The organism is Brevundimonas sp. 374 (assembly GCF_900102995.1).
In the GTDB taxonomy this organism is placed as follows: Bacteria; Pseudomonadota; Alphaproteobacteria; order Caulobacterales; family Caulobacteraceae; genus Brevundimonas; species Brevundimonas vesicularis_C.
This window is the reverse complement of record NZ_FNKT01000002.1, coordinates 228,051-281,517: the sequence shown is the minus strand read 5'-3', so window position 1 is coordinate 281,517 and position 53,467 is coordinate 228,051. Positions and strand designations below refer to the sequence as shown.

Genomic DNA, 53,467 nt, shown 5'->3' with positions numbered 1-53,467 from the left:
GCCGCCGTTCTCCAGCACGTCCTGGGCGTCGAAGTGCGAGCGGATGCGCACGGGCAGGGCGACGGCGGGGGCGAACCGCATCTGACCGTGACCATAAAGGGCGTGCAGGCCCGCCAGCGCCGGATGCAGGCCGAACCCTTCGCTCAGGGCCAGGGCGCCGTTCGCCTCGTCCGGCGCGGCGATGGCCAGACCGCCGCGCAAGGGGACGTAGTTCGGATCGGCGTAGGGGACGGTGACCGACAAGCCGTCCATCGCGCCGCGCGCGATGACGACGACCAGCTTGTTGGCCGGGCCAGCGGTCTGGGCGGCGACGCGGCCGGCGAAGGCCAGGCCGACCCCGGCGGAGGCGGCGGCCAGCAGACGGCGACGGTTCATATTAAGGGCGGTCATCGGCGTTGGAACTCCGGCGACATGAACAGAAGGGTGAGGGCCTCGGGCCGGCTTTCGGCGCGGGCGACGGCCATGCGGGTGCGTTCGCCGAGGCGCGGACCGAGGGCGGAGGCGGCGACCGCATTGGGATCGCCCGCCTGGGCCAGATCGGCGGCGGTGCGCGACCAGTTCAGCCGCTTGACCAGGGCGTCTGAGCCGGCCCAGTCGGCGGCCGTGTCGGGCCAGCCCTCGGGCGACGGGGGCGAGAACGGCGGCTGGCCCATGTCGAGCAGGGCCTGGCGCAACGGCTGGATCCGCTGAGGTCGCGTTCCCAGCGCGCGATGGGCCGAGACGATGAAGTCGTAGGGCGTCTTGATCTTGGCGGGCTGGGGCGTCCAGGTCTCGGGCGCGTCGACCAGGGCGCGGGCGACCTGGGCCAGATCGCCGCCGGAGCCGGTCCAGGCCGCTTCCAGCCGGGCGACCAGGGCGGGCGGCGGATCGTCGGCGACGAAATGGGCGGCGAGACGGCGCGACAGGCGTTTGGCCGTGGCCGGATGTCGGGCCAGGTCACGCAGTATGGCCTGACCCTGGGCCACGCCCGCCGCCGGATAGGTCTTGCCCATCACCGTGCGGGCGCCGGGTTCGTGGACATTGGCGCGGAAGACGAAGCCGTCGGGACCGGGCTCGGCTTGGGCGACCATCCTGCGGGCTCGCTGAGGGCGATTGGGCTGCCGCTGATCGCGGGCGGCGGGAACGGACCAGCCGGTCAGGGCGCGGGCCAGTTCGGTCACATCGCCCTGCGTATAGCCGCCGTCGGCGCCGACGGTGTGCAACTCCATCATCTCGCGGGCCAGGTTCTCGTTCAGGCCGGCGTTGCGGCGGGCGCCGGCCAGGCTGTCGGGACCGACAGACCGGGCCTGATCCAGATAGAGCAGCATGGCGGGATGCTGTTCAGCGGCCAGGACCATATCCTCGAACCGGCCGAAGACGTGGGGGCGGATGGCCTCGCGCTCATACTGGCCGACGAAGGCGCCGCTGGCGAACTTGGCGGCCGAGACGGTCAGGGCGTTCGACCAGAACAGGGCCCAGCGCTCGGCGAAGCCGTCGTCGGTGGTCGCGCCGAGCTGGGCGCGAGCCAGGAACTCCTGCGCCGTGTCCTGGGTGATGTCGCGGCGGGCGGCCTGACGGGCCTCGCGCCGGGCGACGGCTTGCGGATCGGCGGCGTCCGGCATGGCTGGCGAGGGGGCAGGCGCGGCGTCGGCCGTCGCCGGAGCGGCGGCGCGTCGGTCGCGGCGGACCAGGCCGGCGTCGCTCTGATAGTCGATATATTGGGCGACGCGTTCGGTGGTGTCGGCGAACTGGCCCGACGGCTGTGGCGCGCCCTGGGACCTGATCTGGCCCATGGCCCAGCCGCGCGGATCGGCGGCGACGCGGTCGATCTCGCCAGGCCGGGCGCCGAGACCCAGGCGCGTCAGGGCGACGGCGGCGTCGGTCGGTGATGAAGCCATGGCCTTCTCCTCGTCCGTCCCCCGCACATTGTAACGCCTTCGGGCGAAAACTCCGTCGCGGGGTCGGATTTGAGGGTAGGCGACCAATCAGGCGGGTTGGGCCAAACCGGCCTCCGCGTCCGCGATCAGGTCGCGGTCGTCGACCTGCCACGGGTGGAAGTCGGGTTTGTAGAAGGCCAGGTAGTCGCCGATCATCCGGCGATACAGACCCGGCTTCAGCCACAGCCAGCGGAACAGGCCCAGACGCGCCCGCCAGCCGACGATGCCGTCCTGCTTCAGCAGCATGAAGGTCGTCTCGCGCACCGTGCGGGTGAACAGCAGGGTCGTCAGGAACATGGCCCAGCGGCGGATGCGCCAGCGCTTCAGCGGGCTGAGGTCCCGGGTCGCGTGCAGGAAGACGTCATAGGCCACGCCCTTGTGCTCGATCTCCTCGATGGAGTGCCAGCGCCACAGGCGGGCCAGGTCGTGGGGCGAGCCCGTCAGCAGCTCCGGATCGGCCAGCAGCCGATGGGCGAAGGCGGCGGTGAAATGCTCCAGCGCCATGGTCGCCGCCAGCTGGGCCAAGGCCGGACGGGCGCGGGCGATGTCGAGACGGGCGGTGACGTAGGCCTCGATCTCGGCGGTGTCATAGCCGGCGCGTTCGGTGATGGCGTTGAAGGCCATGTGTTCGCGGGTGTGGGCGCCCTCCTGGACCGTGAAGGCGCGGATGTCGGCGGCCAAGGCCGGGGGCGCATCCTTGGCGAACCGCTTGACTGACTGGATGAAGAACCGCTCGCCGTCGGGGAAGGTCAGGCTGAGGGCGTTCATCACGGCGGTGCCGAACGGGTCGCCGTTCAGCCACCAGCGTGGCGTCGGAGCCTCGCGGTCGATATGCAGGTCGCGCGGCTTGATCTGGAGGTCGGCGGGGGTGGCGGATTTCGCCATGGTTCTGCTCCTCGATTTCGAGCGGATGATGGAGTTAACTGACATCAATGTCAACTAATGGTCTGGTGAAGCGACGACGCGGGGCGGTGGCGCGCGAAGAGGCGCTGGAGGCGGCGCGCGACCTGCTGCTGTCGGGCGGGCCGGCGGCGGTGACGCTGAAGGCGGTGGGCGAGCGGATGGGCGTGGGTCACGCCAATCTGATCCACCATTTCGGCTCGGCGGCCGGGCTTCAGGGCGCGCTGATGGATGCGATGGTGCGCGATCTGGCGCAGCGGATCGAGGCGGGCCTGGGAGAGGGGCGCGACGGCGTCGAGCCGGGGCGGCTGATGAGCGTCGTGTTCGATGCTTTCGGGCCGGGCGGCGCCTCGCAGATGGCGGCTTGGCTGGCGCTGGCGCGCGAGCAGGGCAGGGCCGAGAGCTTCGCCGAGGTGGTGCGCGATCTGGCCGAACGGCTGGCGGCCATGGCGCCCGATGATCCCAAGGCGGCCGAGCGGGCCAAGGCCCTGGTGGTGACGGCGGCCTATATGGCCTTCGCCGACGGGCTGATCGGGGACATCCTGACGCCGATGCTGGGCGCGCCCGAGGGATTGGGACGCGACCTGGCGCTGAAGCTGACCGCGACACTTTTGGCCGAACCGTAAGGTTCAGAGCCGAATCTTGGTGCTATAGTTCCCATCGATGGCGCTTCTGGACTGGATGAGCGATGTGGCCGGGCCCGTGGTCCGGGGGGACGGCGTGCTGCTGCGCCCGCCGCGCGCCGCCGATTACGCCGCCTGGTCCACGCTGCGCGAAGGCTCGCGCGACTATCTGCAACCGTGGGAGCCGGCCTGGCCCGAGGACGACCTGACCAAGGCGGCCTTCCGGCGCCGGTTGTCGATCTATGCGCGCGAGATGGAGCTGGGCAACGCCTGGCCCTTCTTCGTCTTTGTGCAGGACGGCAAGACCCTGGCGGGGGCGGTGACCCTGTCGAACGTGCGGCGCGGCGTCGCCGAGACGGGGACGCTGGGCTACTGGATCGGTCAGCCGTTTTCCGGTCAGGGCGTGGCGACGGCGGGCGTTCGGGCCGTGGTCGGCTACGCGTTCGACAAGCTGAAGTTGCACCGGCTGGAGGCGGCCTGCCTGCCCACCAACCACGGGTCGCGACGGGTGCTGGAGAAATCCGGCTTTCGCAACGAAGGTCGGGCTCGCGCTTATTTGAAAATTAACGGCGAGTGGGCAGACCATTTGTTGTTCGGCCTGGTCGAGGACGAGCGTTGACGGCCGGGGGCCGTCTGGAAGGGCGAGACGCGTGACACCACGATCCCGATCGCTGGCCTGGGACGCCACGACCGCCATCGAGGCGCTGGCCGCCGCCGAGACGGCCCTGTGGGTCTGGACCCCGGCGACCGACGAACTGCGCTTCACCGGCGCGACACGATCGCTGGGCCTGGGACCGCTGGCGCCGGAATGTACGGCCGCCGGATTTGTCGCCCTGGCCATGCCGCAGGATCGCAGCCTGGCCGAACGGATGCTCAAACCTCAGGACGAGGGCGCCGAGATTGCCGTGCGTCTGCGCATGCGCGGGTCCGAGACCTGTCTGTGGCGCGGCGTCTGGCTGGAGGACGGCCTGCGCGCCGCCGGCGTCGTGGCGCTGGAGACCAAGTTCGCCGGATCGGACCGCGATACGCTGACGGGCCTGCTGGATCGTCGCGCCTTTTTGACCCGCGTCAGCGAGGTGCTGACCCAGCCCGGCGAATACGAGATCGTGGTCGGCGACGTGGACCGGCTGCGGCGCCTGAACGAGGCGCTGGGGCATGAGCGGACCGACCTGGTGCTGTCGGCTTTGGGCTCACGTCTGGCCGCCGCCTTCAACAAGGACGCCTCGGCCGCGCGGATCGGCGAGGACGAGTTCGCCATCATCGTGCCCAAGACCGCCTCCCACACCAGCTATCGCGTTCGCGACGCGCTGGAACAGCCGTTGCGGGTCGCGGGCTTCGACATCTATCCGACCGTCTCCATCGGGGCGGTGATGGTGGAGGGCGGGCCGGATGCGCCCGACGCCGCCGAACTGTTGCGCCGGGTCGAGCTGGCGGTGGAATCGGCCAAGGGCGCCGGGCGCGGCGGATCGGCCGCCTATGGCCGGGCGCTGGAAAGCGACAGCTTGAGCCGTCTGGCGCTGGAGGCGGATCTGAGGAACGCCTTCGTGCGCGGCGAGATCGTGCCCTTCTTCCAGCCGATCGTGAACCTGAACACGGGGGCCGTCGCCGGTTTCGAGGCGCTGGCGCGCTGGCGTCACCCACGCAGGGGTCTGGTGCCGCCGGACGAGTTCCTGGGCCTGACCGCAGACCTGGGCATGATGAACGACCTGGGCCTGCTGATGATGACCCAGTCGGCGCGGCAGCTGGCCGAATGGATCGAACGGCATCCGCTGGCCGGCAAGCTGTTCTGCAGCGTCAACCTGTCGGTCGGCGAGATCGAGCGCCCGCACCTGTGCGAGGACGTGGCGCGCATCATCAAGGAGACCGGCCTGCCCAAGGGCGCGCTCAAGCTGGAGGTCACCGAGGGCGACATCATGCGCGACACCGCGCGCGCCGCCGAGGTGCTGCAATCGCTGAAGGACGTCGGGGCCTCGCTGGCGCTGGACGATTTCGGCACCGGCTTCTCGTCCTTGTCCTATCTGGCGCGCCTGCCGTTCGATACGCTGAAGATCGACCGCTATTTCGTGCTGACGATGAACAAGGACGAGGGCTCGGCCAAGATCGTCAAGTCGGTGGTCAACCTGGGCCGCGACCTGTCGCTGGAAGTCGTCGCCGAGGGCGTGGAGAACGCCGAACTGGCCCGCCTGCTGCTGGACGCGCAATGCCACTACGGCCAGGGCTTCGGCTATGCGCCCGCCCTGCCGGCGCAGGAGGCCGAGGTCTATCTGGCCGAAAGCCTGGCCGATGGCACGGCCCCGCTGAAGCAGCGGTCGGCTTAGGGCTCAGATCGCGTTTAGCGGCAGGCGTAAGTAGCGCTGGCCGTTGGCGTCCGGGGGTGGCAGGTCGCCGGCGCGGATATTGACCTGAAGCGAGGGCAGGATCAGCTGCGGCGCGCTCAGGGTGGCGTCGCGGGCCTCCCGCATGGCGACGAAAGCGTCTTCCGACACGCCGCCGCCGATGTGGATGTTCTGCGCGCGCTGTTCCGCCACGGTGGTCTCGAACCGGAAGTCGGTGCGGCCCTGGGGCAGATAGTCGTGGCCGACGAAGATGCGCGTTTCGTCCGGCAGGGCCAGCAGGCGCTGGATCGAGCGATACAGGGTCCGGGCGTCGCCGCCGGGAAAGTCCGTTCTCGCCGTGCCGTAGTCGGGCATGAACAGGGTGTCGCCGGTGAAGACCGCATCGCCGATCCGGTAGCTGACGCAGGCGGGGGTGTGGCCGGGCGTGTGGATCACCTCGACCGTCAGATCGCCCAGCGTGAAGGCGTCGCCGTCGGCGTACAGATGATCGAAGACGGCCCCGTCCGGGCGCACGTCGTCGGCGCCGAACAGGGGGGCGAAGGCCGACTGAACCTGGGTGATCCGTCCGCCGATGCCGATGGACACGCCCGTCATCGTACGCAGGTGCGCCGCCGCCGTCAGGTGGTCGGCGTGGGCGTGGGTTTCGAGCACCAGGGCCAGCGTCAGCCCCTCCGACCGCAGCGCCGCCATGACGGCGTCGATCGACCGCGTCGAGGTGCGGGCCGAGGACGCGTCGAAGTCCAGGACGGGGTCGATGATCGCCGCCTGACCCGTCGCGGGGTCGCTGACCAGATAGGTGATGGTGTGGGTCGCGGGATCGAAAAAGCCGCGGACGTCGGGGGATTGGGCCATGGAGGAAGCTCTTTTCGCAGTCCAATATATTAGGTATTGCTTATTTAGCAAGTGCGCATATATTGCGCTCCATGATTGACCTTCAGACCATCGGACTTGAGCGATTCCAGGCCAGCGCAGGCGAGGCGGCGGCGTTGCTGCGCGCCCTGTCCAACGAGAAGCGGCTGATGATCCTGTGTCAGTTGGGCGAAGGTGAGATGTCCGTCGGCCAGCTGCTGCCCCACGTCGGCCTGTCGCAATCGGCCCTGTCCCAGCACCTGGCCAAGCTACGCGATGAGGCGCTGGTGAGCACGCGTCGGGAGGGCACGACCATCTTCTACCGCATCGCCGATCCGGCCGTTCTGAAGGTCATCGCCGTGCTGGCTGAAATCTATTGTCCTCCTGTTTCCTCCGAAAAGGCATGATCCCGATGAGCGTCCTGACCCCCCTGTCCCCCGCCGAGGTTTCGCGCCGGCTGAAGCAGAACACGGCCGTGCTGGTCGACATTCGCGAGCCCGACGAGTTCGCCAGAGAGCATGTCGTCGGCGCCGTCCATGCGCCGCTGTCGGCCTTCGACGCCTACACGCCGGCTGGCGCCGACGGCCGCGACGTCATCTTCACCTGCCGAACCGGCAATCGGACGGGCGTCAACTGCTACCGTCTGGCGGCGAAGACGACGGGCCAAGCCTTTGTCATTGAAGGCGGGCTGGACGCATGGAAGGCGCAGGGCCTGGCCATCCACGCCGACCGCTCAAAGCCGATCGAACTGATGCGTCAGGTGCAGATGGTCGCGGGCGGCCTGATCCTGATCGGTGCGGCGTTGGGGACGTTGGTGCATCCAGCCTTCTGGGGTCTTTCGACCTTCGTCGGCGCGGGCCTGTTCGTCGCGGGCGCGACGGGATTTTGCGGCATGGCGCGGCTGCTGGCCGTGATGCCCTGGAACAGAGCCGCGAGCCGGCCCGTGACGAGAGCGGCGTGATCCGGTGACGACCGAACTGACCCCGCTGGTTCTGACCGCCTTCAGCGGCGTCGTCGTCGCCCTGCTGCTGACCTTGTTCGGCGGCGGCGGGTCGGTTCTGGCCGTGCCGCTGCTGCTCTATGTCGTCGGCGTCGCCGATCCCCATGTCGCCATCGGCGTGTCGGCGGCGGGGGTGGCGCTGAACGCCCTGACGGCTCTGGCCGGTCACGCCAGGGCAGGGCGGGTGCGCTGGCCCTGCGCGACCCTGTTCGCCATCACCGGCGCGGCCGGGGCCTGGTTCGGTTCGTCCCTGGCCAAGATGATCGACGGCCATCAGCTGCTGCTGATCTTCGCCGTGGCCATGGCGGCCGTGGGCGTGTCGATGCTGCGTCCCAAGGCGGCGGTCGCGCGGGACGAGCCCCGGCTGAACTGGTCCATGTCGCCGCGCGCCGGCATGGCGGGCGCCGGCGTCGGCTCGGCCGCCGGCTTCTTCGGCATCGGCGGCGGCTTTCTGATCGTGCCCGGCCTGATGGCGTCGACGGGCATGAGCCTGGCGACCGCCCAGGCGACCTCGCTGCTCAGCGTCGCCGCATTCGGAGCGACGACGGCGGGCAACTATGCGCTGTCGGGCTGGGTCGATCCGGGCCTGGTCGCGGCCATGGCGGTCGGCGGGGTCGCCGGGACGGCGGCGGGTCTGCCGCTGGCGCGCCGGCTGGGGTCGAACGCCCGGCTTGGGCGCATCCTGTTTGCGAGCCTGATCCTGGTGGTCTCCGCCTATGTCGCGGTGCGCGCGATCCTGGCGCTCTGAGACCTCTGTTCAGCGGGCCGTCTTTCGACGACAGTTCCGCCCATGACCGACGCCAGACTGGAGATCGCCGCCGGCTTTGCGACCTTGCAGGGGCCCAAGGCGGATAATCAGGATTTCGGCGGCGTCCACATCGGCACGGCGGCCGAGCAGCGCGAACACGGGGTCGTGGCGGTGATCGCCGACGGGGTGTCGGGGTCCAAGGCCGGGCGGATGGCCGCCGAGCTGACGACGCGCAGCTTCATCGACGGCTATCTGGATCAGAACCCGCTGAACGGGATCGCCGCCAACGGCATCAAGGCGCTGCGGGGCTTCAACCGCTGGCTCCATTCGCGGGGACGGATCGATCCGGCCATGGAGGGGGCGGCGACGACGTTCACGGCCCTGATCCTGCGTGGGCGCGAGGCGACGGCGCTTCATGTGGGCGACAGCCGGGCCTGGCATTTCCGCGATGGCGTTCTGACGCGGCTGACGGAGGACCACACGCGCGCCCAGCAGGGGCTGAGCCATGTTCTGTATCGCGCCGTGGGCATCGAGGCGGATGTGAAGCTGGACGTCCGGCAAGTGCGGCTGGAGCCGCACGACCGGCTGCTGCTGACCACCGACGGGGTGCATGGGGTGCTGGCCGATGCGGTGATCGCCGGCCTGTTGGGACGGCGCAGTTCGCCCGATGCGGACGCCAAGGCGATCCTGGCCGAGGTCGAGGCGGCGGGGCAGCGCGACAACGCAACGGCCATCGTCATCGACGTGGTCCGCACCGGCGCGCCCGACTGGGAGGCGATCACGGCCGAGGCGGAAGGCCTCGCCATCCTGCCGCCGCCGGCCGTCGGCGACAACGTTGACGGCTTCGCGCTTCAGCGGGTCGTGGCGGACGGGCGGTACACGACCCTGTTCCTGGCCAAGGATACGCTAGGCGACGCAGGCATGGTGGTGCTGAAGTTTCCCAAGCCCGCCGTGGTGTCCGAGCGCGGGGCGCGCACCGCCTTTCTGCGCGAGGCCTTTATCGGACGGCGCATCGACAGCCCCTTCGTCGGCAAGGTGCTGAGCCTGGATGCGGGTCGCCAGAGCCGTCTCTATATCGCCCAGCCCTTTCATGCTGGTCAGACCCTGCATGCGCGGTTGGCGCAGGAGGGGCCGTTCGAGATCGCCGAAGGAATCGGCGTGGCCCTGCGTCTGTCGCGGGCGGTTTCGGCCCTGCACCGGGCGGGGGTGACGCACCGCGACATCAAGCCGGACAATGTGATCCTGGAGACACAGGGCGGGCTGAAACTGGTCGATCTGGGCGTTGCGCGCCTGCGGCTGGCCGAGGAGTTCGCCGAGGCCGAGGCGCCGGGCACCGCCGGCTATAAGGCGCCGGAAATGTATGCCGGCGAGAGCGGCGACGCCGCCACGGATCAGTTCGCCCTGGGGGTGACGCTATATCGTCTGTTCACGCGCACCTATCCGTGGGGCGAGGTGGATCCGACCGATGCGCCGCGTTTCGATCGGGCGCCTGCGCCGCCGACGCGACACCGGCCGGATATGCCCGCCTGGCTGGAGGCGGCCATCATGCGCGCCGTCGCCATCGACCCGAACGAGCGGTTCGAGGATGTCGAGGAACTGATCCATGTGCTGGAGACCGGCAGCGCTGTCGCCGCTCCGCCGCCGCGCCAGCTGTCCCTGATCGAGCGTGATCCGGTGCGGTTCTGGCAGGGGATCAGCCTGGTCCTGCTGATCGCTTTTCTGGTGTCGATGGCGACGCGCTAGGCCGGCCTACGTTCAACCGAAGCCTTTGGATGTGCGACATTTGGCGATGGGAACTGTAGGGAACCTGTGGCCGCCTTCGGCTTTTGTGACGGCGAGCGGGGATGTCGCGCCCGCACTTTCGGCACGAAAGCCTCCCCAAATGATCAAGACCCTCGCCTCCAGCGCCCTGGCCCTGGCCATGGTTTCCACCCCCGCCCTGGCCCAGTCCGTGGCCCCCGACTGGTCCGGCCCCTACATCGGCATCTTCGGCGGCTACAACCAGTCGAACGACGACGGCGACGAGATCCTGCGCTTCGACCGCAATCTGGACGGCAACTATGGCGACCAGGTCACCACTGCGCCTGTCGCCCCCGCCACCGTCGGAACCAACGCCTTCAGCCCCGGCTTCTGCGGCGGCATGGCGACCAGCACCGCGCCGGGAACCGGCTGCCGTGATGACAACGATGGTGTCGAGGCGGGCGTTCGCGCCGGTTACGACATGCAGTTCGGCAACTTCGTCGTCGGCGCCCTGGCGGAATACAGCGTCAACAATGTTCAGGATTCGGTGACCGGCTTTTCGACCACCCCGGCCTTCTACACCTTCACGCGCGAGCTGCAGAGCACGGCGGCCGCCCGTTTGAAGCTGGGCTATGCGGTCGGCCCGGCGCTGATTTACGGCACCGGCGGTTACGCCTACGGCAAGTTCGAGAACAAGTTCCGCACCTCGAACCTGGCCAACAGCTTCACTGAAACCAGCGAGGGCGATGACGGCGACGGCTGGCAGGCCGGCGGCGGCGTAGAATACGCCCTGGGTCGCGGTCTGACGGTCAGCGGCGAATACCTCTACACCTCGCTGGACGTCGACAGCCCGGTCATCCGCGTCGGCCGTGGCACGGCGCCCGCCACCAACCCGTTCGTCCTGGCCCCGAACACGACGGGCACGGACATGGTGCGCGGCAACGGTCGCTTCGGAACCCACATGTTCCGCATCGGCATGAACTACCGCTTCTAATCGTCAAACGGGGCGGTCTGGCTTCAGGCCCGGCCGCCCTGGCTTGACAGCATGGCCGCGTCCACGCCCAGCTGGGCGAGGGCGCGCGTCCATTTCGACGTGTGTTCGCCGTCGAAAATCAGGTCCAGATCGGCGTCGGCGGTCAGCCAGACGTTGTCGGCCAACTCCTCCTCCAACTGCCCCTCGCCCCAGCCGGCGTAGCCCAGCAACAGGGCCGAGCGGCGCGGACCGGCGATCTCGTCGGTCATGGCGGCCAGCGCCTCGCGCGTGCCGGTCATCGCCAGACCGTCGCCGAAGGCCAGGGTGTCGTCGCCGACCGTCCAGTCGTCGGTGTGCAGGACGAAGCCGCGCTCGCGCTCGACCGGTCCGCCCATCAGGACCGCGCGACCGATGGATTGATTCGGCGCCGGCGCATCCAGCTTGTCCAGAACCGTCTTCAGATCCACGCCCGGCGCCGGTCGATCCAGCCGCAGGCCCATGGCGTGATCGGGCCCGTGTGCGCAGATCAGGATGACGGCGTGCTCGAACCGGGCGTCGTCGATCCCGGGCATGGCGACCAGCAGTCGGCCGGTCAGGGTGGAGGCTTCGCTCATGATCTTCACATCATCCGTCCGGAAAGCGGCGCAAGCAAGCCGAACCGGCGCTTGCGGTGTCGCCCGTGGTGTCTATGTGTCGCACACGGCCGTTCAAACGCGCCGGCCTCAAACCTCAGCGAGACAGACATGACCATTCAGATCGGCGATCGCATCCCGAACGCAACCCTCGCCCAAGCGACCGCCGAGGGCCCCAAGCCCGTCAGCACCGACGACATCTTCGCCGGCAAGACCGTGGCCCTGTTCGCCGTGCCGGGCGCCTTCACCCCCACCTGCTCGGCGCGCCACCTGCCGGGCTTCAAGGATCACTTGGCCGACATCCAGGGCAAGGGCGTCGATACGGTCGCCTGCATCTCGGTCAACGACGCCTTCGTCATGAAGGCCTGGGGCGAAAGCCAAGGCGTTACCGACGACAGCATCGTCATGCTGGCCGACGGCAACGGCGAATTGACCCGCGCCCTGGGTCTGGTGCTGGACGGTTCTGGCTTCGGCCTGGGCGAGCGCTCGCAGCGCTATTCCATGCTGGTCAAGGACGGCGTGGTCGAGCAGTTGAACATCGAACAGGGCGGCGAGTTCAAGGTGTCCTCGGCCGAGCATCTGCTGGCGCAGCTCTGATGCTTGTCGATCCGGGCTATCGCTTCGCTGCTTGAGCCCGGATCGACGTTGATGACGGATGTGTTCAGCCCGGAGAAGCGCAGCGCCGTGATGCGTCGCGTGAAGGGGCGGGATACGTCGCCGGAACTGGCCGTGCGCAGAATCCTGCGTGCGGCCGGGATCGGCTATCGGCTGGGCGGCATGGGTCTGCAGGGAAGCCCGGATGTGGTGATGAAGGGCCGCAAGGTCGCCCTGTTCGTCCACGGGTGCTTCTGGCACGGCCATGATTGCGCTCGTGGATCACGCCAGCCCAAGACCAACGCCGATTACTGGATCGCCAAGATCGACCGGAACCGCGCGCGCGACGCCGCCGCTGAGAAGGCGTTGGAGGCGTCAGGCTGGCGCGTGGTCGTCGTCTGGGAATGCGATATGAAACAGCCTGATTTCGCCGCGCGTCTGATCGCGACCGTCCGGGATCAGGCGGCCTCGGTCGCGGCCTGAGCGGCGGTGTCGTTCAAGACGTGCTGCAAGGCGCCGATCAGGGCGGGCGGCGTCAGGGGCTTGGAGACGAAATAGGCCATGCCGGCCGCCTGGCAGGCCGCGACGTCTTCGGGCGCGGTATCGGCGGTGACGGCGACGACCGGGGTGGCGGCGTTGGGTCCGCCGCCGGCGCGCAGGCGACGCGTCGTCTCTCGCCCGTCCAGCTCGGGCATCCGGACATCCATGAAGATGACGTCGAACACCGCCTCCTGACAGCGTTCTAGCGCGATCATGCCGTCGGCGGCGGTGGTGATCTCGCAGCCCAGCGGCTGGAGGATCAGCTGCACCGCGCGGCGGTTGATGTCGTGATCGTCCACGACCAGCAGGCGCAGCGGCTGGTCTTCGGCCTCGTCGGCGACCGCAGGCGTCGCAGCCACCGGCTCGGGCTCAGGCGCGGGCGAAGGGGCGACGGACGCGGGCTGGGGCGTGGGCGCGACCGAGGGCGTCAGCGAGCGGGCGATGTCCAGGCGGCTTTCATCGACGACCTCGACGATCTGCGCCGCCTCGTCGCCGCGGGGCAGGATCAGGGAGACGGTGAAGCGCGAGCCCTGACCCGGCGCGCTGCGCACCGTCAGCCGACCGCCCATCAGATCGATCAGATTGCGGCTGATCGCCAGCCCCAGACCCGAGCCGCCATAGCGGGCGGAGACGCCCTCGGCGGTCTGGTCGAACGGGGTGAACAGGCGGGCCAGTTGGTCGGTCGTCATGCCCGGACCCGTGTCCACGATTTCGAACAGCAGGGCGTATCCCGACGGCTCCTCGGGCCAGGCCTGGACCCGCAGGGTGATCTGGCCCTGCTCGGTGAACTTCATGGCGTTGGACAGCAGGTTGTTCAGCACCTGACGGATGCGCATGACGTCACCCTTGACGTGGCGCGGCATGGCCGAGGCGCCTTCGATGCGCAGCTTCAGCCCCTTGGCGTCGGCGACACCGCGCCACAGCATCAGGGTCTGGGCCAGCATTTGCCGCAGGTCGAAGTCCTTGGCCTCCACCGTCATCCGTCCGGCGCCGATCCGGGTGTGGTCCAGCAGGTCGTCCAGCAGGGCCTTCATCATCAGGCCGGCGTCGGTGATCAGATTGGCGCTGTTGCGCGACTGGGCGTCGGGCGAGCGCAACTCGGCGGCGCCGGCCAGGATCGCGCCGATCGGGGTGCGCAGGTCATGGCCGATCGCGGCCAGGAAGGTGGTGTGGTCGGCCAGGCTGCGCTCTGCCTTGAGCCGGGAGTCCTCGGCCAGGGCATGGGCGCGCACGACGTTGGCGCTGGCCTCGACCATGCGCTGGCCGGTGATGGCGACATAGAAGGTGAACAGCACGACCGCAGCGGCCGCCGACATGACCAGCGGGCCGGAGGCGTCCAGAGCGTAAACGAAGACAGGCGTAGCCAGCAGGAAGCCGGTCTGAGGGGCCAGGCCGGCGATCATCACGGCCTGACAGCGGTTCGCATTCAGCATGGCCGTCAACATGCAGGCGCTCAGCATTAGGGCTGCGCTGACGCCGCCGATGGCACCGCCGATCTTCCACATCACCAGCGACAGGGCGGCGAAGACGGTAGAACTGACCGCAACGACGGTCAGGACGGCCAGCTTTCGGCCGCTGGAAAGCTCTCCGGGCGCCTCCAGGATCGGTCGATACACGACCATCTCCATGGCCTGAACCGCCAGATACAGCACGACCCAGCCGAAGGTGAACCGCACCCCGACCATCGGCGTCACCACCAGGGCGACAGCCGCCGCCGCCACGAGCCGTTGCACCGCAGCGCCCGAGCGTTGGCGAACGGCGGCGGTCCAGCTGCTTTCAGCGATATCGACGGCGGTCGATTTCATTCAGGCTCTCGGATGACGAACGCAGATCGCTCGCATCGGTCACCCTAGACGTGTCGACACTAACGCTCCGTCAACGGGGCGCGCCGACCGCGTCTGTTACTGCGGAAAAGCCGTCGGCGCGCAGGCGGGCGGCCAGGTCACGCGTGATGCGGGCGACCAGGCCGGGCCCCTCGTAGATCAGGGCGGAATAGATCTGGACCGCCGATGCCCCCAGGCGAATGCGGGCATAGGCTTCGGCCCCGCTGTCGATGCCGCCGACGGCGATCAGGGGCAGACGACCGGCGGCGGCCTCGGCTGCCGCGCGCAGGGCCTTTTCCGCGAACGGACGGATGGGCGCGCCGGACAGGCCGCCCGTCTCGCGGGCGTCCGGCGAGCGCAGGGTCTCGGGACGTTCCAGCGTGGTGTTGGATACGATCAGGCCGTCGATCCGATGGGCCAGCGAGGCCTCGACGATCATGCCGATCTCGTCGGCGATCAGATCGGGCGCGATCTTCAAAAAGACCGGCACGCGGTCAGGGGCGGCGACGGGACGGGCGGCGTCGATGCGGCCCAACAGGTCGTCCAACTGCTCGCGGCCCTGAAGCGCGCGCAGGCCCGGCGTATTGGGCGAGGAGATGTTGACGGTGAAGTAGGAAGCGCGGCCGGCAAGGCGTTGCAGACCGGCGACGTAGTCGGCCGCCTTGTCCTCGGTGTCCTTGTTGGCCCCCAGATTGGCGCCCACGACGACGCCCGTCGGGCGCTGGTCCAGCCGCTCGGCGAAGGCGTCTAGCCCGGCGTTGTTGAACCCCATCCGGTTGATGATGGCCCGGTCCTCGCTGAGGCGGAACAGGCGGGGCTTGGGATTGCCGGGCTGGGGCCGGGGCGTGACCGAGCCGCATTCGACGAAGCCGAAGCCGAGGCGCGACAGGCCGCGCAGGGCCTCGCCGTTCTTGTCCAGACCCGCCGCCAGACCGACCGGATTGGGCAGATCCAGTCCCGCCAACTGTGTTCTCAGGATCGGATCGTCGGCGGGCGGGACGGGCAGGGGGGCGAGGGCCAGACCCTTGATCGCCAACTGGTGTGCCTGCTCCGGGTCCAGCCGACGCAGCAGGGCGGCGCCCACATCAACCAGGCTCATCGGTCGTCCTCGAACGCCATCTCGCCCTCGGCCGTGACCGAGAAGGCGCGCGATGCCGTAACGGCGGCGACGGGCAGGGGGGCGTAAAGATGCGGGAACAGATCGCCGCCGCGCGACGGCTCCCAGATCAGGTCGTCGCCGAACCCGCTGAGATCGACGGTCAGCAGCAGCAGGTCGCCGCGCTCGGCGAAGTGCCGTCGCGCGGTCTCGGCCAGTTGCGCCTGGGTGGACATGTGGATGTAGCCGTCGGCCAGATCGACGGGCGCGCCGTCATAGCGGCCCTCGGCGACGGCGGCGCGCCATTCGGCGGCATCGACGATCTTGTAGGCGACGTCTGTCATGCGGATGGCGCGCCCAGCGATCGCGGCGTCAGGAAGCCTTCGTAGGTGCAGCGCCACGCGACATCGACGCTGAACAGGGCGGCGGCGCCGGTCGGGAAGCCGGCCGACAGCTTGTCCACCACGGCCGGCGAGGCGGCGCTTTCGATCAGATATTCGGCGGCCAGCACATGGACGCCCGGATTGTGGGCCAGGATCAACAGGCAGCCGGCCTCGTCCTCGCTGGCCTCGACGAAGCGGCGGATCACGTCGGAGGGAGCGTTGTAGAGGGCGTCCTCGTCGCGGACTTCCACATCGCCGAAAGCGTCGTGCATCTGCTCCCAGGTCTGGCGGGTGCGCACGGCGGTGGACACCAGCGCCAAGTCCGGCTTCAGCCCCCGCTCGGCCAAGGCGCGCCCCATCAGCAGAGCCTCGGCGCGGCCGGCGGCCGACAGGGGACGGGCTTCGTCGCCGCCGGAGGGAGCGGAGGCTTCGGCCTGGGCGTGCCGCATCAGGATCAGTCGGTGCATGGCCTTCGCCATAAGGCGGTTTCGCCCGCCCCGCCAGATGGAGCGACGGTCAACTCCCCGTCAGTCGCGATGTTCGCCCCGCGAAGAGACGGAGGCGGCGGGTTGGGGCGCCAGGACGGGGGCGGCGACGCGCTGGGCATGGCCGCTGGGGCGGATGCGGGCGTAGCTGTGGCGCGAGGCCTCCAGCAGGATCAGCCCGGCGGTTCCGGGAAAGACCCGGCGCCCGACCTGTTCGAATCCTTCGGCCAGGCGCAGCATCGGCCCCCAAGGCGGGACATACAGGGTTTGGGACCAGGCCATCGGCTCGAGCCCGACATCGCGCACCAGTCGTTCCAACTGGCGCCGGGTGAAGGGTCGGCCATGACCAAAGGGGGTGTTGTCCGCCCGCGCCCACAGGCCGCCGCGCGCCGCCGCCGCCAGGATGATGCGCCCGGTCGGCGAAAGCGCGCGCACCGCTTCCAGTAGCAGGGCGGCGGGATCGTCGGCCTCTTCCAGGGCGTGGACCAGCAGGATGCGGTCGAACACTCCGGCGGGGAAGGGCAGGCGGCGGTCGTCAACCAGCAGGGTGCGGTTGCGCCCGACCGTAGGCCAGTGTTCGACGCCTTGCCCGCCCGGCATGGCCGCGACGACACGCCGCGCGCCGACGAAGGAGTCCAGCCAAGGGGTGGCGTAACCGATGCCCAGCACGTCGCAATCGGCCGCCTCGCCCCAGGCGTCGTCCAGCCGTCGCGCCACCAGCCGTCGCGCCAGCGCTCCGGTCGGCTCGCCGTAGAAGGTTCGAAGCTCGTCGATGCTGCGCCGCATGGCCCCACTATAGGCCTGTCGGCGGCCCTGCTGCTAGGATGGGCGCATGACCCTGGATGTGCATCTGTTTCCCTGCCGCGCCGACAACTACGGCTTCCTGATCCGCGATGCGGCGACCGGCGTGGTCGCGGCGGTCGATACGCCCGATGCAGCGCGCATTCTGGAGGAGCTGGAAGGCTTGGGCTGGGGGCGTCTGGACCTGATCCTGAACACCCACTGGCACCCCGATCACACCGAGGGCAATGCGCGGCTGAAGGCCGACTGGGCTTGCGAGATCGTCGGGCCGGAAGAGGTGCGCAAGGTCGCGCCGCTGGACCGCGTGGTCGCGGACGGCGATGTGGTGATGGTGGGCGAGACGCGGTTCGAGGTCAACGAAACGCCGGGTCACACCCTCGGCCATGTGGTGTTTCATGCGCCGGCGGACGGCTTGGCCTTTACTGGCGACACCCTGTTCGCCTTGGGCTGCGGTCGGTTGTTCGAGGGCACGCCCGAGCAGATGTTCGACAGCCTGCAGCGGCTGAAGGCCTGGCCCGACCAGACCGTGATCTGGTGTGCGCACGAATATACGGCGTCGAACGCCCGCTTCACCCTGAGCCTGGACGACCGGCCCGAGACCGCAGCCCATGCCGAGGCGATCTTCGCGGCGCGCGCGCAGGGCGAACCGACCGTGCCGACGACGCTGGGGGTGGAGAAGCGGTTCAATCCGTTCCTGACCGCCACGGATGCGGATCAGTTCGCCGAGCGCCGGGCGGCCAAGGACAGCTTCCAGGGCTAGCGGTTCAGGGCGTCCCCGCCCACGACCCGCACGATCCGGGCCGAAGACGGGCGGCCGGCGATGCCGGCGTCGGCGTCGATGACGATCCGCAGCGTGCCCTGGACCAGGCTGACGCCGGGACGCCCCTGATCCGACACGACGACGCGGCGCACCCGCTCGACCTGGGCGCGCAGGTTGGAGGACCGCGCCATGCGCACGATGGCGTCGCTGGCGGCCGAGACGGTGTCAGCGGCGACCTGTTCAGAGCCGGGCTGAATGTCCACGTCGATGACGATCAGCCGGCCCATTGCCTGGCTGGCGCGGTAGCTCTGGCGCATAAAATAATCGACCAGCTGCGCGCCGGTCATCGCCGCGCTGGCGAGGCCCTGTGCCTCGCCGACGCGCGAAGCCGGCGAGCCTTGCGGGGCGGTGGTCGTGTAAAGGGTGATCGCGCCGTCGGGCGTGACGCGCAGCACCTGATCGCCATTGTCGTTCCGATAGATGATGTCGCCGCGCGGCGCGGGCGTGGGCCGCAAGACCCAGACCTCGGTCGAGCGTTCCAGCCGCATCAGAGGCCGCGATCCGGAAGTGTCCAGGATGAAGCCTTGGCCGCTGCTGCTGACGTAGCGGGCGGTCGGCGGCACGGTCCGGCGGGACTGGGCCTGGCTTTCGGTCGGGACAACCACAGGCGCGACAACGCCCACGCCGATGACCGCGATGGCGGCGACCGCCATCGCGGTCACGCGTGGCGATTTTTTCGCCCTGACCGATCCCAACAACTTCATGACAGACTTGATGAAACCCGCGCGCGGCGGATTTTGGGCGAAGCCCGCCTCAACCCACCAGGTACTGACCGCCGTTCAGCGACAGTGTGCAGCCTGTGACATATCCGGCACGCTCGCCCACCAGCCAGGACACCATGTCGGCGATCTCTTCGCCCTTGCCCAGGCGGCCGACGGGGATGTGGCTGATGATGCCTTCCAGCACCTTGGGGTCCATGGCGCCGACCATTTCGGTGTCGATATAGCCGGGCGCGATGCAGTTCACGGTCACGCCCTTGCGCGCATTCTCCAGCGCCAGCGCCTTGGTGAAGCCGATCATCCCGGCCTTGGCGGCGGAATAGTTGGTCTGGCCGATCTGACCCTTCTGACCGTTGATCGAGGAAATGTTGACGATGCGCCCGTGGCCCCGGTCGCGCATGCCGTTGATGACCTGGCGCGTCATGTTGAAGACGCTGTCCATATTGACACGGATGACGTCGGACCACTGGTCGTGGCTCATCTTGTGGAAGAAGCCGTCGCGCGTGATGCCGGCGTTGTTGACCAGGATGTCGATGGGGCCGAGCTGATCCTCGACCTCCTTCACCGCGCGGGCGCAGTCGTCGAAGCTGCCGACGTTGCCCTTGACCACCATGACGTCCAGCGCATCGGCGATGGCCTTGGCCGCCTCGTCGTTGCCGGAATAGCCGGCGGCGACCTTGAAGCCGTCCTCATGCAGGCGCTGAACGATTGCCTTGCCGATGCCCCGGGTCCCGCCCGTCACGAAAGCTACGCGCGCCATATCGTCTCCTGTCCCTGTGCAGACCCTTAGAAGGCCTTGTCGCGGTTCAGGATTAACGCGCGAGCGCTAGCGCGCAAGGCGAGAATCTGACGCGACGGAAGTTTCATGCCTCCGTCGCGTTTCGTTGATCTTCGTCCCGGTGATCAGGCGGCCAGCTTTTCCATATCGATGACGAAGCGATAGCGGACGTCGGATTTCAGCATCCGCTCATAGGCGTCGTTGATCTGGTCCGGGGCGATGGTCTCGATGTCGCAGGCGATGCCGTGCTCGGCGCAGAAGTCCAGCATCTCCTGGGTTTCGCGAATGCCGCCGATCAGCGAGCCGGCGATGCGGCGACGACGCCACAGCAGCGGCAGGGCGAAGACCGGCAGGCCCTCGGTCGTCAGGCCCAGCATGATCATGGTGCCGTCGCGGGCCAGCAACTGAATGTGGCTGGCGATCTCGTGCGTGGCCGAGACGGTGTTGATGATCAGGTCGAACTTCTCGGCGGCCGCCTTCATCGCATCCTTGTCGGAGTTGATCAGGAAGTGTTTGGCGCCCATCCGCTCGGCGTCGGCCTTCTTGCGGTCCGAGGTGGACAGGACGGTGACTTCCGCCCCCATGGCCGCCGCCAGCTTGACGGCCATATGGCCCAGACCGCCCAAGCCGATAACCGCGACCTTTGAGCCGGGTCCCACGCCCCATTCCTTCAACGGCGAATAGGTGGTGATGCCAGCGCACAGCAGGGGGGCGGCGACGTCCAGCGCCAGGCTGTCGGGGATGGACAGGACGAAATGCTGATCGACGGTGATGTGGTCGGAATAGCCGCCCTGGGTGATGGCTTCCGACGTGCCGCCCTTCTTGTCCTTGCCGCCATAGGTGCCGGTAAAGCCGGGGATGCAATACTGTTCGACGCCTTCCTGGCAGGAGGCGCATTCGCGGCAGCTGTCGACCATGCAGCCGACGCCGACGCGGTCGCCTTCCTTGAAGCGGGTGACGTTCGATCCGACCGCCTTGACCACGCCCGCGATCTCGTGACCCGGCACCAGGGGGAAGGCCGTGCCGCCCGTCTCGCCGCGCGCGGCGTGCAGGTCGGAGTGGCAGACGCCGCAATATTTGATGTCGATCAGCACATCGTCCGGACCCGGATCACGGCGCTCGAAGCTGTAGGGCGTCAGCGGCTTGTCGGCGGCGGTCGCGGCGAAGGCGCGTGTGGCGATCGGCATGGGAATAGTCCTTCAGGCTTTGCAGTGAGCCGGCCTCAGATGTGAGGACGGCCGCGGGTCCGCAAGCGTCCGGACCGCTATTTCAGCTTGGCGATCAGCGCCTGAGCCGCCGCCGGGTTCCGCACCTTCGCGCCCGAGATGAAATAGGCGAAGACCTCGCCGCGTTTGGCCCAGGCTTTGGCCTGATCCGCCACCGCCTCCAGCTCGGTCGCCGTCATGCCGGTCGGCTCGTCCTCGCGGCTGGACATCAGCCGGGCGTAGCTGAAGTCGGCGGTCGCCTCGTCGATTTGGGGCCAGGTCGGCTCCTCGTCATCGACCGCATAGACGATGGCCGCGCCGTATTTGCGGGCCAGGTCATAGAATTGTTCGGTGGCGAAGGTCGGGTTGCGAACCTCCAGCGCGTGCCGCAGCCGCACCCCGTCCTTCTCCTTGGGCAACAGTTTCAGGAAGCCCTCGAAGTCCTCGGCGTCGAACTTCTTCGTGCCCATGAACTGCCAGTTGATCGGCCCCAGTTTGTCGCCCAGTTCGGTCAGGCCCTGGCTCAGGAACTTGTCGAAGCTCTCGGCGCCTTCGGACAGCACCTTGCGATTGGTGCAATAGCGGCTGGCCTTCACCGAAAAGACGAAGCCATCCGGCGTCTCGTCGCGCCATTTCTTCCAGCTGTCGGGCTTGAAGGTCGAATAATAGGTGCCGTTGATCTCGATCGAGGTCAGTTTCGACGCCGCATATTCCAGCTCGCGCTTCTGAACCAGGCCTTCCGGATAGAAGATCCCGCGCCACGGCTCGAACGTCCAGCCGCCGATGCCGACATGGATGGGGTGGGTCATGGTTCGCTCCGTTCGTCGCTCGATCCGACGCCAGTTGTGTCGGACTGCCAGTCTTCCAGCTCGTGCCGAATGCGTCGGACGAACACGTCCGCATCGTCGATTCGATAGAGAATGGCGTGGCTTTTGTAGAAGATCACATGGGCGTCCGCGCTCAACTCCGGTCGACCCGCTCCAAGACGTGGAAAATCCGCAAGCAAGTCCAGTTTCGCGAACAGACCCTCGATATAGTCATCGGCCTGACGGCCCCCGAACAGCTCGAGGCCTTGCAGATAGACCTGCTGCAAGTCCGCCCGCGCCGCGCGGCTTAGACGAAGCATCAGGAGGCGCGACGCAACTGGGCGCGCAGTTCTTCGATCACTTCACGTGGCGACTGGTCGGAAACACCGGAGGCGTCGGCCTCTACGATCAGCCTTTGCCAATGCGCGATCTTCTCGGCCTTGACCTGCTCGCGGCGGATCAGGTCGCGCACCACGTCCGACGTGTTGGCGTAGCGCCCGGATTTCGCCTGTTCCTCGACCCAGGCCTTCATGGGATCGGGCAGTGAGATGTTCATCGTCGCCATGGTCGGCCTCCTCTCAATGAGAATGGTCCCTTGGCAAACTTTGTCAACGTCGGATCAGAGCGCTGTCGCCGCCTGGATGCCGGCCAGCAGACTGGCGGCGGTGATGGGCTTGGGGACGTGCAGGTCGGCGCCGGCGTCGCGCGCCTGGTCGCGGTGCTCGCTCATGGCGTTGGCGCTCAGCATGATGATCGGCGTGCGCGACTGATCGGGACGGGCGACCTCGATCTGGCGAATGGCGCGGGTGGCGGTCAGGCCGTCCATGCCCGGCATCTGCATGTCCATCAGGATCAGGTCGAAGGTCTCGGACTGGAAGGCGGCCAGGGCCTGTTCGCCATCTGCGACGGTGACGACCTGCATGGCGTGCGCGGCCAGGATCAGCTGAACGACGCGCTGATTGACCGGGTGATCCTCGGCCAGCAGCACGCGCAGGGGCGCCAGGGGGCGGTCGGCCTCGGCCGCACGCGCGCGTCGTTGGGCATCGTGTTCGGTCAGCGAGGCGGCGCGCGTCAGGGGGATCTCGACGGTAAACCGGCTGCCGACGCCCGGGGTGGAGGCGGCGGAAATCCGCCCGCCCATCAACTCGACCAGCGAACGACAGATCGACAGGCCCAGGCCCGTGCCGCCGAACCGGCGCGTGATGGTGCTGTCGGCCTGGCTGAACCGGTCGAACAGCCGGGCCGCGTGATCGGAAGAAAAGCCGACGCCCGTATCCTCGACCCGTAGCGTCAGCTGGGTCAGGCCGTCGGAATCCTCCTCCACCGCAAGGGCGACGCCGACCGCGCCCTGATGGGTGAACTTGATCGCGTTGGACAGCAGATTGTCCAGCACCTGACGGATGCGGGTGCTGTCGCCGACGAACATGCCGCGCGCATCGGCGTCGCGGCGGATGTCGAAAGTCAGTCCCTTGGCTTCGGCCTTCAAACGCATGACGTCCAGCGGGGCGGCGACGGCCTCGTCCAGATCGAAGGGCCGGCTTTCCAGGTCCAGATGCCCGGCCTCGATCTTGGACACATCCAGAATGTCGGACACCAGCCGTTCCAGCGTTACGCCGGAGCTTGCGATAAGGGCCACCATCTCAGCCTGCTCGGGCGTCAACTCGGTGCGCGACAGGGCGTCGACGATCCCGATCACGCCATTCAAGGGCGTGCGGATTTCATGGCTCATATTGGCCAGGAACTCGGACTTCGCGGCATTGGCGGCCTCGGCGGCGGCGGTCGCTTCGCGCAGGGCCTGCTCTGCCGCGACCTTTTCGGTCACGTCGCGCGCAATGCCATAGATGCGGTCGCCCTGGCGATGGGCGCGCCATTCGACGGCGACGTAATGACCGGCCTTGTGGCGATATCGGTTGATCTGGCCCAGGACTGGATCGCCCGGCCGCCGGTTTTCGACCTCGACGATGCTCTGGCGGGTGGCGGCGTGATCGTCCGGGTGGATCAGGCGCAACAGGCCCTGGCCCTCGATCTCGTCGGGGCGATAGCCCAGCATGGTGAACCAGGAGGCGCTGGCCTTGACCACGCGCCCATCCAGCTCGCGCACCACCAGCAGATCCAGCGACACATCGAAGAACGTGTCCAGATCCACATCGGCTGTGGGGAAGGCCAGGGCCGCAACGGGCGAACAGGTCATTGCGCACTCTCTCGAACTGAGACCCATGTTACGGCGCATCGGTTAAGCTCGCCTTTGCAAAGGATCGAAAAGAGCCGATGGCGTCGTGCGCCGTGTCGGTTAGGAACAACTCATGATCTTGCTTCTCGCCGCGATCGCCATGCTCCAATCCCCGCTATCAGGGGACGGAATCGAACCCCTGACCCTGGCCGAGGATCGAGCCTGCACGGACGACGGGGCTCAGTGCGTCGGTCTGACGCAGCAGACGCGTGACGGCGAGCCGGTCTTCACCCCGGTCGTCCGAGTGCCCGACGCCCTGCCGGCCGCGCCGCAAGAGGCGTCGGGCGAGGTGGAAAATTACAAGCCCTGGGCTGGCCTGATCCGGCTGGCGGACGGCGGGTTTCTGGCCGGGGTCGAGATGGAGAGCCGCAGCATGTATTCCGGCGGCGGCGGGCAGGCGACGGAGTTGCGGCTCTATCGGCTGGATGCGGACGGCGACACCGGCGCCGCACCGGTGCTGACCGTGCCGATCCAGGGTTCGCTGATGATCCGCGCCTGTTTCAGCGAGGAGGACATGACCCAGCGCGCAGGCGCATGCCACGACGAATACAGTTTCGCTGCGACCCTGACCGCGAGCGACGCGGCGGATGCAATGCCGGTCCTGACCTATGAGACGACGGCGACGGCCTATCCGCGCGGCGCCTCGCGATCCGAAGACTCGCTGGAGAAGCCGCCGCTGAAGCCTGCCGACCTGATCGCCGCGCGCGATCCGAAATGCAGCTTCATTCGTCGGTTCACCTTCGACGCCAAGGCCGGCGAATACAAACCGGACAGCCCGCTGCCCGACTGCTCGGACTACACCGTCCCTTAGTAGGCGAAGTCGGCGTAGATGCGCTTCACGTCGCCCTGCCAGGCGCCGTGATACAGGTCCAGCAGGCGCTCAGCCGGCGTGACGCCGCTGTCGGCGATGTCTTCCAGTTCCGACAGATAGCCGCGCTCGTCCACCATGCCGCCAGAAAACTTGGCGCGATTCTTCAGCCCCTGTTTGGCGATGTTCACCAGATCGACGGCGATGTCGCGCACCGATCGGCCCGCCACCTCGGCCTTCAGACCCAGGCGCGTCACGTCGCGGCGCAGGCGTTCGTGGTCGGCGATGTCCCAGTCCTTGACCAGGTCCCAGGCGGCGGCCAGCGACGGCGCGTCGTACAGAACCCCGGCCCATAGGGCGGGCAGGGCGCAGATCCGGCTCCAGGGTCCGCCGTCGGCGCCGCGCATTTCCAGATAGGCCTTCAGCCGCACCTCGGGGAAGAGGGTGGTCAGATGGTCGTTCCAGTCCTTCAGGGTCGGATACTGGCCGGGCAGGGCGGGCAGTTTGCCGGCCTGGAAATCCCGGAACGACTGGCCCGAGGCGTCGACATAATGGCCGTCGCGCTTGGCGAAATACATCGGCGTGTCCAACGCATAGTCGGCGTAGCGCTCGAAGCCGAACCCGTCCTCGAACACGAAGCCCAGCATGCCGGTGCGGTCGGCGTCTGTGTCGGTCCAGACGTTGGCGCGGGCCGACAGGAACCCGTTAGGCCGTCCCTCGGTGAAGGGTGAGCAGGCGAACAGGGCGGTGGCGATGGGTTGCAGCGCCAAGGAGGTGCGGAACTTCATCACCATGTCGGCTTCGGAATCGAAGTCCAGGTTCGCCTGGATGGTGCAGGTGCGCAGCATCATGTCCAGGCCCAGGGTGCCGACCTTGGGCATATAGGCGCGCATGATGTCGTAGCGGCCCTTGGGCATGACCGGCACCTGTTCGCGCGTCCACAGCGGGTCGAAGCCGGCGCCCAGGAATCCGACGCCGATCTGGTCGGCGACCTGCTTGACCTCCATCAGGTGCTGGCCGGTCTCGTTGCAGATGTCGTGGATGGTCAGAAGCGGCGCGCCCGACAGTTCGAACTGACCGCCCGGCTCCAGGCTGACGGAGGCGACGAAGCCTTCGCTGTTCCTTCGCTCCAGTCCGATCAGAAAGCCGTTTTCCTCGACGGGCGACCAGCCGAAGCGTTGCAGACCCTCCAGCATGGCCTTGATGCCGTTCGGGCCGTCATAGGCGGGGCGGGCCAGGGTGGTCTTGTCGAAGCCGAACTTCTCGTGTTCGGCGCCGATGCGCCACTGGTCCTTGGGCTTGATCCCCTTGGACATGGCCTCGATGAGGTCGGTCCGGGTCAGCGGCGCGTTGTCGGTCATGCGTCAGTCCCCTGCGGGCGCATCGTAAGCGACCGTGTGTCGCGGCTAGATGGGCAAGATTGCGGCAAGGCTCAAGAGGGCTTTCGTCTTTCCCTGACGCTCGGTCTGCGTCGGCTCGCTGCCTGAGGGGCGGACTTATCGTTCCCAATCACCGACGGCCGCCTGCCACAGGGTCATGGCGGCGATGGCGGCGGTGTCGGCGCGCAGGATGCGCGGGCCCAGCGACACGGCGGTGGTGAAGGGCAGGAACCGCAGCCGCTCGCCCTCTTCCGGCGAGAACCCGCCCTCCGGCCCGATCAGGATGGACCAGGGGCCTTCGCCTGCGTCGCGCAGGGACGAGACGGCGGGCGCCCCGCCCGTCTCGTCGCAGAACATCAGCCGGCGTCCGGTTTCCCAGCCGTCCAGCAGGGCGTCCAGCTTGATCGGATCATCGACGGCGGGCACGTCCATCCGCCCGGTCTGTTCGGCGGCCTCTTCGGCGATGGCGTCCAGCCGGTCCAGGCGGATGCGGTCGGCGTTGGTGCGTTTCGTCAGGACCAGTCGTACCCGGCGCGCGCCCAGCTCGGCGGCCTTCTCCACAATGGTCTCGACGCGAGCCTTCTTCACCACCGCCACGATCAGTTCCAGATCGGGACCAAAGGTCTGGGGTCGCACCTGTTCCTCGGCGCGCAGGATCACGCCCTTCTTCAGCACTTCCGCGACCGTGCAGCGCCATTCCCCGTCGCGCCCGTTGAACGCCAGCAGATCATCCCCGGCTTTCAGCCGCATGACCTGGGTCAGATAGCGCGATTGGTCCAGCGTGGGCGCGACGGAGCCGGCGGCGGCGAGCGGCGATGTGACGTAAAGGCGGATCATGCCCCTACATGACCTGACGCAAACCGCTTGTCATCCCGGCCGCAGCGAAGTGAAAGGCCTGGATCACAATGGACGGATCGATATCCTTACAGCGTCCGCGCGATCAGCAACTTCATGATCTCGTTCGTGCCGCCGTAGATGCGCTGGACGCGGGCGTCCTTGTATAGCTGGGCGATCGGATATTCGTTCATATAGCCATAGCCGCCGTGGAGCTGGAGCATCTCGTCGATGGTCTCGCCCTGGATGTCTGTGACCCAGTATTTGGCCATGGAGGCGGTGGCGGCATCGAGTTTCCCCTGCAGATGCAGGCCGATGCAGTGGTCGGTAAAGACCTTGGCGACGGTCAGCTTGGTCTTGACCTCGGCGAGTTTGAACTGGGTGTTCTGGAAGTCGATGACGCGCTTGCCGAACGCCTTGCGCTCCTTGACGTAGGCCAGAGTGGCTTCAAGGCCGCGCTCGGCGGCGGCGACGCCCTGGACGGCGATGTTTAGCCGCTCTTGAGGCAGCTGCTGCATCAGTTGGACGAAGCCCTGGCCTTCCGTCCCGCCGATGATGTTGTCGCCGGGCACCTTCACGTCGTTGAAGAACAGCTCGGAGGTGTCGTTGGCCTCCATGCCGATCTTGTGCAGGTTGCGACCACGTTCGAACCCTTCCGCGCCATCGGTCTCGACCACGATCAGCGAGGTGCCCTTGGCGCCTTCGGCCGGATCGGTCTTGGCGACCACGATCAGGAAATTGGCCAGCTGGCCGTTGGTGATGAAGGTCTTGGATCCGTTGACGACATAGCCGTTGCCCGACTTGACCGCCGTGGTCTTGACGCCTTGCAGGTCCGAGCCCGCGCCCGGTTCGGTCATGGCGATGGCGCCGACCAGTTCGCCCGATTGCAGGCGCGGCAGCCAGCGCTGCTTCTGCTCCTCGGTGCCGTAATGCCAGATGTAGGGCATGACGATCGCATTGTGCAGCGAAATGCCGAAGTGGTCCGCGCCCTTCCAGCCCAGTTGACGCATCAGCACGACCTCGTGCCGATAGTCGCCGCCGAAACCCCCATCCTCTTCCGGCAGCGACAGGCCCAACAGGCCCGCCTCGCCCGCGTCGTTCCACAGCTGACGCGGCACCGAGGAGTCGGCGATCCATTGCTGCACCTTCTCAAGCGGCGCGTGCTCGTCGATCCATTTGCGGACGCTGTCGGAGAAGAGGGTGATCTCTTCTTCACGCATGAAATCGGGATCGGGGCTGCCCAGTACGTTCATCGGTTTCGTCCCTCAGGTTCGCGGGCTTTTGCCCGTCTGGCCGGTAAGAAAAACGGGCCGGCGAGATCGCCGACCCGTTTCGTTGTCAGTCTGAGATCAGAACGCCTCGGCCGGCATGGCCATCAGCACGTCGGCGCCGGTCTTCATCTTCTTCAGATGGGCTTCCGCGTCGGGCAGGATGCGCTCGACGAAGTAGCGGCCGGTCTGAAGTTTGTTGGCGTAGTAGGGGTCGGTCGAACCGGCCTCGACCTGCGCTTGGGCCACCTTGGCCATCTGCGCCCACATATAGGCCAGCGCCGTCAGGCCGAAGACGTTCAGATAGTCGGTCGAGGCGGCGCCGGCGTTGTCCGGGTTGGCCATGCCGTTCTGCATCAGCCACATGGTGCCGTCCTGCAGCTTGGCCTTCACATCGGCCAGGCCGTCGACGAAGGGCTTGATGGCCTCATTGCCGCTGTTCTCGGCGACGAAGGCGTCGATCTCGCCGAACCAGGTCATGATGGCGCGGCCGCCGTTGGCGGGAAGTTTGCGGCCCACCAGATCCAGCGCCTGGATGCCGTTGGTGCCCTCGTAGATCATGGTGATGCGGGCGTCGCGCAGATACTGCGAGGCGGTGAAGTGTTCGGTATAGCCCGAACCGCCGTGCACCTGCATGCCCAGAGACGCGACATGGAAACCTTTGTCGGTCAGATAGGCCTTCAGCACCGGCGTCAGCAGGCCCATGTAATCCTTGGCCTTCTGGGCCACGGCCGCGTCCTCGGACTTCTCCAGATCGGCGTGAAGCGCGGTCCACAGGATGAAGGCCTGGCCGCCTTCGACGAAGGCCTTGGATTCCAGCAGCATGCGGCGCACGTCGGGGTGGACCATGATGCTGTCGGCCGGGCCGTCCGGGTTCTTCGGTCCGGTCAGCGAACGGCCTTGCAGGCGGTCCTTGGCGAACTCGACGGCGGCCTGATAGGCGGCGGTGCCGATGGCCAGGCCCTGCAGGCCGGTGCCGAGGCGGGCCTCGTTCATCACGACGAACATATTGTTCATGCCGCGGCCTTCTTCGCCGATCAGCCAGCCCTTGGCGCCGTCGTACTGCATGACGGCGGTGGCGTTGCCGTGGATGCCCATCTTGTGCTCGAGCCCGGCGCATTCCAGGCTGTTGCGCTCGCCCAGCGAACCGTCCTCATTGACCAGGAACTTGGGCACGACGAACAGCGACAGGCCCTTGATGCCCGGAACCGCGCCTTCGACGCGGGCCAGCACCGTGTGGATGATGTTGTCGGCGAAGTCGTGCTCGCCCGCCGAGATCCAGATCTTCTGGCCGGTGATCGAATAGGAGCCGTCGCCGTTGGGCACGGCCTTGGTGCGCACCATGCCCAGGTCCGTGCCGCACTGCGGCTCGGTCAGGTTCATCGTGCCCGACCATTCCCCGGTCGCCATCTTGGGCAGATACTTCTGCTTCAGTTCTTCGGACGCATTGGCGTGGATGCCGGAATAGGCGCCGGCCGTCAGGCCCGGATACATCGAAAAGGCGGCCGAGGCGCCGGCCGTCATCTGACCGAAGGCCGAAGCCACCACGCTGGGCATGCCCTGACCGCCGTACGCCGGGTCGGCGGCCAGCGCCATCCAGCCGGCCTCGGACATGGCCTTGTAGGCTTCCTTCCAGCCCTTGGGTCCGGTCACCACGCCGCCCTCGGCCCAGTGGCAGCCCTCCTTGTCGCCCGGATTGTTGATCGGGGCGATGACCTCGTCGGCGAACTTGGCGCCTTCTTCCAGAATCTGGCTGACCAGATCCGAAGAGACGTCCTGGAAGCCCGGCTGGTTGGTGTAGCGGTCGATCTCCAGCACTTCATTCAGGATGAAGGTGAAGTCGCGGACAGGCGCCTTGTAGGCCATGGATTACGCTCTTGCTTTGAAGGGGTGGTGGTGGTCGTGGTTGAGACGCGCGCGCAGCAGCTTCTCATAGTCTTCGGCGCCCGGCAGCAGGTCGGGGCGGTGTTCGGACAACTTGGATTCCATCCAGGCGCAGGCCTGTTCGGCCGTCTCGATGGCGCCTTCGATGTCTTCCAGCTGCTGTTTCAGCGCCGCGATCTGGGCGCGGTGCCGCACCAGGGCCACGGCCATCTGGTGGACGTTGTGATCCTTCTGATCATAGAGATCCATCATGTCCTGGATCTCCTGAAGGGTGAAGCCGATGCGGCGGCCCCTCAGGATCAGTTTCAGCCGGGCGCGGTCGCGCGCGTCATAGACGCGGGTCTGGCCCTTGCGCGCGGGCGTCAGCAGGCCCTTGTCCTCATAGAATCGCAGGGCGCGCGCCGTGGCGCCGAACTCGCGGCACAGCTGGCGAATGGAATAGGTGCGGTGGTCGTCGGCGGTGGCCATGCGCCTTCATAACTTGACGTGCGCGTAAAGGGAAGAGGCTTACGCGCACGTAAGGGTAAGCTTTTCTCTCGCGTCGACGATCAGGCATGAAAAAGCCCGGAGCCTGGGGGGAAGCTCCGGGCGCAAACGCCGGACTGCAGGGGGGAGAGGGGTCCGGCGTTCGATCTCTTTCAAATCAAGCCTTGCGGCGGCCCAGCAGCACCGGGACGGTGATGGCCAGAAGGACGGCGTTGACCGCCGCCAGGCCGAAGTCCTGGCTCAGCGCGTGGATCGTCATCATGGTCGCTTCCATGACGATCAGGCCGACCGTCGCCGTCAGCAGAAGGGGGCGACCCACCCGCCACGAGATCAGCGGGCTCAACACGCCCATGGCCAGAACGATCTCGACCACGCCCAGGCCGCGCACCATGTTCTCGGGCGCGACAGCGGGCCAGCCCATCAGATTGATCAGGTTGGTCATCGGCTCGGTCAGCTTGGCGTAGCCGGCGGCGATGAAGAACATCGCGATCCAGCCCTGTAGCGTCCAAAGGGCGATGTTGGCGTATGCGGCGCGGTTGCGCGACGGCGCGGTGGTAAAGGTCGAGGTGGTCATCGGGGAGGACGCCTGAAGGTCATGAACGGCTGCGATCCGACCTTGGGGCGTTCCCCGGGGAGCCGTTCGCTGAAGCCTATATAGCGGCGCTTCAGTCGGTTGTCATCATGCGATGACATCAACTGATGACATCAGCCGATGACTTTCTGTTACGGGGCGGGGGCATTGGGCCGATTCCCAATGCCCCACAAGGATTTGCAACGCGCGATTTCAGTCTTCGGGCTGCGGCCCCGGCGTCTGGACGATCAGGTCGCCAGGCTGGCAGTCCAGTTCGCGGCACAGGGCGTCCAGGGTGGAGAAGCGCACCGCGCGGGCCTTGCCGGTCTTCAGGATCGACAGATTGGCCAGGGTGACGCCGACGCGGTCGGACAGTTCGGTCAGGGACATCCGGCGTTCGAGCAGCAGCCGGTCCAGTTGGATCATGATCATGGCGCGCGCTCCTCAGACCGTGGTCAGCTGTTCGTCGCGCATGGCCGACCCCTGCCGGAACACCTCGGCCAGGATGAAGACCACCAGAATGCCCAGCCAGGAGCCCAGGTCGAAGTCATAGTCGGCTGGCGACTGGCCGATGCTCTGCGGGGCGACAAAGACCAGCAGCAGCGCCGTCAGCTGAATGCCGATCAGGCCCAGACCCACGCCTTGCAGCCGTTTGACGTTGGCGAACTCGAAGGCGTCGCCCTGATTGACCGACAGCAGGATGCGCCGCAGCCGATTGATGATCCACCAGGTGAAGCCGCAGGCCATGAAGGCGCCGAGCAAGGTCAGACGCTCCGGCCATTGCAGCTCACGGCCCGTGCTGCTGTTCATGTCCTTCAGTCCGTCGATGAAACCTGCGGCGAAGTCGGCCGATACGACGCTGCCCAAGAGGCAGATCGCCATGACGATCGTCGCCAGCATGACGAAGACGTTTGCGAACCCCAGGCACCAGCGCAGAGCGCTTGCGATTGAATATTTGCCGATCAGTTTCATCACGAAAGCCCTTCCCTTCGGGTCGCCCTCCGCGACCGCCTTGGTGACTATCGATATGGATTTATCGATAAACGGGCAAGAAAATTATCGATAAACGAGATGAAGCTTTTGTAAGGTTCGGCGTCAGGCCGTGAAGCCCCAGGCCCGACGCGCCGCCTCCAGTCGATCCAGCTTGGCTTGGAAGGGCGTCCAGTCGTCGGCGTCCGCGATGGCGGCCCAGATCGCCTCGACCTCGTCGATCAGCATCTCTTCCGGTTCACGGGCGGCGAACATCGGATGCTCCAGTCGCTCAATCCGGTCCGGTTCGTGTTCCATCAAGGCGAAGCGGAAGGCGTCGAAGGCCTCGCCTTGATAGAGTTTCGCGCGCGGTCCCGACAGGGCGCGGGCCGAAGAGGCGAAACCGCCAAACCAGTCGAAGAACAGCGGCTCCCACCGCAGGGCCGCGCCGCCTTCGCGCAGCAGGGCCAGGGTCGTATCCACCAGCCGCTGATCCGCCGCCTCGCCCAGGCTGTGGACGCCCAACCGCATCAAAAAGGCGGCGCGCAGTTCGCGGATATAGGCGGGACCGAAGCCGTTCAGCGCATCCGTCAACGGCTCGACCTCGGCGACCAGTTTCAGACAGCCGGCCAGCTGTGTCAGATTCCAGAATACTGCCTCGGGTTGACGCGCGAAGGCGTAAAGGCCCGTCTGGTCGAAATAGGCGGCGGTGAAGGCCGGGTCGTATTCGGGCAGGAACCGCCAGGGGCCGTAGTCGAAGCTCTCGCCCGTGACGTTCAGATTGTCGGTGTTCAGCACCCCGTGCACGAAGCCCGCCGCGATCCACCGCGCCGTCAGTTTCGCCGAGGCCTCGACGACCGCCTGCAGCAGACCGGGCGCATCGCCGGTCGCCACGTCCGGATGATACAGGCTGCGCACATGTTCGATCAGCGCCTCGATCTGGTCCTTGCGTCCCAGATAGGCCGCGCGCTGGAACGTCCCGAACCGCACATGGCTGTGCGACAGTCGCACGAGCACGGCCGACCGCGTCGGCGACGGCTCGTCTCCGCGCTCCAGCGCCTCGCCGGTCTCGATCAGCGAAAAGGCGCGGCTGGTCGGGACGCCTTGCGCCTCCAACATCGTCGCCGCCAGCACCTCGCGCACCCCGCCCTTCAGCGTCAGCCGCCCATCGCCGCCACGCGACCAGGGCGTCTGGCCGGTGCCCTTCGTTCCCAAATCCATCAGCCGACCCGAGGCGTCGCGCATCTGCGCCGCCAGGAACCCCCGCCCATCGCCCAGATCGGGATTGTAGTGCCGAAATTGATGCCCGTGATAGCGCATGGCGATCGGACCGGGCTGACCCGGCAGGGGCTCGAACCGCCCGAACGCCGCGATCCATTCCGCCTCGCTCAGCCCCTCCAGCCCGACCTCGGCGGCCGCGCGGTCGTTACGAAACCGCAGGATCGTCTGAGGAAAATCTGCGGCCTGAACCGCATCGGCATAGTCCGCGCCCAAGTCAAAGAAACGCGGTTCGGGGCGATAGTCGGAAGAGACGGGCATGGCAGTCTAGGTGCGTGTCCAAGGAGAGGAGCGCAACCGCGCGCACGTCTTTCCTTCGTGATCCCCCAGTTTCGCTCGGCTCGCCGCACGATCACTAAGGGGTGGGGCCAACCATCCTATTCGCCTGAGGTCAGTCTAATGTTTTCAATCTTCTCTCGCTCGCCGGCGTCTTCTTCCTGCCCACGCTTCCAAGCCGTGCGATCCTGTCTCGGTTCGTTCGCACGAAACGCACCGCATAGTCGGGGAGAAAGAAATCAGACGAATTAGACGAATTAGACGGTGTTTTGCCGACGACTGTCTGAATGGGCGTCGGCGCGTCAGCCCGCGCCCAGCAGGTCCGACCAGCGCCAGCTGCCCTTGCCCAGGGCCAGTTGCGCGCCGCCGGGGCGGTCTTCCAGCTTCAGCACGGCCAGGCCCGTCATGCGCTGGCTCTTGCACTCGGCCGGGGCGAAGGCGACTTCCAGGGCGATGGCTTGGCGCACGCCCGCCAGACCCTTGCCCGCCTGGTTGCGGCTTTGCAGCCAGTCGCCGTTCCAGACCAGAATGGCGCGTCCGTTCGCGTCCATGTCCTGGGACGCGGCGATGACGGCGCGGCGCACGGCCTGGTCGTCGCGCACGGCGTCCTGGACCCAGCGCACCATGTCGCACGACCCGCCGCCGGAGCCTGAACCGGCGCCGGTCCCGCCCGAGCCGCCCGAGCCGCCGACGCCCGTTCCGCCGCCGCCGCCCGGACCTGCGCCGACCGTCATGGCGCCGGCGATCTGGGCCGCGCCCAGCAGGGGCAGGGGCGGACCCGGCGGAGCGGGCGCGGCGGGAAGGGGTTCGACGTCGGGCGGGCGTTTGCTCACCACCAGTCGCGGTCGCGCCGCCGCCACGGCTGGCGGCCGCCGCTGGGGCGCGGGCTTGGCTGGCGCGGCCGCCTGGGCGGCGGCGGCCGGCGCGTCAGGCTTGGACGAAGGATCGGGCGCGATCACGCGCGCGGGCGGGGGCGGAGGCGGCGGGGGCGGCTCGACCAGTTCGACCATCATCGGCGGCGTCTGCGGCGTCTCGACGATCGGTTCCGCCTGGCCGTGCATCAGCAGCGCCAGCCCCAGATGCGCGGCCAGGATCGGCGTCGCCGCCAGCGCCCAGCGCCGTGTGCGCGCCGCGCTCAATCGCCGATCCGTGATGGGAGTTGAACACGCCGCCGCATGGTCATCGGGACAAAACGCCTGTAAAAACCGCCATGCCCCGTTGAAAACATTCGGTCGCGTCAGGAAAGTGGCGTCGTCGTGAATACAACCGCGCGACGGCGCAGAGCGGCGATAGATGAGCGTGTCCGCCCTCCGGCATCAGCCGTCGGCGGCGGAACGTCTTCACTGAGGCGATGGTTCCGTGCTCATGCAAGAATAACGCGAATATTCGATCTGCTTATGGTCAAGCTGACATGATGCCGCCCAAAGCGCGTCATTACTCCGCCTTGTCTCATACGCCATTTTCATCTTGCGCATGAACTGGGTGTGGCGCTCCCGGCAAGAAGGAGACAGAACTTGAGCAGATCGAAACTCAGGACGGCGGTCGTCGGCGGCGCCCTCATCGCCCTCGGCTTTGCGGCCAGCGGCTGCGCCAGCCATCGTTTCGTGCGTGATCAGGTCGAAGTCGTCGACAACCGCGTGACCACCGTCGAAGGCACCGCAGGCCAGGCTCTGCAACGCGCCAACGACGCGCACAAACTGGCCGAGGGCAAGTTCCTCTATCAGGTCGTGCTGTCGGACGATTCCGTGAAATTCCCCACCGACGCGGCGGCCCTGTCGCCCGAGGCCGAGCAGCGCCTGGCCCAGTTCGCCCAGCGTCTGCAGGGCGAGAACAAGAACGTCTATCTGGAAATCCAGGGCTACACCGACTCGACCGGCACGCCCGAGCATAACGACCAGCTGGGCGAGCAACGCGCCGAGGCCGTGCGTCGCTTCCTGAACCGGCAGGGCGTCGCCCTGAACCGCATGGCCACCATCTCCTACGGCCAGGAACAGCCGGTGGCCTCGAACGACACGCCCGAGGGCCGTTCGCAGAACCGCCGCGTGACCATCGTCGTCCTGGCCTAGGCCGCCTCGACCTCGAACGCCGGAACGGCGGCCGCCTTCGCAGCGGCCGCCGTTTTCGTCTCTACAGCGTGTCGAAGAAGGCCGGCACGGCCTGCGTCGCCGGCCCGTAAACGCCTTCGTCGAACAGGCGCGCCCCCGACGTGGGCTCCAGGTTGATCTCGACCGTCCGCGCCCCGGCATATCGCGCCGCCTGCACGAACCCCGCTGCCGGATAGACCGCGCCCGACGTGCCGATGGACACGAACAGGTCGCACCGCTCCAGCGCCCGCTCGATCCGCTCCATCTGAAGCGGCATCTCCCCGAACCAGACGATGTGCGGCCGCATGACGCCTTCGGGATGATGCGGCGAGGCCTGATCCGCCGCCATGTCGCCGGCCCAGTCCATCACCACGCCCGACCGGGTGCAGCGGCCCTTCAGCAGTTCGCCGTGCATATGGATCAGCTCGAACCCGGCGGCGGGCGGCGTCTCTCCATGCGCCCGGTCGTGCAGATCGTCGACGTTCTGCGTCACCAGCAGGAAGTCGCCCCGCCACCGCGCCGCCAGGTCCGCCAGCGCCCTGTGCGCCGCATTGGGCTGGACCTCGGCCAACTGCCGCCGCCGCTGATTGTAGAAGTCCTGCACCAGCGCCGGATCTGCGGCATAGCCCTCCGGCGTCGCCACATCCTCCACCCGATGCCCGCACCACAGCCCGTCCGACGCCCGAAACGTCGGCACGCCGCTCTCGGCCGATATGCCGGCCCCGGTCAGGACGACGAGGTTTGTGTGTGACATGACGGCTTCATACCATCCTGCGCCTGCCCTAGAAGAGAAGGGAATCGTTAAGGAGCCCCCGCCATGAAAACCCGCGCCGCCGTCGCTTTCGAGGCCAAACGTCCGTTGGAGATTGTCGAGGTCGATCTGGAGGGACCGCGCGCCGGCGAGGTGCTGATCGAGATAAAGGCCACCGGCATCTGCCACACCGACGCCTATACGCTGGACGGGCTGGACTCCGAGGGCGTCTTCCCCTCGATCCTGGGCCACGAGGGCGCGGGCGTGGTAGTCGAGGTGGGGCCGGGCGTGACCTCGGTCGCGGTCGGCGATCACGTCATCCCGCTGTACACGCCGGAATGCCGCCAGTGTAAGTCGTGCCTGTCGCGCAAGACCAATCTTTGCACGGCCATTCGCGGCACCCAGGGCAAGGGCGTCATGCCCGACGGCACCAGCCGCTTCAGCTACAAGGGTCAGGCCATCGCCCACTATATGGGCTGCTCCACCTTCTCCAACTACACCGTCCTGCCCGAGATCGCGGTGGCCAAGATCCGCAAGGACGCCCCCTTCGACAAGGCCTGCTACGTCGGCTGCGGCGTGACCACCGGCGTCGGCGCCGTGGTCAACACGGCCAAGGTCGAGCCGGGCGCCAACTGCGTCGTGTTCGGCCTGGGCGGCATCGGGCTGAACGTCATCCAGGGGCTGAAGATGGTCGGCGCCGACATGATCGTCGGCGTGGACATCAATGGCGACAAGGAAGAATGGGGCCGCCGCTTCGGCATGACCCATTTCGTCAATCCCAAGGACGTGTCGGACGTGGTGGCCCATCTGGTCCAGTTGACCGATGGCGGCGCGGACTACACCTTCGACTGCACCGGCAACACCGTCGTCATGCGTCAGGCGCTGGAGGCCTGCCACCGCGGCTGGGGCGAGAGCGTCGTCATCGGCGTCGCCGAATCTGGCAAGGAGATCGCCACCCGCCCGTTCCAGTTGGTGACCGGCCGCGTCTGGCGCGGTTCGGCCTTCGGCGGTGCGCGCGGCCGTACCGACACGCCCAAGATCGTCGACTGGTACATGGACGGCAAGATCGAGATCGACCCGATGATCACCCACACCTTCGCCCTGGACGACATCAACAAGGCTTTCGACCTGATGCACGAGGGCAAGAGCATCCGCTCGGTCGTGGTGTTCTGACGCCTTGCGCGCCGCCGGGTTCGTTGTTTAAGAAAACGGACTGAAAGAGGGAGGTCTGACCATGTTCACTCACGTCACCGTCGGCGCCAACGACATCGAGGCGTCGCGCCGGTTCTATGACGCCGCGCTCGGCGCCCTGGGCACCGAGCCGGGCCAAGGGCCGGACCCCAAGGGGCGCTACTGGTGGCGCACCCGCATGGGCGCCTTTGCGATCGGCGCGCCGATCGACGGCGAGCCGGCCTGCCACGCCAACGGCGGCACCATTGGTTTTCACGCCAAGACGTCCGAGATGGTCCAGGCCTTCCACGACGCCGGCGTCGCGGCCGGCGGTCGCGCCATCGAGGACCCGCCCGGCGAACGTAAGGGCCCCTTCGGCCCCATGATCCTAGCCTATTTGCGCGACCCTTCGGGCAACAAGATCTGCGCTATGCATCGAAAGACCGACTGAGTGGAAACCATCAAGACCCACGCCGTCCACGGCGGAACCCTGCGCTATCTGAAGCACGACAGCACAGCGACCGGCACGCCGATGACGCTGTCGGTCTTCACGCCGGCGGGCGAGGGGCCTTTCCCGGTGCTGATCTGGCTGTCGGGCCTGACCTGCACCGAGGATAACTTCACCACCAAGGCTGGGGCCTACCAGGCCGCCGCCGAACACGGCGTCATCGTCGTGGCGCCTGACACCAGCCCGCGCGGAGAAGGCGTCGCCGACGATCCCGCCTATGACCTGGGTCAGGGCGCGGGCTTCTATCTGGATGCGACGCAGGCGCCCTGGGCGCCGCATTTCCGCATGGAGACCTATGTCACCGAGGAACTGATCGCCCTGATCGACGCCGAGTTTGCGACAACGGGCGTCCGCTCGATCAGCGGCCATTCGATGGGCGGCCACGGCGCCCTGACCCTGGCGCTGAACCACCCCGACCTGTTCCGTTCGGTCTCGGCCTTTGCGCCGATCTCCTCGCCCACCCGGTGCGCCTGGGGCGAAAAGGCCTTCACCGCCTATCTGGGTGAAGACCGGGCGACGTGGGACCGCCACGACGCTGCAAAGCTGATCGCAGCCGGCGCGGCGAAGGGCGTCTTCGATGACATCCTGATCGACCAAGGCGACGCCGACAGCTTCCTGATCGATCAGCTGAAGCCGGAACTTCTCAAAGCCGCCGCCGACGCCGCCGGCCAGAAGCTCACCTTGCGGATACAGCCCGGCTACGACCACTCCTACTTCTTCATGGCCAGCTTCATCGCCGACCACATCGCCTTCCATGCCGAACGCTTGAAGGTCTAGGCGCCAGATGGGACGCCGGGGTTGGATCGCTTTCGTAGTCCTGCTGCTGGCGGGCTCAGCCTTGGCGCAAGAGCAGGTCGGCGATCTGGATTGGCGGCCAAAGGTGGTCTCGCCGGCCTATGCGATGGTTGGTCCTGTCGTGCTTGTCGATCAGGGCCACGGCAGCGAACAGACGATCGAAGGTCGCTATGCCGGCTTCGCCGCGCTGGTGCGGGCCGACGGCTATCGGATCGAAGCCACCCGGGAGCGGCTCGATGCGCCCGGCGCGCTTAATGGCGTGGCGGTGTTGGTCATCGCCAATCCGGCGCGACCGGCGGACGGCTCGCGCGCCTCGGCTTTTGACGACGCCGAGATCGAGGCGATCCGCCGATGGGTGGAGCAGGGCGGGGCGTTGCTTCTTGCCGCCGATCACGCGCCCCATGGTTCCGCTGCCGAAGCCCTGGCTGCCAAGTTCGGGGTGACGATGGGGACGGGTTATGCCTTCCAGCCCGTGGGCGACGACGTTACGGCCAATCTGGTCTTTCCGCGCCCGGCGCTTGCGGATCATCCGATCATCGAGGGCCGCGACCAAAGCGAGCGCTTGACGGTCGTCAAGAGCTTCACGGGGCAGTCGCTGTCGGGGCCGGCAGACGCAACCGTATTGCTGGCGATGAGCGCAGATGCGCGAGAGGCTCCCGATCTCGAAGCCTTGCAAGCGATCCGGACGCGGCTTCGGGCCGGTCAGGATCCAGCCGTCGTCCTTGCCGAGTTGTCGCGGCCCGCCTTACCCGCCCAAGGTCTGGCTTTGCGCCTTGGCGCAGGGCGGGTGGTCGTGCTGGGAGAGGCGGGGATGCTCACGGCTCAGATCGTGCGTTTTCCCGACCAGCCGGATCGCGAGCCTGTCCGCATGGGGCTGAATACGACTGGTCATGACGATCAGCAGTTCGTCCTGAACCTGATGCACTGGCTGTCGCGTCTGCTCCCCTGATGCTAAGGGGCCGGGATGAGCGCTTCTGATCCCTACGAACCGATGTTTTCCGCCCTGTGCCGCGAAGTGGGCTATTGCCTGCACGCCAAGGGGCAGAAGCGGGTGATCGAGGCCCTGCCCAAGGGGCTGGACGCCGCCGTGCGCGCCGTCTTTGCGGCCGAGGGCGTGGACGAGCCCAATGCGCCGGGCGATGTGAAGCGCGCCGTTCGCGATTGCCTGAAGGCGAACTTGCCAGCTTGACCGTTACGGGTCGATAAGTCGGAACAAATCCAGGCGCTGTCGCTTGGGTTTCATGAACGGGCGCCTAGATGAGGCGCATCGGAAACTTGTCGCGAGAGGAACCTCCCATGGCCTTCACCCTGCCCCCGCTGCCCTACGCCTATGACGCGCTGGAGCCGGCCATCGACAAGGAGACGATGACCTTCCACCACGACAAGCACCATCAGACCTATGTCGACAATCTGAACAAGGCCGTCGACGCCGACGAAAACCTGAAGGGCAAGTCGCTGGAGGAAATCTTCACCAGCATCTCCACCGCGCCCAAGGCCGTGCGCAACAACGGCGGCGGCCACTGGAACCACAGCCTGTTCTGGGAACTGCTCGCCCCGGCCGATCAGGCGGGTGAGCCCTCGGCCGAGCTGAAGGCCGCCATCGACGCCGATCTGGGCGGCATGGACAAGTTCAAGGAAGACTTCAACGCCGCCGGCGCCGCGCAGTTTGGTTCGGGCTGGGCCTGGCTGATCGTGCAGAACGGCAAGCTGAAGATCACCTCGACCCCGAACCAGGACAATCCTCTGATGGACGTCGTGGACGAGCGCGGCGAGGTCATTCTGGGCGCCGACGTGTGGGAGCACGCCTACTATCTGAAATATCAGAACCGCCGCGCCGACTATCTGAAGTCGTTCTGGACGGTGGTGAACTGGAATAAGGTCAACGAACTCTACGCCGCCGCCAAATAAGGCCGGTTCAGCCCAGAGATCTAGAGAAGACGACGCCCGCCGGAACCTCCGGCGGGCGTTTTCGATTGCGTCATCGCAAACGGAGATCGAAGCGATGCGGATGATGATGACGGGGGCTGCTTTCGCGGCTCTGATGCTGGCGGCCTGTAACCCCAACGCGAACGCGCAGAAGCCCGGCGACCCCGCGCCGCCCAACCCCACCCAGACCGTCGCCGCGCCGGCCGAGAAGCCGGTCTATCGCTTCAAGATCGGCGCGCTGGACGCCATCGCCCTGTTCGACGGCGAGAACCCGGTCAAGAACGACAACCAGACCTTCGGCGTCGGCCTGACGCCGCAGGCGGTCGCCGCGCCGCTGACCGCCGCCGGACAGCCGGCCGATCCGATCATGCTGGAAATCCATCCGCTTCTGGTCAGGAACGGCGCCCGCACGATGCTGTTCGACACGGGCCTGGGCGAGGGCAAGGGCCAGCTGATGGACAGCCTGCAAAAGGCGGGCGTCGATCCGGCCTCGATCACCGACGTGCTGATCTCGCACGGCCACCCGGACCATGTGGGCGGCCTGATCCGCAATGGCGGCCTGGCCTTCCCCAATGCGGTGATCCGGATGTCACAGGCGGAATGGGCGTCCATCCGCGCCAATCCCGAACTGGCCGATCTGGTGCGGATCATCACGCCCAAGGTCCAGGCTTTCGAGCCGGGCGGCGAGGTCGCACCGGGCGTCCAATCCCAGGACACGGCCGGCCATACGCCGGGCCACGTCGCCTATCTGATCGCCGACGGCCAGAACCAGCTGCTCTACACCGGCGACCTGATGCATCACTGGATTCTCTCGGTCGAACATCCGGACTGGAAGGTCGGCTATGACGACGATCAGGCGGCAGGTCTGAAGGCGCGGCTGGACGAGGTGACGGCGCTGCGCAACTCCGGCGCCCACATCTACGCCTATCACTTCCCCTTCCCGGGCCTGGGCAAGGTGGCGACCCGCGAAGGCCGCGCCATGTTCATCTCAGAAGCGCAGTCTGCGAAGGACTAGATGCGAAGGTCCACGCCGTGCCGGGTGCGCGCGTTCATGCGCTCGGCATGGTGCTGGCGGACCATGCGGCGCTGGCGCAGCATTTCGTGGATGCCGTCGGCGAGATCCAGCAGTTGGTGGTCGCTCAAAGGCTCGACCAGATCGACCAGCTGCGTCTTCAGCGTCTGCATGGCCTCGTCGGACAGGCCGGTCTGAAAGCTGTTGGGTTCGGTCTCCATTCCACTCCTCCTTGTCCTCATGCGTGGTTCGGTTGCATGGATGGAAGGGCGGGGCGACGGGATCGTTCCATGCCATCGTGCTTAACGGGCCGCCGTGCTTGACTCCGCCGCCCTCGCTGGCCATAAGCGCCGCCTTCCACGGGTCCGCTTCGGCGGGGCCGGGATGAATGACGGAAGATGCGTGGACCGCCGTTGAGATCGCATTCCCAATCCAGGGGATGCCGGGCCGTATCGTCGAAAAGAGAATAAAATGTCCAAGCGCCACAGCGCCAAGTACAAGATCGACCGGGCCATGGGTGAGAACCTGTGGGGCCGCTCCAAGTCGCCGGTCAACAAGCGTTCTTACGGTCCCGGCCAGCACGGCCAGCGTCGCAAGTCCAAGGTTTCGGACTTCGGTCTGCAACTGAAGGCCAAGCAGAAGCTGAAGGGCTACTACGGCAACATCACCGAGAAGCAGTTCGCCAAGACCTATGACGAGGCCGCCCGTCGCAAGGGCAACACCTCGGAAAACCTGATCGGTCTGCTGGAATCGCGCCTGGACGCCATCGTCTACCGCGCCAAGTTCGTCCCGACCGTCTGGGCCGCCCGCCAGTTCGTCAGCCACGGCCACGTCCTGGTCAACGGCAAGAAGGTCGACATCGCCTCCTACCGCGTGAAGCCGGAAGACGTCGTCACCGTGAAGGAAAAGTCGCGCAACATGGCTCTGGTGCTCGAAGCCCAGCAGTCGTCGGAACGCGACGTGCCGGATTACCTGGAACTGTCGGACCGCTCGTTCTCGGTTCGCTATGTCCGCGTGCCGGAACTGTCGGATGTGCCGTACGCCGTGAAGATGGAACCGAACCTGGTCGTCGAATACTACGCTTCGTAAGCGGAGTTTTCTTCAGAGCGGCTATCGGCCTTCGGCCTACTTGAGCCGCTTCTGGATTTGAGTTTGGAGGGCCTCGGATTCGTCCGGGGCCTTTCGTTTTTATCCTGTTCCCTCCAGGGGCGAACAGGCGCATTCTCGGCCGGTTCAGGCTTTGAGGCAGGGGAGGTCGTCAGTTGCGCGACTCCATCATGAAACGCTTGGCTTTGATCGCCGCCGCATCGGCGGGCCTGGCCGCCTGCGCCAGCCGCGGCGAGCCCACCGTCTCCACCGCGGGCATGCCCGGCGCGCTGGAGCCGATCCATGCCGCCACCTTCACCAAGGATCAGGCCGTCTTCTGGGTCAGTTCGAACGGCTGCACGGCCAAGGAAGACCTGATCCCGATCGTCAGCCTGCAGGGCGGCAGCGCCGTCATCACCCTGCGCCGCATCGACGAGGACAAGTGCAAGCAGGACCTGGTCCAAGGCGTCGAGCTGAAGTGGTCGTTCGAGGAACTGGGCCTGACGCCCGGCTCGCCCGTCAGCGTCAACAACCCCTATCAGATGCCCCGCTCCTGAAAACGGCCGTAGCGTTTCGTTAAGCCTGTTCGAGCGCGTCTGATTAAGCAACGTCCGCTACGACGACAGACCGTCCCCCCAAGGTCTGTAGCTTCATGCGCTTTCTCACCTGCCTGACCGACGACCATAATCTCTGGCTCGTCGCGTTGGCCGCCGGCCTGTGCCTGATCGGTTCGATCATCACCTTCCGCCTGTATCGCCGGCTGCGCGCCGCCGAAGAGGGCACGCGTCTGGCCTGGGCCTTCATGGGCGCGGTGGCGACGGGGGCGACGATCTGGTGCACCCATTTCGTGGCGATGATCGCCTATGAGCCCGGCGTCACCATCAGCTACGGCCCCGTGTTGACCGGCCTGTCCCTGGGCGTCGCCATCGCCGGCAGCGCGCTGGCGCTTTGGGTGGCCTCGCGCCGGATGCCGGCCTCGGCCGAGATCGGCGGCGTACTGTTCGGACTGACCGTGGTGGCGATGCACTATACCGGCATGGCGGCCTTTGCGACCGACGCCGTCATCCACTGGTCGGCCCCCTATGTCGCCGCCTCCGTGGCGGGGGCGGTCGTCCTCGGCGCCCTGGCGTTCAATCGCGCCCGGCAGTCCGGCAAGGTCGTCCCGGTCGTGCTGATGGTCCTGGGCATCGTGGCCCTGCACTTCACCGGCATGGCCGCCATGACGATCGTGCCGGTCGGCGCGCTGGTCGATATGGGCGCTGTCGGATCGACCAATCTGGTCCTGGCCTTCGCCGTTTCCGCCGTCGGATTGATGATGCTGGGCACCGGCGTCGCCAGCCACGCCCTGGACGTCCAGTCCCGGCTTCAGGCCAAGGCGCGCCTGGATCACCTGATCGAGGGCAGCGTCGATGGCATGGTGGTCGAACAGGACGGCGTCATCCTGGCCGCCAACGCCGCCTTCGCCGATCTGGCGGGCGTGGCCCACCACGCCCTGATCGGCGAACCGCTGTCGCGCTGGATCGCCGGCGTCGCCGATCTGGCGGTCAACGGCCTGAGCCAGTCCAAACTGGTCGCCGAAGGCGGGGCGGACATCCCCGTCGAGATCGCCGTGCGCCGCGACTGCGGCCGCGACCATATCCTGATCTACGCCGTGCGCGATCTGCGCATGCGTCAGGCGCAGGAGCGTCGCATCGCCCATCTGGCGCGCAACGACGGCCTGACCGGCCTGCCCAACCGCTCGTCCTTCCTGGAATGGCTGACGCGCCAGACCGCCGACCTGACCGTTCCGAACAAGGTGGCCCTCTTGGCCATGGACCTGGACCGGTTCAAGGAAGTCAACGACGTTCACGGCCATGCCGCCGGCGACCAGCTTCTGATCCAGATCGCCGAACGGATGCGCGCCTGCCTGCGCCACGACGAGTTCATCGCCCGCCTGGGCGGGGACGAGTTCGTCGCCGTCGTGCCGATCCGGCAAAAGGACGACGCCCTGGATCTGGTCGCGCGCCTGCGCGACGCCGTCACCGCCCCGGTCGTGCTGGACCATGCCGAGGTCGCCTGCGGCCTCAGCACCGGCATCGCGATCTGGCCCGACGACGCCCACGACCCGTCGGCCCTGATCAATGACGCAGACCTGGCCATGTACCGCGCCAAGGCCTCGCTGGGGACCGACGTCTGCTTCTACGAGGAGGAGATGGACGAGGCGGTGCGCAATCGCCGTCGCATGGCCCAGCAGATGCGCGAGGCTCTGGATCAGGGCCAGTTCAGCCTGAACTGGCAGCTGCAGGCCGCCGTCGATACCGGCGACATCACCGGCTATGAGGTGCTTCTGCGCTGGATCCAACCGGACGGGACCTTCATCTCGCCGGCCGACTTCATCCCTTTGGCCGAAGAGAACGGTCTGATCCTGCCGATCGGCGAATGGGTGTTGCGCACCGCCTGCGCCGAGGCCGCCAGCTGGACCGAACCGCACAAGATCGCCGTCAACCTGTCGCCGGTTCAGCTGGGCCACGTCGACCTGCCGCGCCTGGTGCATCAGGTCTTGGTCGAGACCGGACTGTCGCCGTCGCGGCTGGAGCTGGAGATCACCGAGACGGCCATGATCACCGACATGGAGCGCACGACCCACGTCCTGCGTCAGTTGAAGCTGCTGGGCGTCTCCATCGCCATGGATGACTTCGGCACCGGCTATTCGTCGCTATCGACCCTGCGCGCCTTCCCGTTCGACAAGATCAAGCTGGATCGCTCCTTCATGTCCGAACTCGACGGCGGACCTCAGTCGGCCGCCATCATTCGCGCCGTCCTGGCCCTGGGCGAGAGCCTGCACATCCCCGTGTTGGCTGAGGGCGTCGAGACGCTGGAGCAGTTGGCCTTCCTGCGTGACCAGGGCTGCGACGAGGTCCAGGGCTATCTGCTCGGCCGCCCCCAGAAGACGGCCGAGGCGGAAGTCCAGGCGGCCGCACGGGTCTTGTGGGCCGTCGATCCTTCGATGGAAAAGGCCGCCTGATCAGGCGGGAGTGTTGGCGCGATCATAGGCGGGCCAAACGCCCTTGGCGGCGCCGCGATACTGGACCGGCAGGCCTTCATCCTCACCCAGGGCGACAGCCGCATGGTGCGCCCAGTGCGGATCGTCCAGCGCCGCGCGTGCGATGGCGATGAAGTCGGCCTGACCGGACGCCACGATGTCCTCGGCCTGCTGCGGATCGAAGATCATGCCCACGGCCATCACATTGGCCTGAGGCGTCGCCGCCTTCACGGCCTGGGCGAACCGCAGTTGATAGCCCGGCTCGCCGCCCGGAATCTTCGCCTGCGCGACGTTCCCGCCCGACGTCAGGTGCAGATAGTCGTAGCCCATGTCGTGCAGCGCCTGACCAAGGGCCGTAACCTCGTCCAGGGCGATGCCGCCCTCGACCCAGTCCGAGCCGTTGAAGCGTACGCCAAGCGCCTTGGTCCGGGGCCAGGCGTCGCGCAGAGCCTGGGCGACCCGCAGCGGGAAGCGCGCCCGGTTCTCATACGATCCGCCGAACTCGTCGGTGCGGTGGTTGGACACCGGCGACAGGAACTGGGTCAGCAAATAGCCGTGGGCGGCGTGCAGTTCGACCAGATCGAATCCGGCGCGGTCCGCCCGCCGCGCCGCGTCCTCGAAGGCGGCGACGACGCGATCCATGTCGGCCTGGGTCATGGCGGTTGGCGTGTGCCAGTCATCTTTGAACGGTTCGGCCGAGGCGCTGAAGGTGTCCCACGCGCCGTCTTCGGCCTTCAGGGCGCCGCCGCCCTTCCACGGCGCGCTGGTCGAGGCCTTGCGCCCGGCGTGGGCCAGCTGGATGCCGATCGGGGTGTCGCTGTAGGTGCGGATGTCGCGGATGATCCGGGCGAAGGCCTCTTCCTGGACGTCGTTCCACAGGCCGGTGTCGTCCGGCGTGATCCGTCCCGCCGCCTCGACCCCCGTCGCCTCGACGATGACCAGTCCCGCGCCGGAGATCGCCAGTCGTCCCAGATGCTGCACGTGCCAGGGCTGGGGCACGCCGTCGATGGCCGAATACTGGCACATCGGCGCGATGGCGACGCGGTTCTTCAGCGTCAGGGGGCCGACGGCGCGGGGCGAGAACAGCTGGCTCATGAAGGACGATCCGTGGGGCAGGAGAGGGGGGACTGTAGCTATGGCGGTTGCGGTCACGTTCAACCCCGATCCTTTCCGATTGTTCACCCAGCTTTCCGATTATTCACGTGTGCGCGCGCGGCCCACGCGGCACAAAAGGGTCAAGCTTCAACTGGGGAACACACCAATGCTTCGTCTCGCTCTCGCCATCGCCATCGCCGCCCCGCTGCTGTCAGGCTGCATCATCGTCTCGACCGAAAAGCCGACCACGCGCGTCATCACCGCGCCGGCCTCGGGCCAGTGATGCGCAGCCTGGTCAAGGGCCCGATGATCAAGGGCCAGATGATCAAGGGTCTGGCGGTCGCGGCCCTGGTCGCGCCGCTGCTGTCGGCCTGCGTCATCTATGACAGCGACGCGGGCGAAAACGTCTCGGTGAACCTGCGCCGCGACGACGCCCCGCCGGCCGAGGCCATCCGCGAAGCCCGGTTCGCCGACGGCGCCCTGGTCGCGCGCGTCGATTCGAACGGCTGCACCCAGGCGTCGGATTTCGAAGTGTCGGTGTCGGACGGCTCGCCGGCCGAGATCACGCTTCGCCGCACCAAGCAGGACCTGTGCAAGGCCCTGGTCCCGGACGGCGTCGAGCTGCGCTGGACCTATGCCGACCTGGGCTTGGAGCCCGGCACGCCGGCCCGCATCCTCAATGCGCTGAAGTAGGCGTCTCGAACACGACCAGCATGTCTGGCGGAATGCGCTGCGGTCTCAGGGTCGCAGCGTCCACCAGCACCCATTCGGTGACGCCCTGGGCGCAGACGCGGCCCTGGGCGTCCTCGATGCGGACATAGCGGGTGAAGCGCGGTCCCTGCGGATCGCCGACCCAGGTGCGGGCGACCACGCCCTCTGCGCCCGGCTCGATGCCGCGCAGATAATCGATCTCATGCCGGGTCGCGACCCACGACCATTTCGCCCGCGTCGCCTCCTCGAAGCGCGCATTCCAGTGGGCCGTGCCCGCATCCTGCAGCCAGCCGACATAGACGACGTTGTTGACGTGGCCGTTGGCGTCGATGTGCTCGGGCCGCACGTCCAGCGGCACGACGAAGACCTCGCGGTCCTCGCGCGGCGTGAGGGTCTTCCTGGCCATCAGGCCTCGCCGAGCGGCACGCCCTTCTCGGCCATCAAGGCCTGAAGTTCGCCGGCCTGGAACATCTCGCGGATAATGTCCGATCCGCCCACGAACTCGCCCTTCACATAGAGCTGCGGAATGGTCGGCCAGTCGGTGAAGCTCTTGATGCCTTCGCGCAGGGCTTCGTCCTGCAGCACGTCCACGCCCACGAAGCCGGCGCCGACATGATCCAGGATTTGCACCGCCAGGGACGAGAAGCCGCAGCGCGGCTGGTCCGGCGTGCCCTTCATGAACAAAACCACGTCGTTCTGGGCGACGGTTTCGCCGATGAAGGCGTGGACGGGATCGGCGGCTTGGGCGGTGTCGGTCACGGATAAGGGCCTTTCGTGAAGCCCGTCAGCTAGGGAGCCGAACGGGCGCGGTCAAGGCGTCCGCGACGTTCTGCACAGCCGCTGGGGCTGGTCAGGCCGCCTGATTGGCCACGACGCGCGCCATCTCGATCTGCGCGGCCAGGCCCGGCGGCATGTCCCGCTCGGGCGCGGCGGCCAGTGTCGCCAGCCGATCGGTGTCGGTCGGATTGACGATCACGCTGGATACCGACGGGTCGGTCAGCACGTAGGACAGGCAGATCGCCTCGGCCGTCCAGTTCTGGGTGCGGTACAGGAAGCCGAAGGCGTCCTTCTTGGGCGTATCGACGGGGCGCTTGTCCTTGCCGAAGCCGAACAGCCCCTTTTTGAAGATCGGCGCATCAGGCGCCCGCGCGCGCCGGTCGGCGTAGAAATCATAGGCGAAGACCGCCATGTCCTGCTCGCGCGCCGAACGGATGCGGTTTCGGATCTTCCAGTCGGCGTTGATGTCGAACGGCGTCAGCAGGGCGTCGAACGCCCCCGTCGACACATAGGCGTCCATCACGTCGCCGCCGCCGGCGATGCCCAAAAGCTTGATCCGTCCGGTGGCGCGCATCGCCTTCAACGCGCTGAGCGACGATTGCGCCAGTTCGGTCTCGCCCGGCTCGTGCAGCACCGCCACGTCGATCCACCCCAGGCCCGAGAAGTGCAGCACCCGATCGATGGCCGCCGTCATCCCCTGGGCCGAGAAGTCGCGCTGCTGGTCGCGACCGTCGCCGGCGCCCAGCGTCAAGCTGACATAGACCAGCTTGCGATCCACATGCGACAGGGCCTCGCCCAGCACCTCGGCCGCCACCGGATCGGCGGTCTCCAGCCGATAGCTGTTCACCCCGGCCTCCAGCGCCGAATACAGCAGGTCCAGCCCGGCCTCGCGACCGCGCTTCAGCACGTCGGCGCCGAAACTCAGCGTCAGGTTGGAAATTGCGGAGCCTGAGACGCCGAAGGGGCGATAGCGCATGGCCGTCAGCCCTCCTTGGCCGGCGCGGAGGTCTCCAGCGCCAGGGCGTGCAGTTCGCCGCCCATCTGACCCTTCAGCGCCGCATAGACCATCTGGTGCTGACGCACGCGTGGCAGGCCGGCGAAGGCGCTCGACACGATCCGCGCGCGATAGTGGTCGCCGTCGCCCGCCAGATCCTCGATCTCGATCTCGGCGTCGGCGAAGGCTTCGACCAGATGCTGGCGCAGCGTTTCCACGGACATGGGCATGGCGGGCACTCACACTTCGTTGGACGCCAGTTTGCCCGATAATCCTTAATGCCGACCTACGCTCCGTAGCGCTGCCGTTCTAACAACTGCACCGGCTGGTCTTTGTAAGTCGTCGTCGCATAGGGGCGATAACCGACCCGCGCCGCCAGCTTCAGCGAGGCCAGGTTCTCGGGCGAGATCATGCAGACGGTTCGCCCCTCCAGCCTCCGGTCGGTCCAGTCCAAGGCCGCCGTCAGGGCCTCGGCCGCATAGCCCCGCCCCTGAAACCCCGGCGCCACGCCCCAGCCCAGCTCCGGCGCATCGAACGGCGGCTCCAACTCGCGGCGATAGTCGAACACCCCGACGCTGCCCAGATAGGCGCCGCCGTCCCTCAGCCGGACCGTCCAGTTGCCATGGCCCATCGCCGCCCAATGGCCGAGATCGCGCAGCAGCCGGAACCAGACCTCTTCCCGCCCCAGCGCCCGGCCCATGATGTGGCGCGTGAAGTCCTCATCGGACCACAGCGTCAGCAGCTCACCGAAATCGTCAGTCGAGACGGGGCTCATCACCAGTCGCTCGGTCGTCAGAATTCTGTCGGTCACATCAGGCCCAGTTGCTTGAAGCTGGCCACCCCGTCGCGGCCGACGACCAGATGGTCGTGAACCTCGACGTTAAGGGCGCGGCCGGCCTGCACAACCTGTTTCGTGATCTCGATGTCGGCGCGGCTGGGGGTCGGATCGCCCGACGGATGATTGTGCACCAGGATCAGGGCGCTGGCCGACAGCTCCAGCGCGCGCCGCACGACCTCGCGCGGATAGACCGGCGCATGATCGACCGTGCCGCGGTTCTGCACCTCGTCCAGGATCAGCTGGTTCTTCTTGTCCAGATACAACACCCGGAACTGCTCGCGTGGCTCGTGCTGCAAGGCGACGCGGACATAGGCCAGGAGCGCCGTCCAGGACGAGATCACCGGCCGCTTGGCCGTCGGTTCCTTCGCGATCCGCCGCGTCACGTCGAAGATCAGTTGAAGGTCGAGCGCCACCGCCCGCGTCACCTTGCCGACGGCGTATCCCATCGAGCGCGCCACCTGATCCTCGATCGCCTCATGGCTGGCCGCCCCGATCCCCTCCAAGCCTCCGAACCGCGCCAGCAGATCCTTGGCCAGCGGCTTGGTGTCCTTATAGGGCACGCTGCGGAACAACAGCAGCTCCAGCAGCTCATAGTCGGGCAGGGCGCCCAAACCGCCCTTCGCCGCCCGCTCACGCAGCCGGTCGCGATGACCGCTGTGCCGAGGTTTCTGTGTTGGCGCACCGCTTACAGCATACGTCATCGGCGCAACTGCTCCGGACCAAACTCCAACCCTGGCGGCCAACGAGGCCAGTTTGGGGAGGTGACAGCTCCATTCGGCGGCGAAGATTGGTCATGGTGAAGCAGAAACCGAGTGCCGTCAGTTTTGGTCGCCGCCATCCCGACACGGCCTTCGCTGTCCGCATAAAAGGAGATGAGTTGCCACGTCCCACGTTTGCGCTCGTAGGCGTTGCCGCCTCCGGGCGCGCCTCTGTTGAGATAGGCGCCGACCTGAGCTTTCAAGCCGCAGGAAGGTTCGTCTTCGGCGTAGTTGACGCAGTGGGTTAGCGGGGCGTCAGGGCCCGACCACCAGCAACTGAATATGACTTTGGTTTTCACCGGCACGCACCGCTCGAGCTCTGCGCCCTGATCAGACATCATCCCCATGGCGCTTGGCGTGGAAGGCGCACGATCAGCGGCGCAGCCCAGCGACAGCATCGCGAGGCCGATCACGGCGCAGGCATTCCTCATCGGCGAATCCATCAGGTTGCGTTTCGGCAACCTAGCGTCGCGTTCTCGATCGAGAAAGTGTCTGTCTCTAAAGCTCGCCGCCGCCGTCCGTCAGTTCGGTCGGAACAGCCCCGCCGGCGACGCCGTGAAGATCTCCAGCCCGTCCTCCGTCACCCCGATGGTGTGCTCGCACTGGGCCGAGAGAGACTTGTCGCGGGTCACGGCGGTCCAGCCGTCGGACAGGACCTTCACGTGCGGCTTGCCCAGGTTCACCATCGGTTCGACGGTGAAGAACATGCCGGGCTTCAGCACCGCGCCCTCGCCGCGACGGCCGTAGTGCAACACGTTGGGGCTGTCGTGGAAGACGCGGCCGATGCCGTGGCCGCAAAAGTCGCGCACCACGCTCATGCGCTGGGCCTCGACGAACTTCTGGATCGCATAGCCGATGTCGCCGAACGTGTTGCCCGGCTTGACCTGCTCCAGGCCCAGATCCAGCGACTGATAGGTCACATCGATCAGCTTCTTGGCGCGCGCATTGATCTCGCCCACCGCATACATGCGGCTGGAATCGCCGTGCCAGCCGTCCACGATCACGGTGTGGTCGATGTTGACGATGTCACCGTCCTTCAGCACCCGGTCGCCGGGAATGCCGTGGCAAACGACGTGGTTGATCGAGGTGCAGACGGTCTTCTCGTAGCCCTTGTAGCCCAGACAGGCGGGCAGGCCGCCGTTGTCCAGGGTGAACTCGCGCACCAGATCGTCGATCGCGCTGGTCAGGACGCCCGGCTTCACATGCGCCGCGATCATGTCCAGCGCCTCGGCGACCAGACGGCCGGCCTTGCGCATGCCCTCGAAGTCTTCCGCCTCATGGATGCGGATGGCGCTGGAGCGGACCAGGACGTCGGTTTCGAGTTCGGGCGTTTCGTACATGGGGCGATCGGTCTGCAAAAGGCGGGATACGGCGCAATCCGTTCGCCGCAGATGGGCGTTATAGCATGAAACCTCAAGCCTGCCCCCGGATTCCCGCATGACCGACGCTGACACCGACCGCTCTGGCCCGACCGCCGCCGTCCTGGTCATCGGCGACGAAATCCTGTCGGGCCGGACCCAGGACACCAACACCAACACCATCGCCCGCTTTCTGGCGGCGTTGGGGATCGACCTGATGGAGGCGCGGGTCGTCAGCGACGATCACGGCCGGATCGTCGAGGCGTTGGACGCCCTCCGCTCACGCTGGGACTATGTCTTCACCACCGGCGGCATCGGTCCGACCCATGACGACATCACCGCCGACGCCGTGACGGCCGCCTTCGGCGTGGCCCTGCATGAACATCCCGACGCGCTGGCGATCCTGTCGCGCCGCTATGGCGATGAGTTCAACGCCGCGCGCCGTCGCATGGCGCGCATCCCCGAAGGCGGCGTTCTGATCGCCAATCCGGTCACCGATGCGCCCGGCTTCCAGATCGGCAATGTCTTCGTCATGGCCGGCGTGCCCAAGATCATGCAGGCGATGCTGGAGGATGTGGCCCCGCGCCTGCGCACCGGCGCCATCGTTCATGCCCAGACCTTGAAGGTCACCGGCGTGGGCGAGGGGGCTGTGGCGGATGTGTTACGCGCAGCAGCCAACCAGCGCCGCGACCTGTCCTTCGGCAGCTACCCCTTCGGCCATGGCAGCGTCGGCGAGATCGGAACCCATCTGGTTATTCGTGGCCGCAACGCCGATCAGATCCATGCGGCGGCGCATGATTTGATCGCAGAACTGCGTAATCTGGGCATCGAT

Annotated in this window: 63 protein-coding genes (2 of these 63 only partly in view); 25 read left to right on the top strand and 38 right to left on the bottom strand. The window is 67.1% G+C overall.

The genetic code is table 11. From position 1 onward, the window contains the following. The 3 genes from BLR19_RS08795 to BLR19_RS08785 form a co-directional block, all read right to left on the bottom strand. Positions 1-390: the start of a DUF1501 domain-containing protein gene (locus tag BLR19_RS08795; RefSeq protein WP_091749794.1), read on the bottom strand. It extends 792 nt beyond the left edge of the window; 390 of the gene's 1,182 nt are visible here — the first part of the coding sequence; it begins with the start codon at positions 388-390; its stop codon lies off the left edge, out of view. Further along, positions 387-1,877, bottom strand: coding sequence for a DUF1800 domain-containing protein (locus tag BLR19_RS08790; protein WP_091750426.1), 1,491 nt, complete (start codon positions 1,875-1,877; stop codon positions 387-389). Before BLR19_RS08790 ends, BLR19_RS08795 begins: the two co-directional genes overlap by 4 nt. An 87-nt stretch (positions 1,878-1,964) precedes the next feature. Further along, the gene (locus BLR19_RS08785; RefSeq protein WP_091749791.1) at positions 1,965-2,801 is read right to left on the bottom strand and encodes a metal-dependent hydrolase; all 837 of its coding nucleotides are present in this window, start codon (positions 2,799-2,801) and stop codon (positions 1,965-1,967) included. A gap of 47 nt (positions 2,802-2,848) precedes the next feature. On the opposite strand from BLR19_RS08785, the gene BLR19_RS08780 reads away from it, so the two are divergent. Genes BLR19_RS08780 through BLR19_RS08770 form a run of 3 tightly spaced genes read left to right on the top strand, consistent with a single transcriptional unit; the run spans position 2,849 to position 5,757 of the window. Further along, complete coding sequence (locus BLR19_RS08780; protein WP_091749788.1) at positions 2,849-3,442, top strand: TetR/AcrR family transcriptional regulator; 594 nt, start codon at positions 2,849-2,851, stop codon at positions 3,440-3,442. 37 nt (positions 3,443-3,479) lie between these two features. After that, positions 3,480-4,058, top strand: coding sequence for a GNAT family N-acetyltransferase (locus tag BLR19_RS08775; RefSeq protein WP_091749785.1), 579 nt, complete (start codon positions 3,480-3,482; stop codon positions 4,056-4,058). A gap of 31 nt (positions 4,059-4,089) precedes the next feature. Then, positions 4,090-5,757 (top strand): putative bifunctional diguanylate cyclase/phosphodiesterase, encoded by a 1,668-nt coding sequence (locus BLR19_RS08770; protein WP_066626914.1) that lies wholly within the window; start codon positions 4,090-4,092, stop codon positions 5,755-5,757. Between the two features lie 3 nt (positions 5,758-5,760). On the opposite strand, the gene BLR19_RS08765 is transcribed toward BLR19_RS08770, so the two are convergent. Next, entirely contained in the window at positions 5,761-6,627 is an 867-nt protein-coding gene (locus BLR19_RS08765; RefSeq protein WP_091749782.1) for an MBL fold metallo-hydrolase, read from the bottom strand. A 71-nt stretch (positions 6,628-6,698) separates the two neighbouring features. Between BLR19_RS08765 and BLR19_RS08760 the strand changes: the two genes are divergently transcribed. The 5 genes from BLR19_RS08760 (at position 6,699) to BLR19_RS08740 (ending at position 11,106) form a co-directional block, all read left to right on the top strand. Continuing rightward, positions 6,699-7,031, top strand: a complete 333-nt coding sequence (locus BLR19_RS08760) for an ArsR/SmtB family transcription factor (RefSeq protein ID WP_091749779.1) — start codon at positions 6,699-6,701, stop codon at positions 7,029-7,031. 5 nt (positions 7,032-7,036) lie between these two features. After that, complete coding sequence (locus BLR19_RS08755; protein ID WP_218119374.1) at positions 7,037-7,585, top strand: rhodanese family protein; 549 nt, start codon at positions 7,037-7,039, stop codon at positions 7,583-7,585. Positions 7,586-7,589: 4 nt separating this feature from the next. Then, on the top strand, positions 7,590-8,372 hold the full coding sequence (locus BLR19_RS08750; protein ID WP_091749772.1) for a sulfite exporter TauE/SafE family protein: 783 nt from the start codon (positions 7,590-7,592) through the stop codon (positions 8,370-8,372). A gap of 42 nt (positions 8,373-8,414) precedes the next feature. Next, on the top strand, positions 8,415-10,115 hold the full coding sequence (locus tag BLR19_RS08745; RefSeq protein WP_091749769.1) for a bifunctional protein-serine/threonine kinase/phosphatase: 1,701 nt from the start codon (positions 8,415-8,417) through the stop codon (positions 10,113-10,115). A gap of 139 nt (positions 10,116-10,254) precedes the next feature. Next, complete coding sequence (locus BLR19_RS08740) at positions 10,255-11,106, top strand: outer membrane protein (protein ID WP_091749766.1); 852 nt, start codon at positions 10,255-10,257, stop codon at positions 11,104-11,106. 23 nt (positions 11,107-11,129) lie between these two features. Here the strand turns inward: BLR19_RS08740 and BLR19_RS08735 are convergent, their stop codons facing one another. Continuing rightward, positions 11,130-11,699 (bottom strand): YqgE/AlgH family protein, encoded by a 570-nt coding sequence (locus BLR19_RS08735; protein ID WP_091750423.1) that lies wholly within the window; start codon positions 11,697-11,699, stop codon positions 11,130-11,132. A 129-nt stretch (positions 11,700-11,828) separates the two neighbouring features. Between BLR19_RS08735 and BLR19_RS08730 the strand changes: the two genes are divergently transcribed. Beyond that, on the top strand, positions 11,829-12,314 hold the full coding sequence (locus BLR19_RS08730) for a peroxiredoxin (RefSeq protein ID WP_091749764.1): 486 nt from the start codon (positions 11,829-11,831) through the stop codon (positions 12,312-12,314). A gap of 51 nt (positions 12,315-12,365) precedes the next feature. Then, on the top strand, positions 12,366-12,794 hold the full coding sequence (locus tag BLR19_RS08725; protein ID WP_091749761.1) for a very short patch repair endonuclease: 429 nt from the start codon (positions 12,366-12,368) through the stop codon (positions 12,792-12,794). On the opposite strand, the gene BLR19_RS08720 is transcribed toward BLR19_RS08725, so the two are convergent. The 5 genes from BLR19_RS08720 to BLR19_RS08700 all read right to left on the bottom strand — a co-directional run bounded on the left by BLR19_RS08720 (position 12,770) and on the right by BLR19_RS08700 (position 17,424). Then, a complete protein-coding gene (locus BLR19_RS08720; protein WP_091749758.1) occupies positions 12,770-14,656 on the bottom strand; it encodes an ATP-binding protein in 1,887 nt (628 codons plus the stop codon). The two genes, BLR19_RS08725 and BLR19_RS08720, sit on opposite strands and share 25 nt — an antisense overlap. A 70-nt stretch (positions 14,657-14,726) precedes the next feature. Next, entirely contained in the window at positions 14,727-15,773 is a 1,047-nt protein-coding gene (locus BLR19_RS08715; protein WP_091749754.1) for a quinone-dependent dihydroorotate dehydrogenase, read from the bottom strand. Next, on the bottom strand, positions 15,770-16,114 hold the full coding sequence (locus BLR19_RS08710; protein WP_091749751.1) for a DUF952 domain-containing protein: 345 nt from the start codon (positions 16,112-16,114) through the stop codon (positions 15,770-15,772). Before BLR19_RS08710 ends, BLR19_RS08715 begins: the two co-directional genes overlap by 4 nt. Beyond that, complete coding sequence (locus BLR19_RS08705) at positions 16,111-16,620, bottom strand: SixA phosphatase family protein (protein WP_091750420.1); 510 nt, start codon at positions 16,618-16,620, stop codon at positions 16,111-16,113. The genes BLR19_RS08710 and BLR19_RS08705 overlap by 4 nt, the downstream gene beginning before the upstream one ends. Positions 16,621-16,680: 60 nt before the next feature. After that, on the bottom strand, positions 16,681-17,424 hold the full coding sequence (locus tag BLR19_RS08700) for a methyltransferase domain-containing protein (RefSeq protein WP_091749748.1): 744 nt from the start codon (positions 17,422-17,424) through the stop codon (positions 16,681-16,683). A 46-nt stretch (positions 17,425-17,470) separates the two neighbouring features. On the opposite strand from BLR19_RS08700, the gene gloB reads away from it, so the two are divergent. Next, entirely contained in the window at positions 17,471-18,199 is a 729-nt protein-coding gene (gene gloB / locus BLR19_RS08695; protein ID WP_091749746.1) for a hydroxyacylglutathione hydrolase, read from the top strand. Here the strand turns inward: gloB and BLR19_RS08690 are convergent. The 7 genes from BLR19_RS08690 to BLR19_RS08660 all read right to left on the bottom strand — a co-directional run bounded on the left by BLR19_RS08690 (position 18,196) and on the right by BLR19_RS08660 (position 23,958). Further along, complete coding sequence (locus tag BLR19_RS08690; protein ID WP_255366584.1) at positions 18,196-18,912, bottom strand: DUF4908 domain-containing protein; 717 nt, start codon at positions 18,910-18,912, stop codon at positions 18,196-18,198. The two genes, gloB and BLR19_RS08690, sit on opposite strands and share 4 nt — an antisense overlap. A 100-nt stretch (positions 18,913-19,012) precedes the next feature. After that, the gene (phbB, locus tag BLR19_RS08685) at positions 19,013-19,738 is read right to left on the bottom strand and encodes an acetoacetyl-CoA reductase (protein ID WP_017505756.1); all 726 of its coding nucleotides are present in this window, start codon (positions 19,736-19,738) and stop codon (positions 19,013-19,015) included. Positions 19,739-19,881: 143 nt separating this feature from the next. Then, a complete protein-coding gene (locus BLR19_RS08680) occupies positions 19,882-20,943 on the bottom strand; it encodes an NAD(P)-dependent alcohol dehydrogenase (protein ID WP_066549790.1) in 1,062 nt (353 codons plus the stop codon). Positions 20,944-21,020: 77 nt separating this feature from the next. Beyond that, complete coding sequence (locus BLR19_RS08675) at positions 21,021-21,770, bottom strand: DUF72 domain-containing protein (protein ID WP_091749740.1); 750 nt, start codon at positions 21,768-21,770, stop codon at positions 21,021-21,023. Further along, entirely contained in the window at positions 21,767-22,087 is a 321-nt protein-coding gene (locus BLR19_RS08670; protein WP_091749737.1) for a type II toxin-antitoxin system RelE/ParE family toxin, read from the bottom strand. Before BLR19_RS08670 ends, BLR19_RS08675 begins: the two co-directional genes overlap by 4 nt. Further along, a complete protein-coding gene (locus BLR19_RS08665; protein ID WP_045809783.1) occupies positions 22,087-22,332 on the bottom strand; it encodes a type II toxin-antitoxin system ParD family antitoxin in 246 nt (81 codons plus the stop codon). Before BLR19_RS08665 ends, BLR19_RS08670 begins: the two co-directional genes overlap by 1 nt. A gap of 54 nt (positions 22,333-22,386) precedes the next feature. Continuing rightward, a complete protein-coding gene (locus BLR19_RS08660; protein WP_091749734.1) occupies positions 22,387-23,958 on the bottom strand; it encodes an ATP-binding protein in 1,572 nt (523 codons plus the stop codon). A gap of 112 nt (positions 23,959-24,070) precedes the next feature. Between BLR19_RS08660 and BLR19_RS08655 the strand changes: the two genes are divergently transcribed. Then, complete coding sequence (locus BLR19_RS08655) at positions 24,071-24,808, top strand: hypothetical protein (protein ID WP_091749731.1); 738 nt, start codon at positions 24,071-24,073, stop codon at positions 24,806-24,808. Here BLR19_RS08655 and BLR19_RS08650 read toward each other — a convergent pair. The 10 genes from BLR19_RS08650 to BLR19_RS08605 form a co-directional block, all read right to left on the bottom strand. Then, positions 24,805-26,166 carry a glutamate--cysteine ligase gene (locus BLR19_RS08650; protein ID WP_091749729.1) on the bottom strand — a complete coding sequence of 454 codons (1,362 nt, stop codon included), beginning with the start codon at positions 26,164-26,166 and terminating at the stop codon, positions 24,805-24,807. The genes BLR19_RS08655 and BLR19_RS08650 overlap by 4 nt on opposite strands. 135 nt (positions 26,167-26,301) lie before the next feature. Then, on the bottom strand, positions 26,302-27,021 hold the full coding sequence (locus BLR19_RS08645; protein ID WP_091749726.1) for a 16S rRNA (uracil(1498)-N(3))-methyltransferase: 720 nt from the start codon (positions 27,019-27,021) through the stop codon (positions 26,302-26,304). Positions 27,022-27,107: 86 nt separating this feature from the next. After that, on the bottom strand, positions 27,108-28,271 hold the full coding sequence (locus BLR19_RS08640) for an acyl-CoA dehydrogenase family protein (protein WP_091749722.1): 1,164 nt from the start codon (positions 28,269-28,271) through the stop codon (positions 27,108-27,110). Between the two features lie 96 nt (positions 28,272-28,367). Further along, positions 28,368-30,152: an acyl-CoA dehydrogenase C-terminal domain-containing protein gene (locus BLR19_RS08635; RefSeq protein WP_091749720.1), complete on the bottom strand. Its 1,785-nt coding sequence runs from the start codon at positions 30,150-30,152 to the stop codon at positions 28,368-28,370. 3 nt (positions 30,153-30,155) lie between these two features. Further along, positions 30,156-30,638, bottom strand: coding sequence for a MerR family transcriptional regulator (locus BLR19_RS08630; protein WP_039244783.1), 483 nt, complete (start codon positions 30,636-30,638; stop codon positions 30,156-30,158). A gap of 175 nt (positions 30,639-30,813) precedes the next feature. Next, positions 30,814-31,230 (bottom strand): DoxX family protein, encoded by a 417-nt coding sequence (locus BLR19_RS08625; RefSeq protein WP_039244781.1) that lies wholly within the window; start codon positions 31,228-31,230, stop codon positions 30,814-30,816. 210 nt (positions 31,231-31,440) lie between these two features. Then, a complete protein-coding gene (locus tag BLR19_RS08620) occupies positions 31,441-31,659 on the bottom strand; it encodes a helix-turn-helix domain-containing protein (RefSeq protein ID WP_039244779.1) in 219 nt (72 codons plus the stop codon). 12 nt (positions 31,660-31,671) lie between these two features. Beyond that, positions 31,672-32,199 (bottom strand): DUF2975 domain-containing protein, encoded by a 528-nt coding sequence (locus tag BLR19_RS08615; RefSeq protein ID WP_091749717.1) that lies wholly within the window; start codon positions 32,197-32,199, stop codon positions 31,672-31,674. Between the two features lie 123 nt (positions 32,200-32,322). Further along, on the bottom strand, positions 32,323-33,735 hold the full coding sequence (locus BLR19_RS08610) for a protein adenylyltransferase SelO (RefSeq protein ID WP_091749714.1): 1,413 nt from the start codon (positions 33,733-33,735) through the stop codon (positions 32,323-32,325). 317 nt (positions 33,736-34,052) lie between these two features. Beyond that, complete coding sequence (locus BLR19_RS08605; protein ID WP_091749711.1) at positions 34,053-34,889, bottom strand: hypothetical protein; 837 nt, start codon at positions 34,887-34,889, stop codon at positions 34,053-34,055. A gap of 375 nt (positions 34,890-35,264) precedes the next feature. On the opposite strand from BLR19_RS08605, the gene BLR19_RS08600 reads away from it, so the two are divergent. Beyond that, on the top strand, positions 35,265-35,816 hold the full coding sequence (locus tag BLR19_RS08600; RefSeq protein ID WP_039244254.1) for an OmpA family protein: 552 nt from the start codon (positions 35,265-35,267) through the stop codon (positions 35,814-35,816). A 61-nt stretch (positions 35,817-35,877) separates the two neighbouring features. Here the strand turns inward: BLR19_RS08600 and BLR19_RS08595 are convergent, their stop codons facing one another. Beyond that, positions 35,878-36,588 (bottom strand): NAD-dependent deacylase, encoded by a 711-nt coding sequence (locus BLR19_RS08595; protein ID WP_091749708.1) that lies wholly within the window; start codon positions 36,586-36,588, stop codon positions 35,878-35,880. Positions 36,589-36,651: 63 nt separating this feature from the next. On the opposite strand from BLR19_RS08595, the gene BLR19_RS08590 reads away from it, so the two are divergent. From BLR19_RS08590 to BLR19_RS08560, 7 genes are all read left to right on the top strand, one after another. Further along, on the top strand, positions 36,652-37,758 hold the full coding sequence (locus BLR19_RS08590; RefSeq protein ID WP_091749705.1) for an S-(hydroxymethyl)glutathione dehydrogenase/class III alcohol dehydrogenase: 1,107 nt from the start codon (positions 36,652-36,654) through the stop codon (positions 37,756-37,758). Positions 37,759-37,819: 61 nt separating this feature from the next. Beyond that, positions 37,820-38,206, top strand: a complete 387-nt coding sequence (locus BLR19_RS08585) for a VOC family protein (protein ID WP_091749702.1) — start codon at positions 37,820-37,822, stop codon at positions 38,204-38,206. Further along, positions 38,207-39,040 carry an S-formylglutathione hydrolase gene (fghA, locus tag BLR19_RS08580; protein ID WP_091749699.1) on the top strand — a complete coding sequence of 278 codons (834 nt, stop codon included), beginning with the start codon at positions 38,207-38,209 and terminating at the stop codon, positions 39,038-39,040. Between the two features lie 7 nt (positions 39,041-39,047). After that, complete coding sequence (locus BLR19_RS08575) at positions 39,048-40,007, top strand: DUF4350 domain-containing protein (protein WP_091749696.1); 960 nt, start codon at positions 39,048-39,050, stop codon at positions 40,005-40,007. Between the two features lie 15 nt (positions 40,008-40,022). Further along, complete coding sequence (locus BLR19_RS08570) at positions 40,023-40,247, top strand: hypothetical protein (RefSeq protein WP_039244260.1); 225 nt, start codon at positions 40,023-40,025, stop codon at positions 40,245-40,247. Between the two features lie 107 nt (positions 40,248-40,354). Continuing rightward, on the top strand, positions 40,355-40,966 hold the full coding sequence (locus tag BLR19_RS08565) for a superoxide dismutase (RefSeq protein WP_017504687.1): 612 nt from the start codon (positions 40,355-40,357) through the stop codon (positions 40,964-40,966). Between the two features lie 94 nt (positions 40,967-41,060). Beyond that, positions 41,061-41,999: an MBL fold metallo-hydrolase gene (locus BLR19_RS08560; protein WP_091749693.1), complete on the top strand. Its 939-nt coding sequence runs from the start codon at positions 41,061-41,063 to the stop codon at positions 41,997-41,999. On the opposite strand, the gene BLR19_RS08555 is transcribed toward BLR19_RS08560, so the two are convergent. Next, positions 41,996-42,217, bottom strand: a complete 222-nt coding sequence (locus tag BLR19_RS08555; protein ID WP_091749690.1) for a hypothetical protein — start codon at positions 42,215-42,217, stop codon at positions 41,996-41,998. The genes BLR19_RS08560 and BLR19_RS08555 overlap by 4 nt on opposite strands. A 250-nt stretch (positions 42,218-42,467) precedes the next feature. On the opposite strand from BLR19_RS08555, the gene rpsD reads away from it, so the two are divergent. The 3 genes from rpsD (at position 42,468) to BLR19_RS08540 (ending at position 46,086) form a co-directional block, all read left to right on the top strand. Further along, positions 42,468-43,085 carry a 30S ribosomal protein S4 gene (gene rpsD, locus BLR19_RS08550; protein WP_017504690.1) on the top strand — a complete coding sequence of 206 codons (618 nt, stop codon included), beginning with the start codon at positions 42,468-42,470 and terminating at the stop codon, positions 43,083-43,085. Between the two features lie 173 nt (positions 43,086-43,258). After that, complete coding sequence (locus BLR19_RS08545; RefSeq protein WP_082064339.1) at positions 43,259-43,639, top strand: hypothetical protein; 381 nt, start codon at positions 43,259-43,261, stop codon at positions 43,637-43,639. A 95-nt stretch (positions 43,640-43,734) separates the two neighbouring features. Beyond that, positions 43,735-46,086: a bifunctional diguanylate cyclase/phosphodiesterase gene (locus BLR19_RS08540; RefSeq protein WP_091749687.1), complete on the top strand. Its 2,352-nt coding sequence runs from the start codon at positions 43,735-43,737 to the stop codon at positions 46,084-46,086. Here the strand turns inward: BLR19_RS08540 and BLR19_RS08535 are convergent, their stop codons facing one another. Further along, entirely contained in the window at positions 46,087-47,199 is a 1,113-nt protein-coding gene (locus BLR19_RS08535; protein ID WP_091749684.1) for an NADH:flavin oxidoreductase/NADH oxidase, read from the bottom strand. It lies immediately after the preceding gene. Between the two features lie 282 nt (positions 47,200-47,481). Here BLR19_RS08535 and BLR19_RS08530 point away from each other — a divergent pair, with 282 nt between their 5' ends. After that, positions 47,482-47,892 (top strand): hypothetical protein, encoded by a 411-nt coding sequence (locus BLR19_RS08530; protein WP_055752903.1) that lies wholly within the window; start codon positions 47,482-47,484, stop codon positions 47,890-47,892. On the opposite strand, the gene BLR19_RS08525 is transcribed toward BLR19_RS08530, so the two are convergent. From BLR19_RS08525 to map, 8 genes are all read right to left on the bottom strand, one after another. Then, entirely contained in the window at positions 47,876-48,316 is a 441-nt protein-coding gene (locus BLR19_RS08525; protein WP_091749681.1) for an acyl-CoA thioesterase, read from the bottom strand. The two genes, BLR19_RS08530 and BLR19_RS08525, sit on opposite strands and share 17 nt — an antisense overlap. After that, the gene (grxD, locus tag BLR19_RS08520; RefSeq protein ID WP_091749678.1) at positions 48,316-48,669 is read right to left on the bottom strand and encodes a Grx4 family monothiol glutaredoxin; all 354 of its coding nucleotides are present in this window, start codon (positions 48,667-48,669) and stop codon (positions 48,316-48,318) included. Before grxD ends, BLR19_RS08525 begins: the two co-directional genes overlap by 1 nt. A 91-nt stretch (positions 48,670-48,760) precedes the next feature. Further along, complete coding sequence (locus tag BLR19_RS08515; protein ID WP_039244268.1) at positions 48,761-49,663, bottom strand: aldo-keto reductase family protein; 903 nt, start codon at positions 49,661-49,663, stop codon at positions 48,761-48,763. A gap of 5 nt (positions 49,664-49,668) precedes the next feature. Further along, positions 49,669-49,911, bottom strand: coding sequence for a BolA family protein (locus tag BLR19_RS08510; RefSeq protein ID WP_055752906.1), 243 nt, complete (start codon positions 49,909-49,911; stop codon positions 49,669-49,671). 56 nt (positions 49,912-49,967) lie between these two features. Further along, complete coding sequence (locus BLR19_RS08505) at positions 49,968-50,492, bottom strand: GNAT family N-acetyltransferase (RefSeq protein ID WP_091749675.1); 525 nt, start codon at positions 50,490-50,492, stop codon at positions 49,968-49,970. Continuing rightward, positions 50,489-51,220: a RadC family protein gene (gene radC / locus BLR19_RS08500; RefSeq protein ID WP_091749672.1), complete on the bottom strand. Its 732-nt coding sequence runs from the start codon at positions 51,218-51,220 to the stop codon at positions 50,489-50,491. The genes BLR19_RS08505 and radC overlap by 4 nt, the downstream gene beginning before the upstream one ends. After that, entirely contained in the window at positions 51,217-51,738 is a 522-nt protein-coding gene (locus BLR19_RS14620) for a hypothetical protein (RefSeq protein WP_143007351.1), read from the bottom strand. Before BLR19_RS14620 ends, radC begins: the two co-directional genes overlap by 4 nt. A gap of 60 nt (positions 51,739-51,798) precedes the next feature. Further along, entirely contained in the window at positions 51,799-52,617 is an 819-nt protein-coding gene (gene map, locus BLR19_RS08495) for a type I methionyl aminopeptidase (RefSeq protein WP_091749668.1), read from the bottom strand. Positions 52,618-52,714: 97 nt separating this feature from the next. Here map and BLR19_RS08490 point away from each other — a divergent pair, with 97 nt between their 5' ends. Beyond that, positions 52,715-53,467: the 5' portion of a competence/damage-inducible protein A gene (locus BLR19_RS08490; RefSeq protein WP_091749665.1), read on the top strand. 15 nt of this gene lie beyond the right edge of the window; the window shows 753 of its 768 coding nt (coding positions 1-753); it begins with the start codon at positions 52,715-52,717; its stop codon lies beyond the right edge, outside the window.

Bases quoted from the DNA above. Each gene is read 5' to 3' on its own strand.
- BLR19_RS08565 (WP_017504687.1), top strand. From the start codon at position 40,355: ATGGCCTTCACCCTGCCCCCGCTGCCCTACGCCTATGACGCGCTGGAG.
- BLR19_RS08525 (WP_091749681.1), bottom strand. From the start codon at position 48,316: ATGGCCAGGAAGACCCTCACGCCGCGCGAGGACCGCGAGGTCTTCGTC.
- BLR19_RS08790 (WP_091750426.1), bottom strand. From the start codon at position 1,877: ATGGCTTCATCACCGACCGACGCCGCCGTCGCCCTGACGCGCCTGGGT.
- BLR19_RS08535 (WP_091749684.1), bottom strand. From the start codon at position 47,199: ATGAGCCAGCTGTTCTCGCCCCGCGCCGTCGGCCCCCTGACGCTGAAG.
- gloB (WP_091749746.1), top strand. From the start codon at position 17,471: ATGACCCTGGATGTGCATCTGTTTCCCTGCCGCGCCGACAACTACGGC.
- BLR19_RS08700 (WP_091749748.1), bottom strand. From the start codon at position 17,424: ATGCGGCGCAGCATCGACGAGCTTCGAACCTTCTACGGCGAGCCGACC.
- BLR19_RS08540 (WP_091749687.1), top strand. From the start codon at position 43,735: ATGCGCTTTCTCACCTGCCTGACCGACGACCATAATCTCTGGCTCGTC.
- BLR19_RS08730 (WP_091749764.1), top strand. From the start codon at position 11,829: ATGACCATTCAGATCGGCGATCGCATCCCGAACGCAACCCTCGCCCAA.
- BLR19_RS08760 (WP_091749779.1), top strand. From the start codon at position 6,699: ATGATTGACCTTCAGACCATCGGACTTGAGCGATTCCAGGCCAGCGCA.
- BLR19_RS08715 (WP_091749754.1), bottom strand. From the start codon at position 15,773: ATGAGCCTGGTTGATGTGGGCGCCGCCCTGCTGCGTCGGCTGGACCCG.
- BLR19_RS08645 (WP_091749726.1), bottom strand. From the start codon at position 27,021: ATGATCCGCCTTTACGTCACATCGCCGCTCGCCGCCGCCGGCTCCGTC.
- map (WP_091749668.1), bottom strand. From the start codon at position 52,617: ATGTACGAAACGCCCGAACTCGAAACCGACGTCCTGGTCCGCTCCAGC.
- BLR19_RS08665 (WP_045809783.1), bottom strand. From the start codon at position 22,332: ATGGCGACGATGAACATCTCACTGCCCGATCCCATGAAGGCCTGGGTC.
- BLR19_RS08615 (WP_091749717.1), bottom strand. From the start codon at position 32,199: ATGAAACTGATCGGCAAATATTCAATCGCAAGCGCTCTGCGCTGGTGC.
- rpsD (WP_017504690.1), top strand. From the start codon at position 42,468: ATGTCCAAGCGCCACAGCGCCAAGTACAAGATCGACCGGGCCATGGGT.
- phbB (WP_017505756.1), bottom strand. From the start codon at position 19,738: ATGGCGCGCGTAGCTTTCGTGACGGGCGGGACCCGGGGCATCGGCAAG.
- BLR19_RS08660 (WP_091749734.1), bottom strand. From the start codon at position 23,958: ATGACCTGTTCGCCCGTTGCGGCCCTGGCCTTCCCCACAGCCGATGTG.
- BLR19_RS08710 (WP_091749751.1), bottom strand. From the start codon at position 16,114: ATGACAGACGTCGCCTACAAGATCGTCGATGCCGCCGAATGGCGCGCC.
- BLR19_RS08745 (WP_091749769.1), top strand. From the start codon at position 8,415: ATGACCGACGCCAGACTGGAGATCGCCGCCGGCTTTGCGACCTTGCAG.
- BLR19_RS08530 (WP_055752903.1), top strand. From the start codon at position 47,482: ATGCGCAGCCTGGTCAAGGGCCCGATGATCAAGGGCCAGATGATCAAG.
- BLR19_RS08775 (WP_091749785.1), top strand. From the start codon at position 3,480: ATGGCGCTTCTGGACTGGATGAGCGATGTGGCCGGGCCCGTGGTCCGG.
- BLR19_RS08635 (WP_091749720.1), bottom strand. From the start codon at position 30,152: ATGGCCTACAAGGCGCCTGTCCGCGACTTCACCTTCATCCTGAATGAA.
- radC (WP_091749672.1), bottom strand. From the start codon at position 51,220: ATGACGTATGCTGTAAGCGGTGCGCCAACACAGAAACCTCGGCACAGC.
- BLR19_RS08585 (WP_091749702.1), top strand. From the start codon at position 37,820: ATGTTCACTCACGTCACCGTCGGCGCCAACGACATCGAGGCGTCGCGC.
- BLR19_RS08780 (WP_091749788.1), top strand. From the start codon at position 2,849: ATGTCAACTAATGGTCTGGTGAAGCGACGACGCGGGGCGGTGGCGCGC.
- BLR19_RS08670 (WP_091749737.1), bottom strand. From the start codon at position 22,087: ATGCTTCGTCTAAGCCGCGCGGCGCGGGCGGACTTGCAGCAGGTCTAT.
- BLR19_RS08640 (WP_091749722.1), bottom strand. From the start codon at position 28,271: ATGAACGTACTGGGCAGCCCCGATCCCGATTTCATGCGTGAAGAAGAG.
- BLR19_RS08735 (WP_091750423.1), bottom strand. From the start codon at position 11,699: ATGAGCGAAGCCTCCACCCTGACCGGCCGACTGCTGGTCGCCATGCCC.
- BLR19_RS08675 (WP_091749740.1), bottom strand. From the start codon at position 21,770: ATGACCCACCCCATCCATGTCGGCATCGGCGGCTGGACGTTCGAGCCG.
- BLR19_RS08680 (WP_066549790.1), bottom strand. From the start codon at position 20,943: ATGCCGATCGCCACACGCGCCTTCGCCGCGACCGCCGCCGACAAGCCG.
- BLR19_RS08590 (WP_091749705.1), top strand. From the start codon at position 36,652: ATGAAAACCCGCGCCGCCGTCGCTTTCGAGGCCAAACGTCCGTTGGAG.
- BLR19_RS08720 (WP_091749758.1), bottom strand. From the start codon at position 14,656: ATGAAATCGACCGCCGTCGATATCGCTGAAAGCAGCTGGACCGCCGCC.
- BLR19_RS08690 (WP_255366584.1), bottom strand. From the start codon at position 18,912: ATGGCGGTCGCCGCCATCGCGGTCATCGGCGTGGGCGTTGTCGCGCCT.
- BLR19_RS08740 (WP_091749766.1), top strand. From the start codon at position 10,255: ATGATCAAGACCCTCGCCTCCAGCGCCCTGGCCCTGGCCATGGTTTCC.
- BLR19_RS08765 (WP_091749782.1), bottom strand. From the start codon at position 6,627: ATGGCCCAATCCCCCGACGTCCGCGGCTTTTTCGATCCCGCGACCCAC.
- BLR19_RS08655 (WP_091749731.1), top strand. From the start codon at position 24,071: ATGATCTTGCTTCTCGCCGCGATCGCCATGCTCCAATCCCCGCTATCA.
- BLR19_RS08625 (WP_039244781.1), bottom strand. From the start codon at position 31,230: ATGACCACCTCGACCTTTACCACCGCGCCGTCGCGCAACCGCGCCGCA.
- BLR19_RS08650 (WP_091749729.1), bottom strand. From the start codon at position 26,166: ATGACCGACAACGCGCCGCTGACCCGGACCGACCTCATCGAGGCCATG.
- BLR19_RS08725 (WP_091749761.1), top strand. From the start codon at position 12,366: ATGACGGATGTGTTCAGCCCGGAGAAGCGCAGCGCCGTGATGCGTCGC.
- BLR19_RS08575 (WP_091749696.1), top strand. From the start codon at position 39,048: ATGGGACGCCGGGGTTGGATCGCTTTCGTAGTCCTGCTGCTGGCGGGC.
- BLR19_RS08560 (WP_091749693.1), top strand. From the start codon at position 41,061: ATGCGGATGATGATGACGGGGGCTGCTTTCGCGGCTCTGATGCTGGCG.
- BLR19_RS08630 (WP_039244783.1), bottom strand. From the start codon at position 30,638: ATGGCCACCGCCGACGACCACCGCACCTATTCCATTCGCCAGCTGTGC.
- BLR19_RS08755 (WP_218119374.1), top strand. From the start codon at position 7,037: ATGAGCGTCCTGACCCCCCTGTCCCCCGCCGAGGTTTCGCGCCGGCTG.
- BLR19_RS08610 (WP_091749714.1), bottom strand. From the start codon at position 33,735: ATGCCCGTCTCTTCCGACTATCGCCCCGAACCGCGTTTCTTTGACTTG.
- BLR19_RS08510 (WP_055752906.1), bottom strand. From the start codon at position 49,911: ATGCCCATGTCCGTGGAAACGCTGCGCCAGCATCTGGTCGAAGCCTTC.
- BLR19_RS08595 (WP_091749708.1), bottom strand. From the start codon at position 36,588: ATGTCACACACAAACCTCGTCGTCCTGACCGGGGCCGGCATATCGGCC.
- BLR19_RS08705 (WP_091750420.1), bottom strand. From the start codon at position 16,620: ATGCACCGACTGATCCTGATGCGGCACGCCCAGGCCGAAGCCTCCGCT.
- BLR19_RS08555 (WP_091749690.1), bottom strand. From the start codon at position 42,217: ATGGAGACCGAACCCAACAGCTTTCAGACCGGCCTGTCCGACGAGGCC.
- BLR19_RS08785 (WP_091749791.1), bottom strand. From the start codon at position 2,801: ATGGCGAAATCCGCCACCCCCGCCGACCTCCAGATCAAGCCGCGCGAC.
- BLR19_RS08570 (WP_039244260.1), top strand. From the start codon at position 40,023: ATGAGCGCTTCTGATCCCTACGAACCGATGTTTTCCGCCCTGTGCCGC.
- BLR19_RS08620 (WP_039244779.1), bottom strand. From the start codon at position 31,659: ATGATCATGATCCAACTGGACCGGCTGCTGCTCGAACGCCGGATGTCC.
- BLR19_RS08515 (WP_039244268.1), bottom strand. From the start codon at position 49,663: ATGCGCTATCGCCCCTTCGGCGTCTCAGGCTCCGCAATTTCCAACCTG.